This is a genomic window from Pandoraea commovens, assembly GCF_024704525.1.
GTDB lineage: Bacteria > Pseudomonadota > Gammaproteobacteria > Burkholderiales > Burkholderiaceae > Pandoraea > Pandoraea commovens.
Genome location: NZ_CP102780.1, coordinates 5,514,108 through 5,570,024, shown reverse-complemented (window position 1 = coordinate 5,570,024; position 55,917 = coordinate 5,514,108). Strand labels below are relative to the sequence as shown.

59 protein-coding genes and 1 pseudogene (2 of these 60 running past the window's edge) are annotated in these 55,917 nt (G+C 61.1%); 51 read left to right on the top strand and 9 right to left on the bottom strand.

Annotated elements, in window-relative coordinates; translation table 11 throughout:
• The 33 genes from fusA to dsbD form a co-directional block, all read left to right on the top strand.
• Positions 1-1,450, top strand: partial view of an elongation factor G gene (fusA, locus tag NTU39_RS25125; protein ID WP_150666824.1) — the 3' portion only. Its footprint begins 653 nt before the window's first position; the window shows 1,450 of its 2,103 coding nt (coding positions 654-2,103); its start codon lies beyond the left edge, outside the window; its stop codon occupies positions 1,448-1,450.
• 82 nt (positions 1,451-1,532) lie between these two features.
• Positions 1,533-2,741 (top strand): elongation factor Tu, encoded by a 1,209-nt coding sequence (gene tuf / locus NTU39_RS25120; protein WP_257958814.1) that lies wholly within the window; start codon positions 1,533-1,535, stop codon positions 2,739-2,741.
• A gap of 113 nt (positions 2,742-2,854) precedes the next feature.
• Positions 2,855-3,166 carry a 30S ribosomal protein S10 gene (rpsJ, locus tag NTU39_RS25115; protein ID WP_010804138.1) on the top strand — a complete coding sequence of 104 codons (312 nt, stop codon included), beginning with the start codon at positions 2,855-2,857 and terminating at the stop codon, positions 3,164-3,166.
• Between the two features lie 205 nt (positions 3,167-3,371).
• Entirely contained in the window at positions 3,372-4,028 is a 657-nt protein-coding gene (rplC, locus tag NTU39_RS25110) for a 50S ribosomal protein L3 (protein WP_039401616.1), read from the top strand.
• 2 nt (positions 4,029-4,030) lie between these two features.
• Positions 4,031-4,651 carry a 50S ribosomal protein L4 gene (gene rplD, locus NTU39_RS25105; RefSeq protein WP_010804136.1) on the top strand — a complete coding sequence of 207 codons (621 nt, stop codon included), beginning with the start codon at positions 4,031-4,033 and terminating at the stop codon, positions 4,649-4,651.
• On the top strand, positions 4,648-4,962 hold the full coding sequence (gene rplW / locus NTU39_RS25100; RefSeq protein WP_010804135.1) for a 50S ribosomal protein L23: 315 nt from the start codon (positions 4,648-4,650) through the stop codon (positions 4,960-4,962). Before rplD ends, rplW begins: the two co-directional genes overlap by 4 nt.
• A 2-nt stretch (positions 4,963-4,964) precedes the next feature.
• Positions 4,965-5,792, top strand: coding sequence for a 50S ribosomal protein L2 (gene rplB / locus NTU39_RS25095; protein WP_017235799.1), 828 nt, complete (start codon positions 4,965-4,967; stop codon positions 5,790-5,792).
• 13 nt (positions 5,793-5,805) lie between these two features.
• Positions 5,806-6,081 carry a 30S ribosomal protein S19 gene (rpsS, locus tag NTU39_RS25090; protein ID WP_010804133.1) on the top strand — a complete coding sequence of 92 codons (276 nt, stop codon included), beginning with the start codon at positions 5,806-5,808 and terminating at the stop codon, positions 6,079-6,081.
• Positions 6,082-6,091: 10 nt separating this feature from the next.
• Positions 6,092-6,421, top strand: a complete 330-nt coding sequence (gene rplV / locus NTU39_RS25085) for a 50S ribosomal protein L22 (protein ID WP_039393726.1) — start codon at positions 6,092-6,094, stop codon at positions 6,419-6,421.
• Positions 6,422-6,430: 9 nt separating this feature from the next.
• Positions 6,431-7,234, top strand: coding sequence for a 30S ribosomal protein S3 (gene rpsC / locus NTU39_RS25080; protein WP_039393724.1), 804 nt, complete (start codon positions 6,431-6,433; stop codon positions 7,232-7,234).
• A 2-nt stretch (positions 7,235-7,236) separates the two neighbouring features.
• On the top strand, positions 7,237-7,653 hold the full coding sequence (rplP, locus tag NTU39_RS25075) for a 50S ribosomal protein L16 (protein ID WP_010804130.1): 417 nt from the start codon (positions 7,237-7,239) through the stop codon (positions 7,651-7,653).
• A gap of 14 nt (positions 7,654-7,667) precedes the next feature.
• Positions 7,668-7,862 carry a 50S ribosomal protein L29 gene (rpmC, locus tag NTU39_RS25070; RefSeq protein ID WP_010804129.1) on the top strand — a complete coding sequence of 65 codons (195 nt, stop codon included), beginning with the start codon at positions 7,668-7,670 and terminating at the stop codon, positions 7,860-7,862.
• Entirely contained in the window at positions 7,859-8,131 is a 273-nt protein-coding gene (gene rpsQ, locus NTU39_RS25065; RefSeq protein ID WP_150666284.1) for a 30S ribosomal protein S17, read from the top strand. Before rpmC ends, rpsQ begins: the two co-directional genes overlap by 4 nt.
• A 265-nt stretch (positions 8,132-8,396) precedes the next feature.
• A complete protein-coding gene (rplN, locus tag NTU39_RS25060; RefSeq protein ID WP_010804127.1) occupies positions 8,397-8,765 on the top strand; it encodes a 50S ribosomal protein L14 in 369 nt (122 codons plus the stop codon).
• Between the two features lie 11 nt (positions 8,766-8,776).
• Positions 8,777-9,085: a 50S ribosomal protein L24 gene (gene rplX, locus NTU39_RS25055; protein ID WP_257958810.1), complete on the top strand. Its 309-nt coding sequence runs from the start codon at positions 8,777-8,779 to the stop codon at positions 9,083-9,085.
• 13 nt (positions 9,086-9,098) lie between these two features.
• Positions 9,099-9,638 (top strand): 50S ribosomal protein L5, encoded by a 540-nt coding sequence (rplE, locus tag NTU39_RS25050; protein ID WP_150666283.1) that lies wholly within the window; start codon positions 9,099-9,101, stop codon positions 9,636-9,638.
• Between the two features lie 7 nt (positions 9,639-9,645).
• A complete protein-coding gene (gene rpsN, locus NTU39_RS25045; protein WP_039393717.1) occupies positions 9,646-9,951 on the top strand; it encodes a 30S ribosomal protein S14 in 306 nt (101 codons plus the stop codon).
• A gap of 13 nt (positions 9,952-9,964) precedes the next feature.
• A complete protein-coding gene (gene rpsH, locus NTU39_RS25040) occupies positions 9,965-10,360 on the top strand; it encodes a 30S ribosomal protein S8 (protein WP_010804123.1) in 396 nt (131 codons plus the stop codon).
• 15 nt (positions 10,361-10,375) lie between these two features.
• A complete protein-coding gene (gene rplF / locus NTU39_RS25035) occupies positions 10,376-10,909 on the top strand; it encodes a 50S ribosomal protein L6 (protein ID WP_150666282.1) in 534 nt (177 codons plus the stop codon).
• Between the two features lie 11 nt (positions 10,910-10,920).
• Entirely contained in the window at positions 10,921-11,286 is a 366-nt protein-coding gene (gene rplR / locus NTU39_RS25030; RefSeq protein WP_039393713.1) for a 50S ribosomal protein L18, read from the top strand.
• A gap of 13 nt (positions 11,287-11,299) precedes the next feature.
• A complete protein-coding gene (gene rpsE, locus NTU39_RS25025; RefSeq protein ID WP_039393711.1) occupies positions 11,300-11,818 on the top strand; it encodes a 30S ribosomal protein S5 in 519 nt (172 codons plus the stop codon).
• A gap of 11 nt (positions 11,819-11,829) precedes the next feature.
• Entirely contained in the window at positions 11,830-12,012 is a 183-nt protein-coding gene (gene rpmD / locus NTU39_RS25020; RefSeq protein WP_010804119.1) for a 50S ribosomal protein L30, read from the top strand.
• A gap of 11 nt (positions 12,013-12,023) precedes the next feature.
• Positions 12,024-12,458, top strand: a complete 435-nt coding sequence (gene rplO / locus NTU39_RS25015; protein WP_039393709.1) for a 50S ribosomal protein L15 — start codon at positions 12,024-12,026, stop codon at positions 12,456-12,458.
• Positions 12,459-12,481: 23 nt separating this feature from the next.
• Positions 12,482-13,819, top strand: a complete 1,338-nt coding sequence (secY, locus tag NTU39_RS25010) for a preprotein translocase subunit SecY (RefSeq protein WP_010804117.1) — start codon at positions 12,482-12,484, stop codon at positions 13,817-13,819.
• 12 nt (positions 13,820-13,831) lie between these two features.
• The gene (infA, locus tag NTU39_RS25005; protein WP_007869286.1) at positions 13,832-14,050 is read left to right on the top strand and encodes a translation initiation factor IF-1; all 219 of its coding nucleotides are present in this window, start codon (positions 13,832-13,834) and stop codon (positions 14,048-14,050) included.
• A 19-nt stretch (positions 14,051-14,069) separates the two neighbouring features.
• Positions 14,070-14,186, top strand: a complete 117-nt coding sequence (gene rpmJ / locus NTU39_RS25000) for a 50S ribosomal protein L36 (RefSeq protein WP_010804115.1) — start codon at positions 14,070-14,072, stop codon at positions 14,184-14,186.
• 35 nt (positions 14,187-14,221) lie between these two features.
• Positions 14,222-14,587, top strand: a complete 366-nt coding sequence (gene rpsM, locus NTU39_RS24995) for a 30S ribosomal protein S13 (protein ID WP_039393701.1) — start codon at positions 14,222-14,224, stop codon at positions 14,585-14,587.
• A 17-nt stretch (positions 14,588-14,604) separates the two neighbouring features.
• Positions 14,605-15,009 (top strand): 30S ribosomal protein S11, encoded by a 405-nt coding sequence (gene rpsK, locus NTU39_RS24990; RefSeq protein ID WP_010804113.1) that lies wholly within the window; start codon positions 14,605-14,607, stop codon positions 15,007-15,009.
• Between the two features lie 152 nt (positions 15,010-15,161).
• Complete coding sequence (gene rpsD / locus NTU39_RS24985) at positions 15,162-15,785, top strand: 30S ribosomal protein S4 (RefSeq protein ID WP_039393699.1); 624 nt, start codon at positions 15,162-15,164, stop codon at positions 15,783-15,785.
• A gap of 106 nt (positions 15,786-15,891) precedes the next feature.
• On the top strand, positions 15,892-16,869 hold the full coding sequence (locus tag NTU39_RS24980; RefSeq protein ID WP_039393697.1) for a DNA-directed RNA polymerase subunit alpha: 978 nt from the start codon (positions 15,892-15,894) through the stop codon (positions 16,867-16,869).
• Between the two features lie 152 nt (positions 16,870-17,021).
• Complete coding sequence (gene rplQ, locus NTU39_RS24975) at positions 17,022-17,414, top strand: 50S ribosomal protein L17 (RefSeq protein ID WP_039393695.1); 393 nt, start codon at positions 17,022-17,024, stop codon at positions 17,412-17,414.
• A gap of 194 nt (positions 17,415-17,608) precedes the next feature.
• Positions 17,609-17,941, top strand: a complete 333-nt coding sequence (gene cutA, locus NTU39_RS24970) for a divalent-cation tolerance protein CutA (RefSeq protein ID WP_257958802.1) — start codon at positions 17,609-17,611, stop codon at positions 17,939-17,941.
• A gap of 58 nt (positions 17,942-17,999) precedes the next feature.
• Complete coding sequence (dsbD, locus tag NTU39_RS24965; protein ID WP_257958801.1) at positions 18,000-19,907, top strand: protein-disulfide reductase DsbD; 1,908 nt, start codon at positions 18,000-18,002, stop codon at positions 19,905-19,907.
• Between the two features lie 48 nt (positions 19,908-19,955).
• On the opposite strand, the gene hemB is transcribed toward dsbD, so the two are convergent.
• Positions 19,956-20,954 carry a porphobilinogen synthase gene (gene hemB / locus NTU39_RS24960; RefSeq protein WP_150666279.1) on the bottom strand — a complete coding sequence of 333 codons (999 nt, stop codon included), beginning with the start codon at positions 20,952-20,954 and terminating at the stop codon, positions 19,956-19,958.
• A gap of 528 nt (positions 20,955-21,482) precedes the next feature.
• On the bottom strand, positions 21,483-22,151 hold the full coding sequence (gene yihA / locus NTU39_RS24955) for a ribosome biogenesis GTP-binding protein YihA/YsxC (protein WP_150666278.1): 669 nt from the start codon (positions 22,149-22,151) through the stop codon (positions 21,483-21,485).
• A gap of 298 nt (positions 22,152-22,449) precedes the next feature.
• On the opposite strand from yihA, the gene NTU39_RS24950 reads away from it, so the two are divergent.
• The 5 genes from NTU39_RS24950 (at position 22,450) to msrQ (ending at position 28,573) form a co-directional block, all read left to right on the top strand.
• Entirely contained in the window at positions 22,450-23,106 is a 657-nt protein-coding gene (locus NTU39_RS24950; RefSeq protein ID WP_150666277.1) for a c-type cytochrome, read from the top strand.
• 175 nt (positions 23,107-23,281) lie between these two features.
• Positions 23,282-25,417, top strand: coding sequence for a cytochrome c biogenesis protein ResB (locus NTU39_RS24945; RefSeq protein ID WP_257958800.1), 2,136 nt, complete (start codon positions 23,282-23,284; stop codon positions 25,415-25,417).
• 11 nt (positions 25,418-25,428) lie between these two features.
• Positions 25,429-26,613 carry a c-type cytochrome biogenesis protein CcsB gene (gene ccsB, locus NTU39_RS24940; protein ID WP_257958799.1) on the top strand — a complete coding sequence of 395 codons (1,185 nt, stop codon included), beginning with the start codon at positions 25,429-25,431 and terminating at the stop codon, positions 26,611-26,613.
• Positions 26,614-26,855: 242 nt separating this feature from the next.
• Positions 26,856-27,854 carry a protein-methionine-sulfoxide reductase catalytic subunit MsrP gene (gene msrP, locus NTU39_RS24935; RefSeq protein WP_150666275.1) on the top strand — a complete coding sequence of 333 codons (999 nt, stop codon included), beginning with the start codon at positions 26,856-26,858 and terminating at the stop codon, positions 27,852-27,854.
• A gap of 11 nt (positions 27,855-27,865) precedes the next feature.
• Positions 27,866-28,573: a protein-methionine-sulfoxide reductase heme-binding subunit MsrQ gene (gene msrQ / locus NTU39_RS24930; RefSeq protein WP_373275339.1), complete on the top strand. Its 708-nt coding sequence runs from the start codon at positions 27,866-27,868 to the stop codon at positions 28,571-28,573.
• 34 nt (positions 28,574-28,607) lie between these two features.
• Here msrQ and lysA read toward each other — a convergent pair whose 3' ends face one another.
• Both lysA and lptM read right to left on the bottom strand, forming a co-directional pair.
• A complete protein-coding gene (gene lysA, locus NTU39_RS24925; protein ID WP_257958798.1) occupies positions 28,608-29,870 on the bottom strand; it encodes a diaminopimelate decarboxylase in 1,263 nt (420 codons plus the stop codon).
• Between the two features lie 118 nt (positions 29,871-29,988).
• Positions 29,989-30,216, bottom strand: coding sequence for an LPS translocon maturation chaperone LptM (lptM, locus tag NTU39_RS24920; RefSeq protein ID WP_039393675.1), 228 nt, complete (start codon positions 30,214-30,216; stop codon positions 29,989-29,991).
• A 57-nt stretch (positions 30,217-30,273) separates the two neighbouring features.
• On the opposite strand from lptM, the gene cyaY reads away from it, so the two are divergent.
• On the top strand, positions 30,274-30,606 hold the full coding sequence (gene cyaY / locus NTU39_RS24915; RefSeq protein WP_150578303.1) for an iron donor protein CyaY: 333 nt from the start codon (positions 30,274-30,276) through the stop codon (positions 30,604-30,606).
• 27 nt (positions 30,607-30,633) lie between these two features.
• On the opposite strand, the gene NTU39_RS24910 is transcribed toward cyaY, so the two are convergent.
• A complete protein-coding gene (locus NTU39_RS24910) occupies positions 30,634-33,099 on the bottom strand; it encodes a penicillin-binding protein 1A (protein WP_257958797.1) in 2,466 nt (821 codons plus the stop codon).
• Positions 33,100-33,343: 244 nt separating this feature from the next.
• Between NTU39_RS24910 and pilM the strand changes: the two genes are divergently transcribed.
• From pilM to NTU39_RS24880, 6 genes and pseudogenes are all read left to right on the top strand, one after another.
• Entirely contained in the window at positions 33,344-34,447 is a 1,104-nt protein-coding gene (gene pilM, locus NTU39_RS24905) for a pilus assembly protein PilM (RefSeq protein WP_257958796.1), read from the top strand.
• Positions 34,438-35,109, top strand: a complete 672-nt coding sequence (locus NTU39_RS24900; protein ID WP_257958795.1) for a PilN domain-containing protein — start codon at positions 34,438-34,440, stop codon at positions 35,107-35,109. Before pilM ends, NTU39_RS24900 begins: the two co-directional genes overlap by 10 nt.
• On the top strand, positions 35,099-37,786 hold the full coding sequence (gene pilQ / locus NTU39_RS24895; protein WP_257958794.1) for a type IV pilus secretin PilQ: 2,688 nt from the start codon (positions 35,099-35,101) through the stop codon (positions 37,784-37,786). The genes NTU39_RS24900 and pilQ overlap by 11 nt, the downstream gene beginning before the upstream one ends.
• Positions 37,692-38,210: pseudogene (locus tag NTU39_RS24890) on the top strand (shikimate kinase); the annotation flags it as partial. The gene pilQ and the pseudogene NTU39_RS24890, both read left to right, overlap by 95 nt.
• Before the next feature lie 273 nt (positions 38,211-38,483).
• Positions 38,484-39,560, top strand: coding sequence for a 3-dehydroquinate synthase (gene aroB / locus NTU39_RS24885; protein ID WP_257958793.1), 1,077 nt, complete (start codon positions 38,484-38,486; stop codon positions 39,558-39,560).
• 16 nt (positions 39,561-39,576) lie between these two features.
• Positions 39,577-40,713: a deoxyguanosinetriphosphate triphosphohydrolase gene (locus tag NTU39_RS24880; RefSeq protein WP_150666268.1), complete on the top strand. Its 1,137-nt coding sequence runs from the start codon at positions 39,577-39,579 to the stop codon at positions 40,711-40,713.
• 192 nt (positions 40,714-40,905) lie between these two features.
• Here NTU39_RS24880 and NTU39_RS24875 read toward each other — a convergent pair whose 3' ends face one another.
• From NTU39_RS24875 to NTU39_RS24865, 3 genes are all read right to left on the bottom strand, one after another.
• A complete protein-coding gene (locus NTU39_RS24875; RefSeq protein WP_174985062.1) occupies positions 40,906-41,283 on the bottom strand; it encodes an ElaB/YgaM/YqjD family protein in 378 nt (125 codons plus the stop codon).
• A gap of 295 nt (positions 41,284-41,578) precedes the next feature.
• Positions 41,579-42,328, bottom strand: a complete 750-nt coding sequence (locus NTU39_RS24870) for an OmpW/AlkL family protein (protein ID WP_150666266.1) — start codon at positions 42,326-42,328, stop codon at positions 41,579-41,581.
• A 281-nt stretch (positions 42,329-42,609) separates the two neighbouring features.
• Positions 42,610-43,458 carry an OmpW/AlkL family protein gene (locus NTU39_RS24865; RefSeq protein ID WP_150666265.1) on the bottom strand — a complete coding sequence of 283 codons (849 nt, stop codon included), beginning with the start codon at positions 43,456-43,458 and terminating at the stop codon, positions 42,610-42,612.
• A 198-nt stretch (positions 43,459-43,656) separates the two neighbouring features.
• Here NTU39_RS24865 and NTU39_RS24860 point away from each other — a divergent pair, with 198 nt between their 5' ends.
• From NTU39_RS24860 to NTU39_RS24835, 6 genes are all read left to right on the top strand, one after another.
• Positions 43,657-44,358, top strand: coding sequence for a transposase (locus NTU39_RS24860; protein WP_150666264.1), 702 nt, complete (start codon positions 43,657-43,659; stop codon positions 44,356-44,358).
• Positions 44,359-44,748: 390 nt separating this feature from the next.
• Positions 44,749-49,482 carry a glutamate synthase-related protein gene (locus NTU39_RS24855; RefSeq protein WP_373275338.1) on the top strand — a complete coding sequence of 1,578 codons (4,734 nt, stop codon included), beginning with the start codon at positions 44,749-44,751 and terminating at the stop codon, positions 49,480-49,482.
• A gap of 98 nt (positions 49,483-49,580) precedes the next feature.
• Positions 49,581-51,047 carry a glutamate synthase subunit beta gene (locus NTU39_RS24850; protein ID WP_150666263.1) on the top strand — a complete coding sequence of 489 codons (1,467 nt, stop codon included), beginning with the start codon at positions 49,581-49,583 and terminating at the stop codon, positions 51,045-51,047.
• 490 nt (positions 51,048-51,537) lie between these two features.
• Positions 51,538-52,863, top strand: a complete 1,326-nt coding sequence (locus NTU39_RS24845; RefSeq protein WP_150666262.1) for an MFS transporter — start codon at positions 51,538-51,540, stop codon at positions 52,861-52,863.
• 111 nt (positions 52,864-52,974) lie between these two features.
• Positions 52,975-53,799, top strand: a complete 825-nt coding sequence (locus NTU39_RS24840) for an NAD-dependent epimerase/dehydratase family protein (protein WP_150666261.1) — start codon at positions 52,975-52,977, stop codon at positions 53,797-53,799.
• Entirely contained in the window at positions 53,796-54,737 is a 942-nt protein-coding gene (locus NTU39_RS24835; protein WP_373275337.1) for an SMP-30/gluconolactonase/LRE family protein, read from the top strand. Before NTU39_RS24840 ends, NTU39_RS24835 begins: the two co-directional genes overlap by 4 nt.
• A gap of 161 nt (positions 54,738-54,898) precedes the next feature.
• On the opposite strand, the gene NTU39_RS24830 is transcribed toward NTU39_RS24835, so the two are convergent.
• On the bottom strand, positions 54,899-55,917 hold the 3' portion of the coding sequence (locus NTU39_RS24830) for an MFS transporter (RefSeq protein ID WP_150666260.1). The gene runs 241 nt beyond the window's last position; only the last 1,019 of its 1,260 coding nucleotides appear in the window; its start codon lies off the right edge, out of view — the gene reads right to left on this strand; it ends in the stop codon at positions 54,899-54,901.

Below are 55,917 nucleotides of genomic sequence, written 5' to 3'. Positions count from 1 at the left end.
GCGCGAAGGCATGGTCGAGGCCGCTGCCGAGTCGAGCGAAGAGATGATGAACAAGTACCTCGAAGAGGGTGACCTCTCCGAAGCTGACATCATCAAGGGCATTCGTCACCGTACCATCGAGTGCGAAATCCAGCCGATGCTGTGCGGTACCGCGTTCAAGAACAAGGGTGTGCAGCGTATGCTGGACGCCGTGGTCGACTTCCTGCCGTCGCCGGTGGACATTCCGCCGGTCACGGGCACGAATGACAAGGAACAGCCGGTCGAGCGCCGTGCTTCGGACGACGAGAAGTTCTCGTCGCTGGCGTTCAAGATCATGACGGACCCGTTCGTTGGTCAGTTGGCGTTCTTCCGCGTCTATTCGGGCGTGGTGAACAAGGGCGACACGGTGCTGAACTCGGTCAAGGAAAAGAAGGAACGCCTGGGCCGTATTCTGCAGATGCACGCGAACCAGCGTGAAGAAATTGACGAAGTGCGTGCGGGTGACATCGCCGCTGCTGTCGGTCTGAAGGATGTGACGACCGGTGACACGCTGTGCGATCCGTCGGCACCGATCGTGCTCGAACGCATGGTGTTCCCGGAGCCGGTGATTTCGCAGGCTGTCGAGCCGAAGACCAAGGTCGACCAGGAAAAGATGGGCATCGCCCTGAACCGCCTGGCGCAGGAAGACCCGTCGTTCCGCGTGCAGACCGATGAAGAATCGGGTCAGACCATCATTTCGGGTATGGGCGAGCTCCACCTCGAAATTCTGGTCGATCGCATGAAGCGCGAATTCGGCGTGGAAGCCAACATCGGCGCTCCGCAGGTTGCCTACCGCGAAACCATTCGCGCGACGGCTGCCGATGTGGAAGGCAAGTTCGTCAAGCAGTCGGGCGGTCGCGGCCAGTTCGGTCACGCTGTCATTACGCTTGAGCCGAGCGAGCAAGGCGCTGGTTACAAGTTCTTCGACGAAATCAAGGGTGGTGTGATTCCGCGTGAATACATTCCGGCCGTTGATAAGGGTATCCAGGACACGCTCAAGAGCGGTGTGCTCGCTGGCTTCCCGGTCGTCGACGTGACGGTCCACCTGACGTTCGGTTCGTACCACGATGTGGACTCGAACGAAAACGCGTTCCGTATGGCTGGTTCGATGGCTTTCAAGGAAGCTATGCGCCGTGCCAAGCCGGTCATCCTCGAGCCGATGATGGCCGTGGAAGTGGAAACGCCGGAAGACTACATGGGTAACGTGATGGGCGACTTGTCGAGCCGTCGCGGCATTATCCAGGGCATGGACGACATGGTCGGCGGCGGCAAGATCGTGCGCGCTGAAGTCCCGCTGTCGGAAATGTTCGGCTATTCGACGTCGCTGCGTTCGGCTACGCAAGGCCGCGCCACGTACACGATGGAGTTCAAGCACTACGCTGAAGCTCCGAAGAACGTGAGCGAAGCCATCATCAGCAACAAGAGCAAGTAATTCATTTGTAGGGTGTCCGCATCATCCGGTGCGGCACCCGACACACTGTTTAATCGTCTATTCAGTATCTGAGGATTCGGAAATGGCAAAGGAAAAATTCGAGCGGACTAAGCCGCACGTGAACGTCGGTACCATTGGCCACGTTGACCATGGCAAGACCACCCTGACGGCTGCTATTGCAACGGTTCTGTCGGCCAAGTTCGGCGGCGAAGCCAAGAAGTACGACGAAATCGACGCGGCGCCGGAAGAAAAGGCACGTGGTATCACGATCAACACGGCACACATCGAGTACGAAACGGCTACGCGCCACTACGCACACGTTGACTGCCCGGGCCACGCCGACTACGTCAAGAACATGATTACCGGTGCTGCCCAGATGGACGGCGCAATTCTGGTTTGCTCGGCAGCTGACGGCCCGATGCCGCAAACGCGTGAGCACATCCTGCTCGCCCGTCAGGTCGGTGTGCCGTACATCATCGTGTTCCTGAACAAGTGCGACATGGTCGACGACGCCGAGCTGCTCGAGCTGGTCGAAATGGAAGTGCGCGAGCTTCTCTCGAAGTACGACTTCCCGGGCGACGATACCCCGATCATCAAGGGTTCGGCCAAGCTGGCGCTGGAAGGCGACAAGGGCGAACTGGGCGAAGTCGCGATCATGAACCTGGCCGACGCGCTGGATTCGTACATCCCGACGCCGGAGCGCGCTGTTGACAAGCCGTTCCTGATGCCGGTGGAAGACGTGTTCTCGATCTCGGGTCGCGGCACGGTGGTGACGGGTCGTATCGAGTCGGGCGTGGTCAAGGTCGGCGAAGAAATCGAAATCGTCGGTATCAAGATGGACGGCGACAAGCCGCACATCGACAAGACGACCTGCACGGGCGTTGAAATGTTCCGCAAGCTGCTCGACCAAGGTCAGGCAGGCGATAACGTTGGCCTGCTGCTGCGCGGCACGAAGCGTGAAGACGTCCAGCGTGGTCAGGTTCTGGCCAAGCCGGGCTCGATCAAGCCGCACATGGAGTTCACGGCCGAAGTGTACGTGCTGTCGAAGGACGAAGGTGGCCGTCACACGCCGTTCTTCAACAACTACCGTCCGCAGTTCTACTTCCGTACGACGGACGTGACCGGCTCGATCACCCTGCCGGCCGACAAGGAAATGGTCATGCCGGGCGACAACGTGTCGATCACCGTCAAGCTGATCGCTCCGATCGCCATGACCGAAGGTCTGCGCTTCGCAATCCGCGAAGGTGGCCGTACGGTGGGTTCGGGCGTCGTTGCTAAGATCCTCGCCTAATAGCGGATTGAACGACGGTGCGGGGTTTCGGCCCCCATCGTCGTGATTCTGTTTGCTCTTTGTGATTTACCCGGCGCCCGAACGAGGGTTGCCATGCTCTTTGGAGAAATTCCATGCAGAACCAAAAGATCCGTATCCGCCTGAAGGCTTTCGACTACCGCCTGATCGACCAGTCGGCTGCCGAAATCGTTGAAACCGCCAAGCGCACTGGCGCAATCGTCAAGGGCCCGGTGCCCCTGCCGACGCGTATCGAGCGTTTCGACATCCTGCGTTCGCCGCACGTCAACAAGACGTCGCGCGACCAGCTCGAAATCCGTACGCACCAGCGCCTGATGGACATCGTCGATCCGACGGACAAGACGGTTGACGCGCTGATGAAGCTCGATCTGCCGGCTGGCGTCGACGTCGAGATCAAGCTGCAGTAAGGCTTGGGAGCGATTTCGCTCTTGAAAGCCCCGCCAATGCTGGACCGGCGGGGCTTTTGTTATGTGATTTAGCAACACTTGTCAAGCGATAAAAGTCCGCCTATAATGGCGGGCTCAAGTGTAGTTTTGAAAAGATGGCCCACGTCCGTGGACCATCCTTTTGTCATTTAGCCCCGGCCAATCGCAGTCGGGAATGGAGAAAATCATGAGCCTTGGCCTTGTCGGTCGCAAGGTTGGCATGACGCGTATTTTCACGGACGACGGCGATTCGATTCCCGTCACCGTGCTCGACGTGTCTAACAACCGCGTGACGCAAATCAAGACGGATGAAACGGACGGCTATACCGCCGTTCAAGTCACTTTCGGCAATCGTCGCGCCTCGCGCGTGACCAAAGCCGCCGCCGGTCACTACGCGAAAGCTGGTGTTGAAGCCGGTGAAATCCTCAAGGAATTCCGCATCGATGCTGCCAAAGCTGCTGAACTGCAGCCGGGCGCAGCCGTTGGTGTCGATCTGTTCCAAGTAGGCCAGAAGGTCGACGTGCAAGGCGTGTCGATCGGTAAGGGCTACGCAGGTACCATCAAGCGTTACAACTTCGCTTCGGGCCGCGCATCGCACGGTAACTCGCGTTCGCACAACGTGCCGGGTTCGATCGGTATGGCGCAGGATCCGGGCCGTGTGTTCCCGGGTAAGCGCATGACGGGTCACCTGGGTGACGTCACGACGACGGTACAGAATCTCGAAATCGCGCGCATTGACGCTGAACGTGGCCTGATCTTCGTGAAGGGTGCCGTTCCGGGCGCCAACGAAGGCAAGGTTTTCGTGACCTCGGCAGTCAAGGCCAAACTCGCGAAGGGAGCGTAACAATGGAACTTAAGCTCCTGAATGAGCAAGGTCAGGAAGGCGCTGCTGTCAACGCGTCGGACGTCGTGTTCGGCCGTGACTACAACGAAGCGCTGATCCATCAGGTTGTGGTGGCTTATCAAGCTAACGCCCGCAGCGGCAACCGTGCGCAGAAGGACCGTGAACAGGTCAAGCACACGACGAAGAAGCCGTGGCGTCAGAAGGGTACGGGCCGCGCTCGTGCCGGTATGTCGTCGAGCCCGCTGTGGCGCGGCGGTGGCCGTATCTTCCCGAATTCGCCGGAAGAGAACTTCACCCACAAGGTCAACAAGAAGATGTACCGCGCCGGTGTGTGCTCGATTCTGTCGCAGCTCGCCCGTGAAGGTCGTCTGTCGGTGGTCGAGGACATCAAGCTGGATGCGCCGAAGACCAAACTGCTCGCTGAAAAGATCAAGGCCATGGGTCTTGAGTCGGTGCTGCTGATCACGGATAGCGTGGACGAGAACCTGTTCCTGGCCTCGCGCAATCTGGCTCACGTTGCCGTCACCGAGCCGCGTTTCGCCGACCCGCTGTCGCTCATCTACTTCAAGAAGGTGCTGCTGACGAAGGGCGCGATCGCCAAGATTGAGGAGATGCTGTCATGAGCGACGTGCGTAAAAACGACCATCGTCTGTACCAGGTCTTGCTCGCGCCGGTGATCTCCGAAAAGGCGACGCTGGTGGCTGACAAGAATGAACAAGTGGTGTTCCAAGTTGCACGCGACGCGAACAAGCAAGAAGTGAAGGCTGCTGTTGAGCTTCTCTTCAAGGTTGAAGTCGAGTCGGTGCAGATCCTGAACCGTAAGGGCAAGCAAAAGCGCTTTGGCCGCTTCATGGGTCGTCGCGACCACGAGAAGAAGGCTTACGTGAGCTTGAAGCCGGGTCAGGAAATCAATTTTGAAGCGGAGGCCAAGTAATCATGGCACTCGTCAAAACGAAACCGACGTCGCCGGGCCGCCGTTCGCTGGTCAAGGTCGTCAACAAGGATCTGCATAAGGGCAAGCCGTTCGCCCCGCTGCTCGATACCAAGAGCAAGACCGCTGGCCGTAACAACAACGGTCACATCACCACCCGTCATATGGGTGGCGGTCACAAGCAACACTACCGTATCGTCGATTTCCGTCGCAATAAGGACGGCATCACGGCGAAGGTTGAGCGTCTTGAGTACGATCCGAACCGCAGCGCAAACATCGCACTGCTTTGCTACGCCGACGGCGAGCGTCGCTACATTCTTGCTCCGAAGGGTATGACCGTCGGCCAGCAAGTGGTGAGCGGCTCGGAAGCTCCGATCAAGTCTGGTAACACGCTGCCGATCCGCAACATTCCGGTCGGTACCACGATTCACGGCATCGAACTGCTGCCGGGTAAGGGTGCGCAAATCGCCCGTGCCGCTGGTACGTCGGCAATGCTGCTGGCTCGTGAAGGCACGTACGCTCAAGTGCGTCTGCGTTCGGGCGAAGTCCGTCGCGTGCACATCGAGTGCCGCGCAACCATCGGTGAAGTCGGCAACGAAGAGCACAGCCTGCGCCAATTGGGCAAGGCCGGTGCTAAGCGTTGGCGCGGTATTCGCCCGACCGTTCGCGGTGTGGCGATGAACCCGGTGGATCACCCGCACGGTGGTGGTGAAGGTCGTACGGCAGCTGGTCGTCATCCGGTCAGCCCGTGGGGTCAGCATACCAAGGGTAAGCGTACCCGTTCGACCAAGCGTACCGACAGCATGATCGTTCAGCGTCGCAAGAAGCGCTAATTGGAGCTAGCAAATGACTCGTTCTGTTAAAAAAGGTCCGTTTTGCGACGCTCATCTGCTGAAGAAAGTGGAAGCGGCAGCTGCATCGCGTGACAAGAAGCCGATCAAGACCTGGTCGCGTCGTTCGACCGTCCTGCCCGATTTCATCGGCCTGACGATCGCCGTACACAATGGCCGTCAACACGTGCCGGTGTACGTGACGGAAAACATGGTCGGCCACAAGCTGGGTGAGTTCGCACTTACCCGTACCTTCAAGGGCCATGCGGCCGACAAGAAGGCGAAGAAATAAGGGGCCGATCATGGAAGTGAAAGCAATTCACCGCGGTGCCCGTATCTCGGCGCAGAAGACGCGTCTGGTCGCTGACCAGATCCGCGGCCTGCCGCTGGAGCGTGCGCTGAATGTACTGACCTTCTCGCCGAAGAAGGCCGCGGTCATCATCAAGAAGGTGCTGGAGTCGGCTATCGCCAACGCCGAGCACAATGAAGGTGCTGACATCGACGAACTGCGCGTTAAGGGCATCTTCGTTGACAAGGCGACCTCGCTCAAGCGTTTCACCGCGCGCGCTAAGGGCCGTGGTAACCGCATCGAGAAGCAAACCTGTCACATCACTGTGACGCTGGGCAACTAAGGGGTCACGATGGGACAGAAAATTCATCCGACTGGCTTCCGTCTGGCTGTCAGTCGTAACTGGGCTTCGCGTTGGTACGCGAACAACCAGGATTTCGCGAAAATGCTGCAGGAAGATATCGGCGTTCGCGATTACCTGAAGAAGAAGCTGAAGAACGCTTCGGTTGGCCGCGTGGTCATCGAACGTCCGGCCAAGAATGCTCGCATCACGATTTTCAGCTCGCGTCCGGGCGTTGTGATCGGCAAGAAGGGCGAGGACATCGAAATCCTCAAGGCTGAGCTGCAAAAGCGCATGGGCGTGCCCGTGCACGTGAACATCGAAGAAATCCGCAAGCCGGAAACCGATGCGCAGCTGATCGCCGATTCGATCGCTCAGCAGCTTGAGCGCCGTATCATGTTCCGTCGCGCAATGAAGCGTGCGATGCAGAACGCGATGCGTCTGGGTGCCCAAGGCATCAAGATCATGAGCGCTGGCCGTCTGAACGGTATCGAAATCGCCCGTACCGAGTGGTACCGCGAAGGCCGTGTGCCCCTGCACACCCTGCGCGCTGACATCGACTACGCAACCTCGGAAGCGAAGACGACGTACGGCATCATCGGTATCAAGGTGTGGGTGTACAAGGGTGACACGCTGGGCCGCAACGACGCTCCGGTGGCTGAAGAGCCGGCCGAAGAAAAGCGTCCGCGCCGCAATGCGCGTCCGGGCGACCGTCGCCCCCGTCGTGACGATGCTGGCGACAAGGCCGGTGCGAAGCGCGGTGGTGCACGCCGTCCGGCTGGCAAGCCTGAAGGCGACGCCAAGACTGGAGAATAATCATGCTGCAACCGAAACGCAGAAAGTATCGCAAAGAGCAGAAAGGCCGTAACACTGGCGTCGCCACCCGTGGCAACGAAGTGTCGTTCGGCGAATTCGGTCTGAAGGCGGTCGGTCGTGGTCGTCTGACGGCTCGTCAAATCGAAGCTGCTCGTCGTGCTATGACCCGCCACATCAAGCGTGGTGGCCGTATCTGGATCCGTATCTTCCCGGACAAGCCGATCTCGCAAAAGCCGGCAGAAGTGCGTATGGGTAACGGTAAGGGTAACCCGGAGTACTACGTCGCCGAGATTCAGCCGGGCAAGATGCTGTACGAAATGGACGGTGTGGATGAAGCGCTGGCGCGCGAGGCGTTCCGCCTGGCTGCTGCCAAGCTGCCGATTCAGACGACGTTCTTCGTCCGTCGCCTTGGCGCCTGAAGGGAGAATTTGAAATGAAAGCATCCGAACTTCGTGCCAAGGATGTCGACGGCCTGAACAAGGAACTGTCGGATCTGTTGAAGGCCCAATTCGGTCTTCGCATGCAAGCGGGCACCCAACAGCTGAGCAACACCAGCCAGCTGAAGAAGGTGCGCAAGGACATCGCGCGTGTGCGTACCGTGTTGACTGAGAAGGCGAGCCAGAAATGAACGATACCGCTAAGACTTCGCTGAAGCGCACCCTCGTGGGTCGCGTCACCAGCGATAAGATGGAAAAGACGGTTACCGTGCTGATCGAGCGTCAAATGAAGCACCCGCTCTACGGCAAGTACATCGTGCGCTCGAAGAAGTACCACGCGCACGACGAAACCAACCAGTACAAGGAAGGCGACCTGGTCGAGATTCAAGAATCCCGCCCGCTGTCGAAGACCAAGGCCTGGACGGTTACCCGTCTCGTGGAAGCTGCCCGTATCATCTAAGGCAGTTTGAAGCGAAGGCTTGACTTGCAAGTCCGGAATTATCGATGTATAATTCCGGACTTTCCGCTTCTTTCGCCAAAACCGGTCTTTGGTTTCGCAAGGGAGTGGATGGCTTCCGAAGCCGATTCGTATCCTCTACGGGTCTGGACGAGGTAGCAAGGTTGTCCACTTTTGAACGACTCAACCCAAACGGCACCCTTTGGTGCTGACGGGGACCAAGACTGACCGACGCCTAGGTGTCGGATTAAGTTGGGAAGATAACACCATGATTCAAACTGAAACCCGGCTCGAAGTAGCCGACAACACCGGTGCGCGCGAAGTGATGTGCATCAAGGTGCTGGGCGGCTCCAAGCGTCGCTACGCCGGCATTGGCGACATCATCAAGGTCAGCGTGAAGGATGCTGCCCCGCGTGGTCGCGTCAAGAAGGGCGAAATCTACAACGCAGTGGTCGTGCGCACCGCCAAGGGCGTGCGTCGCCAGGACGGCTCGCTGGTCAAATTCGACGGCAATGCCGCCGTGCTGCTTAACACCAAGCTCGAGCCGATCGGCACCCGTATCTTCGGGCCGGTTACGCGTGAACTGCGTACCGAACGCTTCATGAAGATCGTGTCGCTGGCCCCGGAAGTGCTGTAAGGAGCCGACACATGAACAAGATTCGTAAGGGTGACCAAGTCATCGTTCTGACGGGTAAGGACAAGGCCAAGCGTGGCACGGTTCTGGCCGTTGATGGTGACAAGCTGGTCATCGAAGGCGTGAACGTCGCCAAGAAGCACGTCAAGCCGAACCCGATGAAGGGTACGCAAGGTGGCGTGGTCGACAAGACGATGCCGATCCACGTTTCGAACGTGGCGCTGGTGGATGCCAATGGCAAGCCGTCGCGCGTGGGCATCAAGGTCGAAGACGGCAAGAAGGTCCGCTTCCTCAAGACGACCGGTGCGGTCGTCGGTGCCTAAGGGAGTATAGATAATGGCCCGTTTGCAAGAAATCTATAAGGACAAGATTGTCGCCGAGCTCACCAAGCAGTTCGGTTACAAGTCCGTGATGGAAGTGCCGCGCATCACCAAGATCACCCTGAATATGGGCCTTGGTCAAGCCGTTGCTGACAAGAAGATCATTGAGCACGCCGTTGGCGACCTGACGAAGATTGCCGGTCAAAAGCCGGTGGTCACGAAGGCTCGTAAGGCTATCGCCGGTTTCAAGATCCGCGAAGGTTACCCGATCGGTACGATGGTGACGCTGCGCGGCGAGCGTATGTTCGAATTCCTGGATCGTTTCATCACCGTGGCTCTGCCGCGCGTGCGTGACTTCCGTGGTATTTCGGGTCGTGCGTTCGACGGTCGTGGCAACTACAACATCGGTGTGAAAGAGCAGATCATTTTCCCCGAAATCGAATACGACAAAATCGACGCACTGCGTGGTCTGAATATCAGCATCACGACGACTGCGAAGACTGACGAAGAAGCCAAGGCTCTTCTGTCGGCGTTCAAATTCCCGTTCCGTAACTGAGGTAATCGTGGCTAAACTGGCACTTATCGAACGCGAAAAGAAGCGCGCCCGTCTGGCGGCGAAGTACGCTGGCAAGCGTGCTGACCTCAAAGCGATCATCGAAGACACCAGCAAGTCGGAAGACGAGCGTTATGAAGCACGCCTGGCGCTGCAACAGCTGCCGCGTAACGCCAACCCGACGCGTCAACGCAATCGTTGCGAGCTGACCGGTCGTCCGCGCGGCACGTTCCGCAAATTCGGCCTGGCCCGTAACAAGATCCGTGAAATCGCCTTCCGTGGCGAAATCCCGGGCGTGACCAAAGCAAGCTGGTAATAGGAGAAGCACCATGAGCATGAGCGATCCTATCGCCGATATGCTGACTCGCATCCGCAACGCTCAGATGGTTGAGAAGGCATCGGTGAAGATGCCCTCGTCCAAGCTGAAGGTCTCGATCGCCAAAGTCCTGAAGGACGAAGGCTACATCGAAGACTTCGCGGTTGAAGCAGAAGAAACCAAGCCGGTGCTGAACATCGCACTGAAGTACTACGCTGGCCGTCCGGTGATCGAGCGCCTCGAGCGCGTTTCGCGCCCGGGTCTGCGTGTGTACAAGAGCCGCAACGATATCCCGCAGGTCATGAATGGCCTGGGCGTTGCAATCGTCTCGACCCCGAAGGGCGTGATGACGGATCGCAAGGCACGCGCCACTGGCGTGGGCGGCGAAGTCATCTGCTACGTGGCCTAACCGAGGAGAGTTGAAATGTCTCGAGTAGGTAAGAGTCCCATTGCACTGCCGAAGGGCGTTGAAACGACGCTGGCTGGCAATGTGCTGACGGTCAAGGGTGCCCTGGGTTCGTTGACCCGCGGCGTGAACGTCCTTGTGAACGTCAAGATTGAAGACGGCACCATCACCTTCGCCCCGGCTGACGAAAGCCGTGAAGCGAATGCGCTGTATGGTACGGAACGTGCACTGGTCAACAATATGGTGACCGGTGTGAGCAAGGGTTTCGAAAAGAAGCTGAACCTCGTTGGCGTGGGTTACCGTGCCAAGGCTGAAGGTAACAACCTGAAGCTCGAGCTGGGTTTCTCGCACGATGTTGTGCACGCCATGCCGGAAGGCGTGAAGGTAGAGACCCCCACGCAGACTGAGATCATCATCAAAGGCGTTGACAAGCAACGCGTCGGACAAGTGGCTGCGGAAGTTCGCGGTTACCGTCCGCCCGAGCCCTACAAGGGTAAGGGTGTCCGCTATGCGGACGAGACGGTGATCCTCAAGGAAACCAAGAAGAAGTAAGGGTGCGAAACATGGACAAGAAACAATCACGTGTGCGCCGCGCTCGCCAGACTCGTATCAAGCTGGCAGCTCAGAAGGTGCATCGCCTTTCCGTGCATCGCACCAACGTGCACATTTACGCGCAAGTTTTCTCGGAAGACGGCACGCAAGTGCTGGCCAGCGCTTCGACGCTGGAAGCCGAAGTGCGCAAGGAACTGGGCGACAAGGAAGGCAAGGGTGGCAACGCTGCCGCTGCTGCGTTGATCGGTCGTCGTATCGCCGAAAAGGCGAAGGCCGCCGGCATCGAAAGCGTGTCTTTCGACCGCTCGGGCTTCCGCTATCACGGTCGCGTTAAGGCTCTTGCCGACGCAGCCCGTGAAGCCGGCCTCAAGTTCTAAGTAAGGATCCGTCATGGCAAAGATGCAAGCGAAAGTTCAGGCTGACGAACGCGACGACGGCCTTCGCGAGAAGATGATCGCGGTCAACCGTGTCACGAAGGTTGTGAAGGGTGGCCGTATTCTCGGTTTTGCCGCGTTGACCGTGGTTGGTGACGGCGATGGCCGCATCGGCATGGGCAAGGGCAAGGCGAAGGAAGTCCCGGTTGCTGTTCAAAAGGCAATGGAACAAGCCCGCCGCAATATGTTCAAGGTTGCTCTGAAGAACGGCACCCTTCAACACAACGTTCTCGGCCAGCATGGCGCCTCGCGCGTCCTGATGTCGCCGGCGAAGGACGGTACTGGCGTGATCGCCGGTGGCCCGATGCGCGCGGTGTTCGAGGTGATGGGCGTGACCAACGTGGTGACGAAGAGCCTTGGCTCGACGAACCCGTATAACCTGGTCCGCGCCACGCTCGACGGCCTGAAGAAACAATCGACTCCTGCTGACATCGCCGCTAAGCGTGGCAAGTCGGTGGAAGAGATCCTCGGCTAAGGGTGATCAATATGTCGCAGCAAACTGTGAAAGTTAAGCTGGTCAAGAGCCTGATCGGTACGCGCGAAGAACATCGCGCCACCGTGAAGGGCCTCGGCCTGCGTCGCCTCAATTCGGTCAGCGAGTTGCAGGATACGCCCGCTGTGCGGGGCATGATCAACAAGGTCTCGTACCTTGTGAAGATCGTCGACTGAGCGAGGGCAAAATGGAATTGAATTCGATTAAGCCGGCAGAAGGCGCCAAGCACGCCAAGCGCCGCGTCGGCCGTGGCATCGGTTCGGGTCTGGGTAAAACCGCCGGCCGTGGTCACAAGGGTCAGAAGTCGCGTTCGGGTGGCTTCCACAAGGTGGGCTTCGAAGGCGGTCAAATGCCGCTGCAACGTCGTCTGCCGAAGCGTGGTTTCAAGTCGCTGACGCGTCGTTTCGTGGGCGAAGTTCGTCTGTCGGACCTGAACAACCTGCCGGTCGACGAGATCGATCTGTTGGTTCTGAAGCAGGCCGGTCTGGTGAGCGAGCTGTCGCTTTCGGCCAAGATCATCGCCGCTGGCGAGATCACCCGCAAGGTCGTTGTGAAGGGTCTGGGCGTCACCAAGGGTGCGCTCACCGCCATTCAAGCGGCTGGCGGTTCGGTCGCAGAGTAAGTTAGGACACCCCGGAGCCATCATTGGCCAAGTCTCCTAATCTCGCTAAGCCTGGTACGCAGGGCCCGAAGTATGCGGATCTGCGCCGGCGGCTGGTTTTCTTGCTGCTGGCGTTGATCGTCTACCGTATTGGTGCGCATATCCCGGTGCCGGGCATCGACCCCGATCAGCTGGCGCAGTTGTTCCAGCGCCAGTCGGGCGGGATCCTGGGCATGTTCAACATGTTCTCTGGCGGTGCGTTGTCGCGTTTCACGATCTTCGCGCTGGGGATCATGCCGTACATCTCGGCGTCGATCATCATGCAGTTGCTGGCGATGGTTTCGCCTCAACTGGAAGCATTGCGTAAGGAAGGCCAGGCCGGACAACGCAAGATCACGCAGTACACCCGGTATTTCACGGTGGTGCTTGCGCTCTTCCAGGCAGCTGCAATCGCTGTGACGTTGGAAAGCGAGCCGGGGCTCGTCGTCGATCCGGGCATGCTGTTCCGCCTGACGACGGTGATCACGCTCGTGACCGGCACGATGTTCCTGATGTGGCTTGGTGAGCAGATCACCGAACGCGGTCTCGGTAACGGCATTTCGATCATCATCTTCGGCGGTATTGCGGCAGGTTTGCCGAACGCTGTGGGTGGCTTGTTCGAGTTGGTCGGTACCGGTTCGATCGGTCCGTTCTCGGCGATCGTGATCTGTGCCCTGGTGGTGCTCGTGACGTTCTTCGTCGTTTTCGTCGAACGTGGTCAACGCAAGATCCTGGTGAACTACGCGAAGCGTCAGGTCGGCAATAAGGTGTACGGTGGTCAGGCTTCGCACCTGCCGCTCAAGCTGAATATGGCAGGCGTGATTCCGCCGATCTTTGCATCGTCGATCATCCTGTTCCCGGCAACGATCGCGAATTGGTTCGGCGCAGGTGATAACGCGCGCTGGCTCAAGGATATCGCGGCGAAGTTGTCGCCGGGTCAGCCGATCTACGTGATGCTCTACGCACTGGCGATCGTGTTCTTCTGCTTCTTTTACACCGCTCTGGTGTTTAACAGCAAGGAGACCGCTGAGAACCTGAAGAAGAGCGGCGCGTTTGTTCCGGGCATCCGTCCGGGCGACCAGACCGCGCGTTATATCGATAAGATCCTGACGCGATTGACACTGGCCGGTGCAGCTTACGTCACCTTGGTGTGTTTGCTGCCTGAGTTCCTCGTGTTGCGCTGGAATGTCCCGTTCTACTTCGGTGGAACCTCACTGCTGATTATCGTGGTGGTGACGATGGACTTCATGGCGCAAGTGCAGTCGTATGTGATGTCGCAACAATATGAGTCGCTGCTCCGCAAGGCGAATTTCAAGGGCGGCAATAACATGACGCTTCGCTGATCATCCAGGATCATGTCGAAAGACGACGTTATTCAAATGCAGGGTGAGGTCGTTGAAAACCTCCCCAATGCCACCTTCCGGGTAAAGCTGGAAAATGGTCATGTAGTACTCGGACATATTTCCGGCAAGATGCGGATGCATTACATCCGCATCCTTCCCGGAGATAAGGTGACGGTAGAGTTGACGCCCTACGATCTGTCGCGTGCGCGGATCGTCTTCCGGGCGAAGTGATTAGAGAGAGGGAATTGTCATGAAAGTTTTGGCATCTGTTAAGTGCATCTGCCGCAATTGCAAGTTTGTGAAGCGCAAAGGCGTGCTGCGCGTGATCTGCAGCTCGGATCCGCGCCACAAGCAACGTCAGGGCTAATCGGCCTTTAACGCTATTTAGTTGGGGAATTACGAATGGCTCGTATCGCAGGGGTTAACATCCCGAACCACCAGCACACTGTCATTGGCCTGACGGCTATTTACGGTGTCGGTCGCACGCGCGCTCGCCAGATTTGCGACGCAGCCGGTGTGGCTCACTCGAAGAAGGTCAAGGACCTCGACGACGCTGATCTCGAAAAGCTGCGTGATCAAGTTGGTCAACTGACGGTTGAGGGTGACCTTCGCCGTGAGACGACCATGAGCATCAAGCGCCTGATGGACCTGGGCTGCTATCGTGGTATGCGTCACCGCAAGGGCTTGCCGCTTCGCGGTCAGCGCACCCGTACCAATGCGCGTACCCGTAAGGGCCCGCGTAAGGCCGGCGTCTCGCTGAAGAAGTAACCAGAGGATAGGAACTCATGGCTAAGCAACAGAACAACGCCGCTTCGCAGCGCGTTCGCAAGAAGGTCAAGAAGAGCGTTGCCGAAGGCGTCGTGCACGTCCACGCTTCGTTCAACAACACCATCATCACGATCACCGATCGTCAGGGCAATGCGCTGGCATGGGCGACGTCGGGTGGCCAGGGCTTCAAGGGTTCGCGTAAGTCGACCCCGTTCGCTGCCCAGGTTGCTGCTGAGTCGGCTGGCCGCGTGGCACTGGAATACGGCGTGAAGAACCTCGAAGTTCGCATCAAGGGCCCGGGCCCGGGTCGCGAATCCGCGGTTCGTGCGCTGAATGCGCTGGGTATCAAGATCACGGCCATCTCGGACGTGACGCCGGTCCCGCACAACGGCTGCCGCCCGCCGAAGCGTCGTCGTATCTAAGACGCTTCAGGAAATCCTGCTATAATCGCGGGTTCGCGCACGGTCTCGGCCGTGCGCGTAGTAATTTCTAAGACCACCGTCCGGTACATTGGTACCGGACTTGCGTAGTGGACAAAGTTCGCTGCGTCAAATTTTGAGATAAAGGAACAACCGTGGCACGTTATATCGGCCCGAAGGCCAAACTCTCCCGTCGTGAAGGTACTGACCTCTTCCTGAAGAGCGCACGTCGCTCGCTCGCCGACAAGTGCAAGCTGGATAGCAAGCCGGGTCAGCATGGCCGCACGTCGGGTGCTCGTACGTCGGACTACGGCAACCAGCTGCGCGAAAAGCAGAAGGTTAAGCGTATTTACGGCGTGCTTGAGCGTCAGTTCCGTCGTTATTTCGCGGAAGCCGACCGCGTCAAGGGCAACACGGGTGAAAACCTGCTGCAACTGCTCGAGTCGCGCCTGGACAACGTCGTGTACCGCATGGGCTTTGGTTCGACGCGCGCTGAAGCGCGCCAACTCGTTGGCCACAAGGCCATCGTGGTGAACGGTGTCGTTTCGAACATCCCGTCGATCAAGGTCAAGGCCGGCGACGTGATCAGCATTCGCGAAAAGGCCAAGAAGCAAGTGCGTATTCAAGAAGCGCTGACGCTGGCTGAGCAAGTCGGTTTCCCGATCTGGGTTTCGGTTGACGCCAAGAAGATGGAAGGCACTTTCAAGGCACTGCCGGAACGTAGCGATATCGCGGGCGACATCAACGAAAGCCTGATCGTCGAATTGTATTCGCGTTAATCCGTATGATGCTTGACGCGCCTCACGGCGCGTTTTGCGTTCCGTGCAGGTTGTCACCCATCAGCCTTATCGGTGTAACGAGCCGAGGGTATTGAAAAGGAAACCTATGCAAACCAGTTTGTTGAAGCCCAAGATTATTGCGGTTGAGCCGGTCGGTGAGCATCACGCCAAAGTCGTGATGGAGCCGTTCGAACGTGGCTACGGCCACACCTTGGGCAACGCGCTTCGCCGCGTGCTGTTGTCATCGATGGTGGGCTACGCGCCGACCGAAGTGACGATCGCTGGCGTTGTGCATGAATATTCCACCATCGATGGTGTCCAGGAAGATGTCGTCAACTTCCTGTTGAACCTCAAGGGTGTCGTGTTCAAGCTGCATAACCGTGACGAAGTCACCGTTACGCTGCGCAAGGATGGTGAAGGTGTGGTGCGCGCTTCGGATATCGAAGTGCCGCATGATGTGGAACTGATCAACCCCGATCACGTGATCGCGCATCTGGCGAAGGGCGGCAAGCTCGACGTTCAGATCAAGATCGAGAAGGGTCGTGGTTATGTCCCGGGTAACGTGCGCCGTTATGGCGACGAATCGGCCAAGGTTATCGGCCGTATCGTCCTCGACGCGTCGTTCTCGCCGGTCAAGCGTGTGAGCTACGCGGTCGAATCGGCCCGTGTGGAGCAGCGTACGGACCTGGACAAGCTCGTGATGAACATCGAAACCAACGGTGTGGTATCGCCGGAGGAAGCGATCCGTCAATCGGCTCGCATCCTCGTCGACCAACTGTCGGTGTTCGCTGCGCTGGAAGGCACGGAAGCCGCCAGCGAAGCGCCGTCGCGTGCGCCGCAGATCGATCCGATCCTGCTGCGTCCGGTGGACGATCTCGAGTTGACGGTGCGTTCGGCCAACTGCCTGAAGGCCGAAAACATCTACTACATCGGCGACCTGATCCAGCGTACCGAGAACGAATTGCTCAAGACCCCGAACCTGGGTCGCAAGTCGCTCAACGAGATCAAGGAAGTGCTTGCCTCGCGTGGTCTCACGCTCGGCATGAAGCTCGAAAACTGGCCGCCGGCTGGTCTCGAGAAGTAATGTAACGACATGGCCGCCTTCGGGCGGCCGTGTTGCTACGTAAGTGCGGCACGTCGGCATGTCCGATACGGCCGATTGCGAAGGTACCGGCCCGCGGTGATTGTCACCGATAGAAGAGCTTGGTCGAAAACTCTGTTTAAAGGAAAGTAAAAATGCGTCACCGTCATGGTTTGCGTAAACTGAACCGTACCAGCAGCCACCGTCTGGCCATGCTGCGTAACATGTCGAATTCGCTGCTCCAGCACGAAGCCATCAAGACCACGCTGCCGAAGGCCAAGGAACTCCGTAAGGTCGTCGAGCCCCTCATCACGCTGGGCAAGAAGGACTCCGTCGCTAACCGTCGTCTGGCGTTCAACCGCCTGCGCGATCGCGAAATGGTCACGAAGCTGTTCAACGAACTCGGCCCGCGTTTTGCCAACCGTCCGGGCGGCTACCTGCGTATCCTGAAGATGGGTTTCCGCGTGGGTGACAACGCTCCGATGGCTTTCGTCGAACTGCTGGACCGTCCGGAAGTCGACACGGAAGCGCCGGAAGTCGCTGAGTAAGCGATTCGCGCAACGGTCTTTTGAAGACCGTCAGTCGTAAAAAGAAGCCAGGTCATTGACCTGGCTTTTTTGTTTTTTGGGCATCGTCCGAGCAGGCATCAGCACCAGTCTGGAAATCGTTGTCGCCGCACACATCTTTGCCGGTGTCGGTGTACAGTGAACACCTCTCACGCCTGAACGGTCTACAGCACACCATGGACGCCCTTCTCATTGTCATGACGACATTTCCCGACGAGGCCAGCGCAGAAGCGGCCATCGACGGCATGCTTGCCGCACGCCTGGCGGCCTGCGTGCAGCAAATGGCGCCCGTGCGGTCGAGTTACCGCTGGCAGGGCAAGCGTGAAACGAGCGTTGAAGTGCCACTCATGATCAAGACGACTGCCGCGCGTTACGGTGCGCTGGAGCAGTACATCAAAGAACACCATCCATACGACGTCCCGGAGATTGTGGCGTGGCCCGCCACGGCGGCACTGCCCGCTTACGCGCGATGGGTCGAGAATGAAACGCGGGGGGAACTGCATGTTTGATGTGAAGACGTTGGCCGGGCCGGAATTAGCGGTTTCCTGCAGCACCCGGGGAGCGACGATGCCGCATCGTGTCCAGCGACTCTGGATGCTTGCACTGACCATGCTGGCGATCATGCTGACGTTGGGTGTGGGCCGTGCCCACGCAGCGGACGACTTCCTCGATCCTGACGTCGCCTTCAAGGTGTCGAAATCGGAGCAGCCCGGAGTCGTGGTGTTGCGTTTCGACGTAGCGAAGGGGTATTACCTCTATCGTGAGCGGTTCGCCTTCGCCGCAGACAACTCCGCCGTCAAACTCGGCGCGCCGGTGTTCCCGAAAGGCGAGGTGAAGCACGACGACACTTTCGGCAAGGACATGGAGGTGTATCACGAGCCGATCGATGTCCGGATTCCAGTCGATAAGGCGAGCGGGCCGTTTACGCTGAACGTCACGATGCAGGGGTGCGCAGACAAAGGGCTGTGCTATCCGCCGATGGACAAACCGTTGAAGATTTCCGCCGCGGCGATTGGCAATGGGGCCGGTGGCGCTTCCAGCGCCGGTTCCTCTGTCGGTCCGGCGACTCAGGCATTGCTCGGTGGCGGTGCGCAGGGGGCTGGAAGTGCTTCGGTCGCATCCCCCGCCGGTGGCTCAGCAGGCGGATGGCTGTCCGCTCGCGACGATTACAACGAAGCGGAACGGATTCTCTCGGGCGGCAGCTTTGCGTTGGCGTTGGGAATTTTCTTCGTGCTGGGCCTTGGACTCGCCTTCACCCCGTGCGTTTTGCCGATGGTGCCAATTCTCCTGTCGATCGTCGCGGGACAAGAAGCCAGTCGTGGGAAGGCTGTGCGTCTGGCCATCGCGTATGTCCTCGGCATGGCCATCGTGAACACTGTCATTGGGGTAGCTGCCGGACTGCTCGGGCAGGGTTTGATTGCGTTCTTGCAGGCCCCCTGGGTGCTTGCTCTGTTCGCGTTGCTGATGGTGGTCCTGTCCCTTTCGATGTTTGGGATGTACGAGATCCAGCTGCCTGCCGCGCTGCGTGACCGGATCGACAATGCCGCGCGCAAACAGCAGTCGGGACAGTGGGTCGGTGCAGCAATGATGGGTGTACTGTCCGGGCTGATCGTGAGTCCCTGCGTGACGGCACCTCTGGCAGCAGCGTTGGCGTTCATCGCCAAAACCGGGGATGCCGTTTTCGGTGGTGCGACGCTCTTTGCGCTGTCGCTGGGGATGGGACTGCCGCTTGTGATCCTTGCCGGTGGCGGGGGTACGTTGTTGCCGCGCGCGGGCGCATGGATGGACGGCGTGAAGCGTTTCTTTGGGTTCCTGCTGCTCGGGGTTGCGCTGTGGATCGTTCGTCCCCTGCTGTCGACGCCGGCGCTGCTTCTCGGCGCAGGCGTTCTCCTGCTGGTCTCGGCCACTTTTATGCGTGTGTTCGACAATTTGCCCGATGGGGTCAGCGGTGCGCGACGTCTTCTGAAAGGCCTTGGCGTTGCCGTGGCCCTGTTGGGAGCCGTAGCGCTCGTCGGTGCAGCCGCCGGGGCGCGTGATCCGTTAGCGCCGCTGGCTGGCTTGTCGACCGTGGCGTCGGGGAGTGCCAACGCTGGCACGCCCGCTGTCGAGGGTGTGAAATTCCAGCGTGTGCGTAGCGTGGCGGAACTGGATCAGGTGGTGGCGAGCGCCGGGCGTCCGGTGATGTTCGACTTCTATGCGGACTGGTGCATCAGTTGCAAGGAGATGGAACGTTTCGTTTTTACGGACCCGCGCGTGAAGGCCCGCCTCGATCAGGTGGTGCTCGTGCAGGCTGACGTCACGGCCAACAATGCAGACGATCAGGCGCTACTCAAGCGCTTCGGTTTGTTTGGGCCGCCGGGCATCATCTTCTTTGATGGCAGTGGCAACGAAGTCACCGGAACGCGCGTGATCGGCGCTCAGTCAGCAGATCTGTTCCTGCGAAGCCTCGAAAAAGCATTCGGGCCGGCTGCCTGAAGCACCGACCCGAATCGCTTCGACGCGACTAGCGCCTGGCGACGCGCCTTACGCCTGAGCGCGAAGCAAGCGTGCGGCGTCGAGTGCGAAGTAGGTCAGAATGCCGTCCGCACCAGCTCGCTTGAAGGCCAGCAGCGATTCCATCATCACTTTGTCGTGATCGAGCCAGCCATTCTGTGCGGCGGCCTTGAGCATCGCGTATTCGCCACTGACCTGATAGGCGTACGTGGGAAAACGGAACTCGTCCTTCACGCGACGCACAATGTCGAGGTACGGCATGCCGGGCTTGACCATCACCATGTCGGCACCTTCCTCGATGTCGAGCGCCACTTCACGGATCGCTTCGTCCGAGTTGGCCGGGTCCATCTGGTAGGTCATCTTGTTGCTCTTGCCAAGGTTCGCCGCCGAGCCTACAGCGTCCCGGAACGGACCGTAGAACGCCGATGCGTACTTGGCCGCGTACGCCATGATCCGCGTATGGATGTAGCCGCCGGCTTCCAGGGCTTCGCGCACGGCGCCAATGCGGCCGTCCATCATGTCCGAGGGGGCAACGATGTCCACACCCGCTTCCGCTTGCGTGAGCGCTTGCTTCACGAGCAGGTCCGTCGTCACGTCGTTGATGACGTAGCCGTTCTCATCGAGTACGCCGTCCTGTCCGTGGCTGGTGTACGGATCGAGCGCGACATCGGTCAGAACGCCGAGATCGGGGAAGTTGCGCTTGAGCTCGCGCACTGCGCGGGGGATCAGGCCATTGGGGTTGGTCGCCTCGATGCCGTCCGGCGTCTTAAGCGAGGCTTCGATGTTCGGGAACAGTGCAATGACTGGGACGCCGAGCGTGACGCACGTGTCGGCCACACGCATCAATTCGTCGACGGAAACACGTTCGACGCCGGGCATCGAATCGACGGCCTCGCGGCGTTTCTCACCTTCGAGTACGAACACCGGGTAGATGAGGTCGTCGCAAGTCAGGCGGTTTTCGCGCATCAGACGGCGCGAGAAGTCATCGCGTCGCATGCGGCGCGGACGAAGCAGGGGGTAGGAACTCATGCGATCGGTCCTTTGGACGAAGAATGGCGCGTCGGAAATTCCCGTGAATCGGACGTTTTGACGTGTCCCGAAAACGGTGCTGTCGTTGCGACTGGCTCAACGATTCCGTAAGAGGGAAGGCGCGCAAAAAAGGGCGCTTGCCGGGAAACTTTCGAACGCATGGTATATCATACCAACCGGATGTTCGCACTGCGTGTGACGTCCCCCGCTTCTCCTCCCTGAGCGGGCGCCTGTCGTTCTACGATAAGGCTTATTTAAACCCGCCGTGCCTACACGGCGGTTTTTTTATGTGCGCTCGAATCGTGTCATAACGGCACGGCAACCTCCCGGATCGTCTCGCTTTCCGGTGAGTTCGCGCAGACATCATCCGTTCGGCCGATACGACGGCTCGCTGCATCGGCCCTATCGATTTCCCCTAGAGGACCTCGTGACCCACGCGTCTTCGCCGCGACGATTTGTCGCGCACGGTCGGGGTATCGAACGTCTACCTTTGGAAGTTGGATCCGCGTGCGGTCTGCGGACCCGCGTTTACTTTTTGGCCTTCTCGCGTGCCGGAATGGCGAGCCAGTCTTCGAGCACGCGCTGCGCGGCGTCGACGCCGGTACGCTTGAGCGACGAGAACAATTGCGCCGTGAATTGCGGGGCAATCGTCGGATCGTCGGACGGCAGCCCATCGGTGCGCGGCAGCGCGGACAGGCGTTTCTGCGTCTCGCGCAGCACGTTCGTGGCTTCCTGACGCGTGAGCTTGTCGGCTTTCGTCAGCAGGGCGTGGATCGGACGTCCGGTAGGCATGAACCAGTCGATCAGTTCGCAATCCAGGTCCGTGAACGGGCGGCGCGAGTCCATCACCAGCACGAGGCCGCGCAATTGCGGACGCTGGACGAGGTAGTCGCCGAGAAGCTGTTGCCAGTGCACCTTCACACCGCCACCGACCTCGGCATAGCCGTATCCCGGCAAATCGACGAGGTAGCCGTAAAGGTGTTCGAGGTGGGCGATCTCGAAATAGTTGATGTGCTGCGTGCGACCCGGCGTCTTGCTCGAGAAGGCCAGTCGCTTCTGGTTGCAGAGGATGTTGAGCGCGCTGGATTTGCCCGCGTTCGAGCGACCCGCGAAGGCGACCTCGGGCACGGCCGTAGGCGGCAGGTCGCGCAGATGATTGACGGTCGTAAAGAAGCGGGCTTGATGAAGTAGGGACATGACGGAAACCGGGGAGCGCCGCAGCCACGGGAATCGGGCCGCAACGCGGGCGCAGGGACGCAAAACGGTGGGGTTGAGCACTCACCGGCGACAGGCCGGGAAGCCCCGTTCTGCGGCCTTCTACATGGAAATCCCCTAAAGCCGGGGAAAGTCTTTATTGTACAATATGAAAGTTAACCTTGGCCTTGCCAAGGCTTGCCCGAACGTCTCGCGCGCCGTGAGGTTGGAGGAGAAACGCGGCGTCGGACGGTGAGTTCGAACGACCGATTTCCCGACAAAACAGATATAAGGTGTGCGAATGAACCGAGGAGTGTGGAAGTCTCTCGCTGCAACACCGTTGGCGCTGGCATGCATTCTTCTGAGCGGTGCGGCACAAGCCGCCGAGCCTCAAACGCCCGCAAAACCCGATCTGGCCCGGGGACAGGCCATCGCCACACAGGTGTGTGCGGCCTGCCACGCGGCAGACGGCAATAGCCCCGGCGGCGCTTATCCGAAGCTGGCCGGTCAGCATGCCGAATATCTCTACAAGCAGCTCGTCGACTTCAAGGCGCAGCCCGGCAAGACCCCGGCACGCAACAACCCCATCATGGCCGGTATGGTCGCGGCATTGAACGAGCAGGACATGCGCAACGTGTCCGCTTACTTCGCCTCACAGACCGAGAAGCCGGGCGTCGCCCGCAACAAGGACACCGTGCCGCTCGGTGAGAAGATCTACCGTGGCGGCATCGCGGAGAAGGGCGTGCCGGCGTGCGCATCATGCCACGGCCCGACCGGTGCTGGCATGCCGTCGCAATACCCGCGCCTGTCCGGGCAATGGGCGGAATACACCGAGGCACAACTCATCGCCTTCCGTAACGAAACGCGCGGCAACAACGCGCCGATGCATACGATCGGCGGACGCCTGTCGGATAAGGAAATCAAGGCCGTCTCCGATTACGTGGCTGGTCTGCGCTAAGCGTGATGATCGGGAGCCCTGCCCTGACATCATGTGAACGTCAGGGTATATTCGCTGACTTATAACGAAACCTGCTACGGTGCCGCAGAGCGACCGGGGGTAACTGGTTTAGCATACACAGGGTGGCGGGCGCGTGAGATTCGCGTCCCCGCCCTTTTTTGTTGTCGGAAACAGAATGAGCATCAGTACCTCCGGAATGCAGATCAAGGGAGCGCAGCGTTGGGTGCGCGATGGCGTCGAGCTTGTCAGTTCGATGCGTTTCGCCATCAGTCTGCTGACCGTGCTCGCGATTGCCAGCATCGTCGGCACCGTGCTCAAGCAGGGCGATCCTTACCCCAATTACGTCAACCAGTTCGGTCCATTCTGGGCCGACGTTTTCCGCTCGCTCGGCCTGTACACGGTGTACAGCTCGTGGTGGTTCCTGCTGATCCTCTTTTTCCTGATGGCGTCCACGACGCTGTGCATCGTGCGCAATGCGCCGAAGATGATCGCGGATATCCGCAGCTGGCGCGATCACGTACGCGAGGGGAGTTTGCGCGCGTTCGGTCACAAGGCCGAGTACACCGGTCCCCTCTCGCGCACGGATCTGCTCAAGCGTGTCACGGGCTATCTCGGACATCGTGGTTACCGTTTCGTCGTGCGCGAGCGCGAAGGGGCCACGTTGGTGGCCGCCAAGGCTGGCGCCATCAACAAGATCGGCTACATCTTTGCGCACAGCGCTATCGTGATCATCTGTCTGGGCGGTCTGGTCGACAGCGACCTGCTGATTCGCGTCCAGATGGCGCTGTTCGGCAAGTCGCCGCTGCAAGGTAATGCCGTCATCGCACAAATTCCCGAGAACCATCGTCTGTCAGCGAACAACCCCGCGTTTCGCGGCTACGCATTCGTACCGGAAGGCGGTAAGTCCACCACGGCAATTCTGAATTTTCAGGACGGCTCGGTGGTGCAGGATCTGCCGTTCTCCATCGAACTGAAGAAATTCCACGTCGACTATTACTCGACGGGCATGCCGAAGCTGTTCGCCAGCGACATCGTGGTGACGGACCCCGAAACCGGCAAGTCGATGGATGCGACGGTCAAGGTCAACGAACCGTTCATCTTCAAGGGCGTGGCGATCTATCAGTCGAGTTTCGAGGACGGTGGCAGCAAGCTGAAGCTGACCGGTTACCCGATGCGCGGCGCGACCGATCGTCCGTTCGCGTTCTCCGGCGACATCGGCGGGTCGACCCAACTGCGCGGTGGCGCGGCAGGGAAGGACGCCTACACCGTCGAATTCAGCGACTTCCGTGCCATCAACGTCGAGAACATCAGCAACGGCGGCGGCGAGCGCGACGTGCGCGGCGTCGCCCGTAAATCGTTGCGCGATGAACTGGGGGCGCAACTCGGTTCCGGTGCGCGAACCGACGTGGGCAAGGATCTGCGAAACGTCGGTCCGTCGGTGCAGTACAAGGTGCGTGACCGCAGCGGTCAGGCCAAGGAGTACCGCAACTACATGCTGCCGATTCTGGTGGAAGACGGCGAGCGTGTGTTCATGACGGGCGTGCGCGACACGCCGGACGGTCCGTTCCAGTACCTGCGCATTCCGGCGGACGTCGATGGCTCCGTCAAGCAGTGGATGTTGCTGCGTGCGGCGCTTCAGGACGACGGCGCGCGGACTGAAGCGGCTCGTCGGTTTGCGATGCAATCGCTGCCGTCGCAGACGTCCGCCGAGTTGCGCGGGCAATTGCAGGAAAGCGCCAAGCGCGAACTGGACCTTTTCGCCGGTGCGATGCCCGCGAGCAAGAACGGTCATGCGACAGGCGGATTGCAGGCAATTGCCGAGTTCGTGAACGAGAAGGTGCCGCAGGAACAGCAATCGAGTGCGGCCGACATGTTCCGTCGCATTCTGGACGGCACGATCTGGCAACTGTGGCAGGTCGCTCGCGAACAGGCGGGGCAGCCGGCGGCGGTGCCGTCGCCGGAGACCGAGCGCTTCGTGCACACGGCCACTAACGCGCTGTCCGACAATTTCCTGTACGACGCCCCGGTGTTCCTGCAACTCGACTCGTTCGAGCAGATCCAGGCGAGCGTCTTCCAGCTCACGCGCTCGCCGGGCAAGAAGATCGTGTATCTTGGCAGCTTGCTGCTGGTACTGGGCATCTTCTCGATGTTCTACGTGCGTGAGCGGCGTCTGTGGCTGTGGGTCAAGGACACGCCGGAAGGTGGCAGTTCGGTATTGATGGCAGTGTCGACGACGCGTCGCACCCTGGATTTCGAAAAGGAATTCGCCCGCACGAAGGCGGAGATGAACGAGATCGTCACAAAACGATGAAGGTGAGACAGATGGAGTTATCCCAAGGCTATTCAGAGGTCTCGTGGCTGCGCCGTCGCAGCATCGGCGACTGGTTGTTCGCGCTGGCGCTGGCGCTGGGCGCGGGCTTCGCGCTCAACCGGTACGGCCACTTCATGGACTATTACGAGCACACGATTCTGGTGCTCTCCGTCCCGACGTTTGCCCTGCTCGGCTGGCACTGGCGTTCGGTGCGCTGGCTGATGGCGGGGATCGCGATTCTCGCGCTCTCGGGCATCGGGATGTATCACCACGATCTGGCGCGCGCCGATCAGGCGTTCTTTCTCAAGTACTTCCTGTCGAGTCAGTCCGCCATTTTGTGGATGAGCGCGCTGTTCTTCCTGTCGACGCTTTTCTACTGGGGCGGCCTCCTTGCCCGTTCGCCGTTCGGTGCGAGCGTCGGTTCGTCGCTGTGCTGGGCGGCCGTGCTGCTCGGCTTCACCGGCATGATGGTGCGCTGGTATGAGTCCTATCTGGTGGGCGCAGACGTCGGCCATATTCCGATCTCGAATCTGTACGAAGTCTTCGTGCTGTTCTGCCTGATTACGTCGCTGTTCTATCTGTACTACGAGCAACGCTACGAGACGCGCTCGCTTGGCCCGTTCGTGTTGCTCGTGATCAGTGCCGCTGTCGGTTTCAACCTCTGGTACAGCGTGGCGCGCAGCGCCTACGAAATTCAACCGCTGGTGCCTGCGCTGCAAAGCTGGTGGATGAAGATTCACGTGCCTGCGAACTTCATCGGCTACGGCACGTTTGCCCTCGCAGCGATGGTGGCGGTGGCCTACTTGCTCAAGTCGGGCGAGAACAAGCGTCTGGCTGCCAATGGCAAGCCGCTTGACAGCGGATTCTTCTCGTCGCGCCTGCCGTCGCTCGAATTGCTCGACGACGTGATGTACAAGGCGATTGCCGTCGGTTTTGCGTTCTTCACGATCGCCACGATTCTCGGGGCGCTGTGGGCGGCGGATGCCTGGGGCGGCTACTGGAGCTGGGATCCGAAGGAAACCTGGGCGCTGATCGTCTGGTTGAACTACGCGGCCTGGTTGCACATGCGCCTGATGAAGGGCCTGCGCGGTGTGGTAGCGGCATGGTGGTCGCTCACAGGCCTGCTGATCACGACGTTCGCATTCCTCGGCGTGAACATGTTCCTCTCCGGGTTGCATAGTTACGGACAGCTCTGACGCCGTAATACCCCTTCGCCGAGGGGCAGCTGCAAGGCCATCGCGTTTGAAAAGCCGCCTCACTTACGTGCAGGCGGCTTTTTTCATCCTGATATGTGATTTTTCACAACGCAACGTGGGGAACGGCGTTCTTTGGATGTCGGTCCCATCGCTTATGAGTGACAATTGGGCGGCGCGTAGCCCGCAACTTGGCGGCACGTCGCTCGGTGAGATAACTCGGATACGTTCGGGAGGCAGGCATCATGAGTACGACCAAAGCGCATCTGCGTGGGGCAGATATTCCATCGAGCAGCATCACGCCGCGGGAAGTGGCAACAGGTCGGCGGCGCTTCTTGCAAGCGTCCGGTATTGGCTTGACGGGGATGGGCGGTGCGGCACTCGGTCTGCTTCCGTCCGGTGCAGCCTTCGCGGCGGACAGTCCGGGCACCGGGCTGGCCAAGCTGGCGGCGACGCGCAACACGCAGTACGTCGTGACCGACAAGGCGACCGATATCAAGGACATCACCACCTACAACAACTTCTACGAGTTCGGCACCGACAAGGCCGATCCGGCACGTCGCGCCGGCACGCTGAAGCCACGTCCCTGGCAGGTGGCCATCGAGGGCGAGGTCAAGCAGCCCAAGATCTACGATCTCGATGCGTTGCTGAAACTCGCACCGCTCGAAGAGCGCGTCTATCGGATGCGCTGCGTCGAGGGTTGGTCGATGGTGATTCCGTGGATCGGCTACTCGCTCTCAGCGCTCATCAAGCAGGTACAGCCGACGGGCAACGCCAGGTATGTGGAGTTCGTGACGCTGGCCGATCCGAAGCAGATGCCGGGACTGTCCTATCCGGTGCTGAGCTGGCCGTACGTGGAGGGGCTGCGTATGGACGAAGCCATGCACCCGCTCTCACTGCTGACGTTCGGCCTGTACGGCGAAGTGCTGCCGAATCAGAACGGCGCGCCGGTGCGCATGGTGGTGCCGTGGAAGTACGGATTCAAGAGCGCCAAGTCCATCGTGAAGATCCGTTTCGTCGAGAAGATGCCGCAGACGAGTTGGAATCGCGCGGCGTCGAACGAATACGGCTTTTATTCGAACGTGAATCCCGAGGTCGATCACCCGCGCTGGAGTCAGGCGACGGAGCGCCGCATCGGGGAGGGCGGCATCTTCACGCCCAAGCGCAAGACGCTGATGTTCAACGGGTACGCCGATCAGGTCGCGAGCCTGTATCAGGGCATGGATCTACGTAAATTCTTCTGAGTCGACGCACCGTGCTGCCATCCCCTTCTCGATTGCCTCCTGCGTCGACACCCGGCAACGCTGCTTCGGCGTCCAATGCCCGCGACGGCAGTCGTTCAGCGCAGCGTCCGAATCGGTGGGTGCCGTGGGCCAAGGTCGTCGTCTTCCTGCTTGCACTTGCGCCGCTGTCACGGCTCGTGGTCTACGGACTGACAGACCAGCTAGGCGCGAATCCGGTCGAATTCATCACGCGTTCGACGGGGACGTGGACGCTCGTGATGCTCTGCATCACACTCGCCGTCACGCCCGTGCGACGCGTGACCGGTATGTCGTGGCTGCTGCGATTTCGTCGCATGCTCGGGCTATTCACGTGCTTCTACGCCGCACTGCATTTCGCGACGTATTTCTGGCTCGATCAATGGTTCGACTGGGCCAGCATTTTGCGCGACGTGACGGGCAAGCGGCCCTTCATCACGGTGGGATTCGTGGCGTTTGTCCTGATGACGTTGCTCGCGATAACGTCACCGCATGCGGTGATGCGCCGTCTCGGTGGGCGGCGCTGGCAGCGGCTGCATCGCGCGATTTATGCGATAGCCGTGCTCTCGATCCTGCACTACTGGTGGATGAAGGCGGGCAAGAACGATCTTGCCGAGCCGCTGATCTACGCGATCGTGGTGACCGGCCTGCTGGGCGCCCGTGTGATCTGGGCGCTGCGCAGGCCGTTACCGCGGCAGTCTTAGGCGGGGATGCAGTGCATCCGGCAGATCGCGAGGATCAGGCCGGGAGGAGTCGCTCGCCCGCAAACAGCGATTCGACCGTCTCGCGTTCGCGCACGAGATAGGCTTCATTGCCGTCGACCATGACTTCGGCGGCGCGCGGACGCGTGTTGTAGTTCGAGCTCATCGTGAACCCATAGGCACCGGCGGACCGAATGGCAAGCAGGTCGCCAGCCTCGATCGCCAACTCGCGGTCACGGCCGAGCCAATCGCCGCTCTCGCAGACCGGGCCGACGACGTCGAACGTCGCGGTATCCCCGGCGCGACGCACCACCGGATCGATTCCGTGATACGCCTCGTACATGGCCGGGCGGGCCAGATCGTTCATCGCAGCATCGACGATGGCGAAGTTCTTCGTCTCGCCATGCTTGAGGAATTCCACGCGCGTGAGCAGCACACCGGCGTTGCCGACCAGCGAACGGCCCGGTTCGAACAGCACCTGACGGTGGCCGTGGCCACGCTTGGCGATGTGGTCGAGCAGCGTCGTGGCGAATGCCGTGATGTCCGGCGGCGTTTCGTCGGTGTAGGTGATGCCCAGACCGCCACCCACGTCGATGTGATGCAGCGAAATGCCAGCCGCTTCGAGCTTCTCGACGAGATCGAGTACCTTGTCGGTCGCATCGAGGTACGGCGAGATTTCGGTGATTTGTGAGCCGATGTGGCAGTCGATGCCGACGACTTCGAGGTTGGGCATGGCGGCCGCTGCGCAATAGGCGTCGAAGGCTTCTTCGTACGCTACGCCGAACTTGTTGCCGCGCAAGCCCGTGGAAATGTACGGATGCGTCTTTGCGTCGACGTTCGGGTTCACGCGCAACGACACACGCGCCCGCTTGCCGATTTGCCCTGCCACCGCGTTCAGGCGATCCAGCTCCGGACGCGATTCCACGTTGAAGCAGAACACGTCCTTTTCCAGTGCGAAACGCATTTCGTCTGCATGCTTGCCGACGCCGGAAAACACAGCGCGCTTCGGATCTCCGCCCGCAGCGATGACGCGTGCCAGCTCACCTGCCGAAACAATGTCGAAGCCCGCGCCCAATTTGGCGAACACGCCGAGGACCGCAAGGTTCGAATTGGCCTTGGCGGCGTAATGGACTGCGGCGTTACGACCTTCGCAGGCCTTGGCGTAAGCCTGATAGGCGTTCGTCAGAGCCGCCTTCGAGTAGACATACAGCGGCGTGCCGAAGCGTTCGGCGAGGGCGGGCAGCGCTACGCCTTCGGCGTGAAGTACGTCGTCGCGGTAGGAGAAGATGGCGTCGGACATCGGAGGTGCTCGGTAATCAACGGGAAAAACAAGGGGCCGCCAGACGGGCCGAAGGCGATGTGCCCCGAATGTCGCGGACAAATCCGCCGGAATTCGGCCAATATCGGCTAATTTACGCTTATTCCGGTTTTGCTGCGGGGCGCGAGGCGGCCGGCGGCACGTCGACGGACGGCCCGCGCTCAGGCGTGGGGACGAGCGGCGGCGGAGGCAGCGGGGCACCCGGCGGCGGCGTCGGTTTCACCGGTTTGGCAGGGTAGTAGAGCGGGCCGGCCTGGCCGCAGGCGGCCAATGCGCTCAACAGAGCAATCGACGCTACAATCGCGCAGGTTCGAATAGGTGCAGTCATGGGGGTATCGCCGCGTGGTGCGGCATGCTAACGATGACGCAAACCGTGGAGTTTAGCATGACGGAAAGTGAATTCCTGGCGCTCGCCGAGGCAGTGCTGACGCAGGTGGAGGCGGCGGTCGAGGCGGTGGTCGACGACAGCGATGTGGATATCGATTGCGAACGTACGGGGAATGTCCTGACGCTCGAATTCGACGATGGCAGCAAGATCATCGTCAATGTCCAGACGCCAATGAGCGAGATCTGGATTGCCGCACGCTCGGGCGGTTTCCACTTCCGCCTGAAGGGCGACAAGTGGCGCGACACGCGCGACGATTCCGAGTTGTTCGAGGCTTTGTCGCGCTTTGCGTCGCAACAGGCCGGAGAAACGGTCACGCTTCAGCCGGCCTGATCGAAGGTCACGTCATCCCTGAGTTCGTCAGGGCTTGCTGTTGAACATGTCCAGGATGCGCTGACGCTCCTGGCGGTCCACAGGGGTCGGTGCGGGTGCGGGTGCGGGCATTGCCCCCGGCTGCGCCGGCATCTGACCGGGCAGGGCCCCCGTCGACGGACCCGGGGCTGCCGAACCGTCCGGTGCCGTCTCGGCGCTCAGACCGACGGTGCTGACGGCGCGTCCCGGCGGATAGTCGTCGTAGTAGTAATCGCCATTCGCCTGAATGACGCCCGGCGGCATCGCGCGAGGAGAATCCGGCACCCCACGCAGCGCCTTCGACATGTAGTCGATCCAGATCGGCAATGCCAGACCGCCACCGGTTTCACGATCGCCCAGATTGCGCGGCTGATCGAAACCGATCCAGGCAACCCCCACCAACTGAGACTGATACCCGGCGAACCATGCGTCGTGCGAATCGTTCGTCGTGCCCGTCTTGCCCGCGAGATCGCTGCGCTTGAGCACGTTGGTCTTTGCGGCTGTGCCGCGCGTCGCCACATCGTGCAGCATCGAATTCATGATGAAGGCGTTACGTGCCGGAATGGCACGAATCGACTCGTCGCCTGCCGCGACCGGCTTCTCTTCCATGATCACGTTGCCCTTCGAGTCGGTGATGCGGGCCACGATGAACGGATTGACGCGGAAGCCGCCGTTGGCGAACACGGCAAAACCGCTCGCCATTTGCAGCGGCGTCACCATGCCCGCGCCCAGCGCCATCGGCAGATAGGCCGGATGCTTGTCCGCTTCGAAGCCGAATCGCCCGATGAACTTCTGGGCATAGGCCGGCGTGATGCTCTGCAGAATGCGGATCGACACGAGGTTGCGGGACCGCATCAGCGCCACGCGCATCGGCTCCGGCCCGTCGAAGCCGCCACCGTAGTTCTTGGGCTCCCACGGCTGTCCACCGGTCTGTGCCGCCGAGAAGTACAGCGGAGCGTCGTTGATGATGGTCGCTGGCGCAAAACCTTTTTCCAGCGCGGCCGAGTAGATGAACGGCTTGAAGCTCGACCCCGGCTGACGCCATGCCTGCGTCACATGGTTGAACTTGTTGCGGTTGAAGTCGAACCCGCCGACCAGCGAGCGGATGGCACCGTTCTGCGGGTCTAGCGACACGAATGCCGCTTCGATGTCCGGCATCTGCACGATGCGCCAATTGTCCTTCGCATCCTTCGTCACGCGAATGACCGAGCCCGGACGAATCCGCTGTTTCGGCTGCGCTTTGGCGCTCAGCCCGGCGGCGGCGAATCGCAGCCCGTCGCCCGTCACGGTGACATCGTCGCCGTTCAGAAGCACGGCTTTCACCTGCTGGGGCGATGCGGCGAGCACCACGGCTGCGACCATGTCGCCACTGTCCGGGTGCTCGACCAGCGTGTCGTCGATCAACTGTTCGCGCTCGTCCTTGCCGTCCGGCAGGTCAATATTCGCTTCGGGGCCGCGATAGCCGTGGCGCAGTTCATACGCCATGACGCCCGCGCGCAGCGCTTCGTACGCCGCTTCCTGATCCGCCGAGTTGATGGTCGTGTAGACGTTAAAACCGCGCGTGTAGATCTCGTCCTTGAACTGCGCATAGAGCAGTTGACGCACCATTTCCGCCACATACCCGGCGTGCACGCTGAATTCGCTGCCCAGCCCGCGCACCACCAGTTCCTGCGCGATTGCCTGATCGTATTCGGCCTTGGATGCATAGCCGAGGTCGTACATGCGCTTCAGGATGTATTCCTGACGCACGCGCGCACGCTTGTAATTGACGATCGGGTTATAGGCCGACGGCGCTTTCGGCAGCCCGGCTAGCATGGCGGCCTCGGCAAGAGTGATGTCCTTCAGATCCTTGCCGAAATAGACGCGTGCTGCGCTGGCGAAGCCGTAGGCACGCTCCCCGAGGTAGATCTGATTCATGTACAGCTCAAGAATCTGATCCTTGGTCAGGCGCGATTCGATCTTATAGGCGAGCAGCGCTTCGTAAATCTTGCGCGTGTACGTCTTCTCGCTGGAAAGGAAGAAGTTACGCGCCACCTGCATGGTGATCGTACTCGCACCCTGCGACGAGCCGCCGCGCGTGAAGTTTGCGACGCCCGCGCGGAAAATGCCGATAAAGTCGACGCCGCCGTGCTGATAGAAGCGGTCATCCTCAATGGCGAGGACGGCTTTCTTCATGACGTCGGGAATATCGGCGAAACGCACGAGATTGCGACGCTCTTCGCCGAATTCACCGATCTGGATTTCGTCGGCCGTGTAGATGCGCAGCGGAATCTTCGGCCGGTAGTCGACGATCGTGTCGAGCGACGGCAGCTGTGGCGTCATCACCACCAGGATGTACCCAGCGAGCAACGCGCCGCAAACGGCCATCGCAGCGATCAGGCCTACGAACCATAGTGCGATGCGCAGCCAGATGGAGCGGCGCGGTTTGGGCGGACGCTTGTCGCGGGGTGTCTCGGTTTGGGGTGTGCTTGCCATGGGAGAACCGGAAAAAACGATGGGCCGATTATAACGAACGCCCCGCAACCTCCCTCGACAGCCTCCCGAAATCGGCGTTTGCGCCTATGGGGGCTAGGAATCGTCCGAGCGCAAAACGGCATGAATTCCGAAAGCGCCTTTCGCTCGCCTTTCCTTCGCCAGTATTCGGAATCGTCCGATTGGACCGCTGTGCCATGCCCGATAGCATCGATCGCATCGATACGACGAAAGGCAGGAGGAAGTCATGATCGCAGCGGTTTTGCGCGGGGTGCGTCACATGGGAAAGCAGTGGGCGGCGATGACAGCGATGAGGCCGGGCAACGGCGGTGGTGGCGGTTGCGGAATCCACTTCGACGCTAATGGCATGCAATTCGTTCGCATCACGCGAACACCGGGGAGCGACCGATTGCGTCTGGACGCCTATGGCGCCGCCGCGCTGGAAGACGGCATGCTGCGTGGCGCGCTGATCGTCAAGCCGGAGGCCGTGGCGCGTCGCCTGGAGGAGTTGTTGGAACGTCTGGGCACGCGGGCGGAGGCGTTGCAGGGTGACGCCATCGTGCTGGCGCTTCCGTCGCACGGACTGAAAACGCAGGTGATCGACTGTCCTGCGGACCTGCCTCCGCGCGCGCTACGAGCGTGGTGTCAGCGTCGTGCGGCGCTTTTGCTGCCCGGCGACGGCGACCCCAATTTGCGCAGCCGTGTTGGCGTGGCGTGGGCTGAACCGGGCAGCCATCGTCTGCGGTTGTATGCCTGCGAAGCGACCCCGGTGGACGACAGGATGGCTGTGCTTGAAATGTCAGGGCTACGCGCACAAGCCATTGACGCCGCCCATCAGGCCGGGCGACGCGCGTTTCTGTGGGCGCAACGTGCAGCCCAGCGAACGTCCGCATCCAACGACCACGAGGCGTTCGCGCCCGCAACCTCTGTCAGCAGAGATAGAACAGGCGGGCCGGGCGCGCTATTGCAGATCGATGGCCAGACACTCGATCTGGCGGTGTTCGATGGTGCGGTTTGCGTGGGGGATGTTCGTGAGCGCTTTGACAGCGTTCGCGGGCACCCGGAGGCGTTGGCAAGCGCGGTTCGAGATCTGACGCGAGCATTGCCGATCGCGCCGCGCGTAATCGATGTCGCGACGCAAGGGGCTGGCCCGGCGGAACTGGTGGCGATCTGTGACGCAGTCGCAAGCGCATGCGGTGTTGCTGTACATCCCTTCGACCCGCTCGCGACATTCGAGGGTGCGGATCCTGCCGGACAGCGTCAGGAGACGTTCGTGCCGCGTGCGGCGCTCGCTGTGTCTTGTGGGCTGGCACTGCGAGCCATGTCGATGCAGGGGGTGGCATGCGGGTGACGCAGGCATTCCCGCCGCTCGATTTCCTTCCCACGCTGGCACAGTGGCGACGCCGCGAGATGCGTCGGCAATGGCGAGTCTGGGTGTGCCTGGCGGCGTGCGGCGCCATGGCTTCGCTGGTGCCCATTGCGTGGGACCGTCACCAGCGCCGCGACATGCAGGCGCAGCAAACGGCATTACGCGCGACGAAGGATAGGCTTGCCGGAGAGGTGGCGGCGTTCGACATGACGCGGCGACAGCTCGCCCAACTGCGGGCTCACCGCAGGACCGTCGTTGCGCTGGTTGAGCGTCGGCCTGCTGCGGCCGATCGTCTGCTCGACATCATGCGGGCCTGCGCCGATGGCGTGCGGTTGTCGGTGGTGAAGATGGCCGACGCGCATCTGCGAATCGAGGGCTATGCGACGACGCAATCGCGGGTGCGCGAAACGCAGAAGCGACTGCGTGCGTTGCCCTGGGTGCGCAAGGTGACCGAGGTCGAATCGAGCGTGGTGCCGGAGAGCGTCCGGCGCCAATGGGCGGACGCGCAGACACAGGCCGGGGCACTGAACATTCGTCGCTTTACGCTGCGCATCGCGCTGAAACCCGTGCCAGCACCCGTCGTCTTCGCCGGTGTTTCGGATCTCGACGGCCAAACGACGGAGGAGGTGCCCGATGTACGGTGAAAATCACCCTCCAGATGATGTGCGCGACATGTTTCATGAAGTGAAGGCGCGTTGGCGGGCGCGCTGGGAGACATGGCTTTCCATTTCACCGACCGAATGGTCGCCGGGCGTACGGTGGGGCCTCGCGATTTCTGCGGTGCTGACGGGCTTCTTCCTGGCGTGGTCGATTGGGTGGTTGACGAATCTCCCGGCGCGTGCGGCCCTGAAACAGGGGCTCGAAGCCGAGCGGCAGATGTTGGCGCGTGCCAAGGACGCTGCCGACCGTTTACCGTCGATCGTGCGCCGACTTCAGAACGAAGGAGCGGAAACCAGAACATGGCAACGCATGCTGCCCGTCGTCGAGCCGGGGGCTGAGGCGTTTGCAGGGGCGTCCGAAGGTGAGTCGTCGGCTTCGTCGACCCTGTCAAAGCGTGCAAGTGACGCGCCCGAGGCTGACGACGACGCTCTGGCAGCATGGCGCGCCGATCTTGAACGACTCGTTTCTCGGAGCGGGCTGACGTTGGAGTCTTCGCGTCCAGGACCGGCGGCAGTATCCGGCGAACTGGAAACCGAGCGCGCTGAGTTGCGTGTTCGAGGCACGGTCGCGAATTTGCTCGGCTGGCTTGCTGAGGTCAACCGGCTGCCACGACATCTGGCGGTCGAGCAGTTCTCGCTGGACGGCCCTCGCATGCAAACCGGCACAACTGGCGGTGCAACGCATCCCGACAGCGCAGAAGCATCGTTGAGCGTCACCGTGTCTGCATATCGTTGGCGCCGCACGGCCGAGCCCGCCGAGTCGCTCGACAGGTCGACAGCAAATGCGCTCCCTGCGCTGCCTGAACCGCCACCGCGATGGGAGATGCCGACGGACATCGTCGACGTGTTTCGCACGCCCATGACACGTCGGTCTGCACAAGATGCTGTGACCATGACCCAATCGATGCCTCAGGTGCCCGTCGAGAATGCTGAGCCCGTGGCGGCAATGCGTGCAGGTACTCGTCGCGTCGTGTTGCGCCGGACCGCAACCGCCGGGCTGTCGGCCACCTGGAGCGATGACGGGGCATTGCCGGGTAAGGCGCTGTCGAATCGTGACTCTTCCGACCCTTCGACGGTGGACGTGGTGTTGCACGGTGCTGAAGTTGCAGACGCGCTGCGAGTGTTTGCGCGGTTGACCGGCCGGAGTGTGGCGATCGGCGAGCGCGTCACGGGGCGACTCGATATGGAGGTGACAGGGGTGTCTGCCGCGACGGCGTTCGACGTCATGATCCGAAGCGCGGGCCTGGGTGTGCAATCCGTGAACGGCGTCGACTGGATTGCGCCGCGTGCCGATCTGCTAGCCGACGAGCGAACGCAACTGGAAGCTGCGGCGAAACGTGAGGCATTGCAGCCACTGGCTGCGCGCCGGTTCCGGCTGAACTATCCACGGGCCGAGGCGTTGCGGGAGATCATTCTCGGACAGAAGGACAGCAAAGGGCAGCGTCTCTTGTCCGCGCGCGGCGGTCTCATTGCGGATCCCAGGACAAATCAGCTATTCGTCACCGACCTGCCCGAGAGGCTCGATGCGCTGGCGTCGTTCATCGAGCGCATCGATGTGCCCGTTCGACAGGTGCTGATCGAAGCTCGCATCGTCGAAGCCGACGACCGGTTCAGCGAGTCGCTCGGCGTCCGGCTGGCGGGACAACACGGCGGTGCGAATGCGCAACGTGGCGGTGAAAAGCGTCCGACGTCGGATACAGGATCGTTTGATGTGCCGGATGGCGGGCGCGTCGCGAACGGCGGCACCCGCGCAACGGGCGGCGACACGAGCGTTCCCGGGAGTGCGGTGGATGTCGGACTTTCGGCGGCGGCGCTGGCGGGCGTGGCGCCGCCGAGTCTTGCGATCACATTATTCGGCCGGTCCGCAAGCCGCTTCCTGCAATTGGAGCTCTCCGCACTGGAGACCAGCGGGCGAGGGCGAATGGTTTCCCGCCCGCGCGTGGTCACGGCAGACAAGGTGCAGGCGCTCATCGAGCAAGGCACAGAATTGCCTTATCAAACGCGCAATGGTCGACGCAACGTGGCATCCGTGCAGTTCCGCAAGGCGACCCTAAGACTCGAGGTCACGCCCTTGATTACGCCGGACGGGCAAGTGATATTGGATGTGGATGTGCGCAAGGACAGCGTGGGGCAGGCCGTCGCAGAAGGCTTCGCCGTCGATACCCGGCATGTTCGGACCCAGGTGCAAGTCGAAAGCGGCGGGACGGTCGCGATCGGTGGGATCTACCAGGAGGTAAAGCGGGACAGCCGCGCAAGCGTTCCCTGGCTGGGAGACGTGCCGGTGCTGGGCGCACTTTTCCGTAACCGCGCCAATGAGGACCGGCGAACGGAGTTGCTGGTGTTCCTGACGCCCAGCGTCGTGCCGGACGGCGCGGCGGCGGTCGGGGCTCCCGATGTGCCCGGCACGAGCGCCAGCGCGGCGTCGCTGCCCCTGTCGGACGACTTGCGTGATGACCTTCCACCCGGTCATCCCCGGCTTCTCGGGGTGTTCCCCGAGGCGACGCGTTCCGCACGCCCGACGCAGATACCGGTATCATCAGGGATTGGAACCCAAATATCAGCGATTTATGCTGGAAAACGTAATACTTGTCGGACTGATGGGGGCGGGCAAGACCACGGTTGGACGCGCAGTGGCACGACGTCTTGGACGGCAGTTCTATGACTCCGACCATGAGATCGAGGCGCGCACGGGCGTGCGCATTCCGGTCATCTTCGAGCACGAAGGCGAGGACGGCTTTCGTCAGCGCGAAACCCAGACCATCGACGAACTCACCCAACGCAGCGGAATCGTGCTCGCCACTGGCGGGGGCGCGGTGTTGCGCGCAGAAAACCGCGAGTACATCAAATCGCGCGGCACGGTGGTGTACCTGCGCGCTAATCCGCACGATCTCTGGTTACGCACGCGTCGCGACAAGAATCGTCCGTTGCTGCAAACGGCAGATCCGCGTGCGCGACTCGAACAGTTGTATCAGGAGCGCGACGGGCTCTACCGGGAATGCGCGACGTTCATCATCGAAACCGGGCGGCCAAGCGTCAACGCGCTCGTCAACATGGTGCTGATGCAACTGGAAATGGCGGGCATCGTACCGAGCAACGCAGCGCTATTGCCTGACGCTACGGACGCGCTGGATGCGGCGGATGCAGCGGATGCGACAGACACCTCGGAGAGCGCTCATGGCGATGCCGAAGTGGAACAGCTGCCTCCGGATGATGTCGGCGCGACGCATGAAGTGGACACCGGCGAGGCGATCACGACCGCGCCTGTGACGCCTGGCCGTGATACCTTTCCTCGCTGATAGTGGCCCGAACGGACCGCATTGCCCGATTTTGCAGAACATGACAACAAGCCAACAAACGGCATGATTACCCTGAAACTCGACCTTGGCGAGCGCGCCTACCCCATTCACATCGGCACCGATCTGCTGACGCAGGACGCGCTGTTTGCGCCGCACGTGCGCGGCACGCATGCAGTGATCGTGACCAACACGACCGTCGATCCGCTTTATGCGGAACGGGTGGCTGCGACGTTGCAACGTCTCGGCAAGCGCGTGGTGAAGGCGGTGCTGCCCGATGGCGAGGCTTACAAGAACTGGCAGACGCTCAACCTGATCTTCGATGAACTGCTCGGCGCGCAGGCGGACCGCAAGGCCACACTGATCGCATTGGGCGGCGGTGTAGTCGGTGACATGACCGGGTTCGCCGCCGCGTGTTATATGCGCGGCGTGCCCTTCGTTCAAGTGCCGACGACGCTGCTTTCGCAGGTTGACTCTTCGGTTGGCGGCAAGACGGGCATCAATCACCCGCTCGGCAAGAACATGATCGGCGCCTTCTGGCAGCCGAGCGCCGTGCTGGCCGATATCGGCACGCTGTCGACGTTGCCGGATCGTGAGCTGGCGGCCGGTATGGCCGAAGTGATCAAGCACGGCGCGATTGCAGATGAGAAGTACTTCGACTGGATCGAAGCCAATATCGATGCTCTGAACGGTCGCGACACGGCGGCGCTGACGTATGCCGTGCAACGCTCTTGCGAAATCAAGGCGCAGGTCGTGGCCAGCGACGAACGCGAGCAGGGGCTGCGCGCCACGCTCAACTTCGGTCACACGTTCGGTCACGCGATCGAATCCGGTCTGGGCTATGGCGAATGGCTGCACGGCGAAGCCGTGGGCTGCGGCATGGTGATGGCGGCGGACTTGTCGGCGCGTCTGGGCTTTATCGACGAGGCGATGGTGCAGCGAATCAAAGCGCTTGTCGCGGCGGCCAGGCTGCCAGTGACGGGACCGGACCTCGGCGAGGACCGGTATATCGATCTGATGCGTGTCGACAAGAAGGCGGAAGGCGGCGATATCCGCTTTGTGCTGCTCAACCGGTTGGGGCAGGCGTTCATGACGAGCGTGCCCGACGCAGAACTTCGCGCCACGCTGCGCGCTAACGTCTGAGACAGGAGGGCTGGCGATGATCGATTACGAAGCGTCGCTTGCCCCCTACGCGGCGCGCTCCACCGCGTCACGTGGCCGGCGCTTTGCGGAAAGCGCCCCCACGACACGCACCGAGTTCCAGCGCGACCGCGACCGCATTATCCACTCGACGGCATTTCGGCGTCTCGAATACAAAACGCAGGTCTTCGTGAATCACGAAGGCGATCTGTTCCGCACGCGTCTCACGCACAGTCTCGAAGTGGCGCAGATCGGGCGGTCGATCGCGCGAAATTTGCGCGTCAACGAGGATCTGGTCGAAGCGGTCGCGTTAGCGCACGATCTCGGCCATACACCGTTCGGCCACGCGGGGCAGGACGCGCTGAATGCCTGCATGCAGGACTACGGCGGGTTCGAGCACAACTTGCAGAGTCTCATCGTTGTCGATGAACTCGAAGAGCACTACGGCGGCTTTAACGGGTTGAACCTCTGCTTCGAGACGCGCGAAGGCATTCTGAAGCACTGCTCGCGAGCGAATGCGCGCGGGCTTGGCGAACTGGGCGAGCGCTTTCTCAAGGGACTTCAGCCTGGCATCGAAGCGCAGATCGCGAATCTGGCCGACGAGATCGCCTATAACAACCATGACATCGACGACGGTGTGCGATCTGGTCTGCTGACGCTTGAGCAGCTCGACGAGGTGCCGCTCTGGCACCGCTACTGCACGGAAGCCAAGCTCGCATGGCCGGACATCTCCGGTCGCCGTCTGGTGCATGAGACGACGCGACGCATCATCAATGCGCTGATCGTCGATCTGATTGCGACGACACGTCAACGCGTGGCCGACGCCTCGCCGTTCTCCATGGATGACGTGCGCGCTTCGGGACCGCTCGTCGCATTCAGCGCGGAGATGCGCGAACAGGCGGGAAGTCTCAAGCGGTTCCTGTTCGATAACCTCTACCGGCACTATCTCGTGATGCGAATGGCCGCCAAGGCGCAGCGCATCGTGCAGGAGTTGTTCGAAGCCTTCATTTCCGAACCACGCCTGTTGCCGCCGAACTACCGTCCGGAGAATCCGGAAGATCAGCCGCGCTGGATTGCTCACTATGTGGCCGGTATGACCGACCGCTACGCGATTAAGGAATACCGCAGACTGTTCAGCGTCGAACCGACGCTTTGAGTCACGGAAGTCGGATGTTCGCAGGCTTTCGGTAACGAGGCCGGAAACTGGCGACGAGGGACGAGCAGAAAGCACAAAAAAACAGCCGGCACTTGCCGGCTGTTTTGATTTCAAAGCTGATTCCGTCGAGTCGGACACCGCCGGAGGGCGGCGCGCTTTCGCGACCGCGCCGCCGTCATGCAGCCATCTGATTCAACTGCGACCGAGGATGAAGCCGAGTACCAGTGCGGCTGCGGCCACCGTGCCGACGGTCTGCCACGGGCGCTCGTGCACGTAGCCATCGGCCTCTTCCCAGACTTCATTGGCGCGACGGCGCAGATTCGCACGCGCATCGCCGAAGTCGTCGCGCGCCTGACGCAGCTTATCGCCGATCTCCGCACGAAGCGCTTCAACATCCGACGCCGACTTGGCATTGGACAGTGCGTGGTCCAGATCATCGAGCAGATCGCGGACTCGCGACGACACATCACCACTCGCCAACCGCGCGGCGCGTGCCGTACGACGACCGGCAAAGCGTGCGTCTTCCATGCTGCTGTTGAGTGCCGTTTCCGCTTTCGAGGCAATTCCCATTTTCAGACTCCCAAGAGGTGGTATTGAAATGCGACGTCCGGTAAACCCGGGAGGACGAACGTCGGTGGAACCCTGAGGCGAGCGGCCATTATGGCCCGCCCACTTGCGTGCGTACACCTGGAAAGACAGTTTCGGGAAAAGGAAAGTTGCGGCGCTTTGGCTGAAGATGCTGTCGGAATACGCTGACATGCGTTGAGATGGTGATTGTCGCGCCCTGAAATGCGAAAACGCCGCACAAGGCGGCGTTTCCAGTACAGCTTGATGCGACTCGGTGTAACTTGCGTCGTGCGGCGACTTAGAAGCGGTAGCCGAGCGACAGGAACGTCACGACCGGGTTCAGCTTGACCTTCGCTTCGCTGGTCGTCGTGATCGGACCGCGCGTCGTCGTCAGCTTGGCCGTCGTGCTCACCGGGATGTACGACACCGAGAAAGCCAGCGTCCAGTGCTTGTCGACGTTCCAGTTAATACCTGCGTTGAACACCGGTGCCCACGAGTTGGTCAGTTTAGCCGTCGTGTTGCCGCCGGCACCGCCGGTCAGGCTTGCGCTCGCCAGCTGCTGGAAGCCCGGCGTCAGTTCGATGTTCGAGTACCAGAAGTAGCTCGCACCGATACCGAGGAACGGACGCCACGTGTCGCCCGCCTTACCGAAGTAGTACTTCAGCAAGATGGCCGGGCTCCACTGCTTGGCCGAAGCCAGCGATCCTCCGCCCGGCAGCGCCAGGTTGCCCGTGCCATACAGGCGGAACTTCGGCGGTACGCCGAACACGCCTTCCACGGCGATGTTGTCGGTGAAGAAGTGGGTCAGCGTGAGGCCGAGCGTGTCGGCGTCATCGACATTGGCACCCGTGTTACCCAGGCGGCTGTTCACCAGATTTGCCAGTCCCGGGACATTCGATCCAGTCACATGCAGCGGATCACTCGAAACCTGGGGCGAGAGATGGAACCAGCCTGCGCTGACCATCGTATCCCCAGCTTGCTGTGCGAAGGCGGCCCCCGATGCCGTCAGCATAGCCGCGGCAGCAATCGTCAAATGCTTCAACTTCATCGATTTCGTCTCCTGCTCAAGATTCTTTATTGTCGAGAATTTCGTTAAATGAAATTCAGGGCCATTATGCCGACCGTGCAAATTCGCGGATAGCGCGACTCTGGAGGTGTCGCTCTAAAGGTGTTGTATCCGCGCATCGACCTATGGAATGCCCTTAGAAAAAAGCGCTGGACGAAAGAAAAGCGTGCCCTTATACGTCAAGCACGCTTTCGGAAATAACTGCGGAGTCCGATATTCTGGCCGCAACTAGCGGAACGCAATTAGCGTCCCGCCAGCTGGGTTTAGAACTTGTAGCCGACCGATACGAAGGTCACAATCGGGTTGAGCTTGATTTCGGCATCGGACGACGAGAGTACCGTTCCGTCCTGCGCCTTGATTTTGATGTTCGCAGTGGTTTTGAGCGGCAGGTAGGAGACCGACGCGCTGGCAACCCAGTGCTTGTCGAATGCATAAGAAACACCGGCGTTGAAAACCGGTTGCCACGACGCCGACGATTTGGCTTCGACCGTCGTCGGCCCGTTATGTCCGGAAGTAAAAGACAGCACACTGCCGAAATTCTGATTCAGCGCCGCTTCAAAATTCGGATTGAGGCTGACGTTCGTGAAGAACGTATAACTCACACCGACACCCAGAAAAGGGCGCCACGTCGAATTGGCTTGTCCAAAGTAGTACTGCAGCACGAGCGCCGGGCTCCACTGGCGCACACTTTGCACAATCGGGTTGTTTTGCGCCGCGCCGAGGTCGATACTCGTGAGCGCGCCGGCCAGTCCCGGTGGCGCAATCACGCCTTGTCCGGTGAGCTTGAACTTGGCTGGCACGCCGGCCACGGTCTGCAAGGCGATGTTGTCGGTAAAGAAGTGCGTGATGACGAGCCCGAGAGTGTCGGCGTTGCTGACCTTCGCGCCGCTGCCGGGTGAAGTAAAGTTCGATGGCACGAGCGTGGGGGTGAGGCCCTCCTGAGTGACGCTGGTGGTCATCGGTTTGCTGGAGTCCTGCGGGGCGATGTGGAACCAGCCGAGGTTGACGACGTTATCGCCTGCTTGTTGTGCACTGGCGCTGGTGGACGCCAGGGAAATGCCGAGTCCGAGCGCGCATAAGCACGCCGCGGACCGATAGGTCCGAGTTGTCATTTGTCTTTCCTCCCAAGATTATTTATTTATTTTTCGATGCATTATGCGCTTGGGATTTCGGTGCGCAATCGTCGGATCTAGAACTTTTGTACGAATCAACGGGGTTTAGCTAGATATCAGTATTTAAAGAGATTTTTCATGTTGAAACTCTCTCGCAAATCGTGATGTCCAGCTTTAAAGCATTACATTTGAATCAGCATGGCCCGATTACCGAGACTCTTCATTCCGCGTCAGCCGCAGCACGTGATTCTGCGGGGCAATAACCGACAGGCTATCTTCGTCGACGACGAGGACCGGCGCGTGTTCCACGACCGTCTGCGCGACGCCGCACGTGCCAACGGCCTGGCCATCCACGCCTGGTGCATGATGCCGAATCATCTGCATCTGGTCGCGACGCCCTCCGACGAGCGAAGTCTGCCCGCCACGTTGCAGGCGGTTGGCCGCTATTACGTGCTTTATTTCAACCGACGCCATCAGCGCACGGGCACGTTGTGGGAGGGCCGATATCGCGCCACGGTGATCGAGGCGGAGCACTATCTGTTACTCGCTAGCCGCTATGTCGAGCTCAATCCCGTTCGTGCCGGTCTGGTCGACGCCCCGGGTAATTACCTGTGGTCGAGTTACAACCATCACGTCGGTTTGACGGTCGATAGCCTCGTGACGGACCACGCGCTCTATTGGGAATTGGGCAACACGCCGTTCGAGCGTCAGCGCGCTTACGCGGAGGGGTTCTCGATCCCCCTGCCAGCGCATGAGGTCGACGCACTGCGTACAGCGACGCAGAAGGGATGGCTGCTCGGCGGTCCCGAATATCAGGCGAGAATGTCGCTCGCCGCGAATCGCCGGGTGAGTCCACTCACGCGCGGGCGTCCCCGCAAACCGGCACCCAATGCCCCCTGACGCAAGAATCCGACAGGCCGGTTCCGGCCTGTCGTTCCCCCAGTAAGCTCTCCAAGCGGTTGAAATTAAAGATTTTTCTGTCAAATCTTCGTCGCATGAAATCCATCTGACCCCAATAAAATCAAGCCTTCTTTTGGTGCGGTTTTTAATTGGAATCTGACCCCATTAAATTCTTTTGTCATTGTGAATTTCATGGCGTATATTCCAACTTCGGCCGATTGGTGCGATGCGGAAAACCGTGCGCGCTGAGTCGGCGCCCTGTGGCGACGCCCGAGAACGACCTTCGACGCGTGCGAATCCGCAGTTCTGGCCCGCCCGGCCAACCCCACTTAACCCGGTCGACCGCGACGATCATGCGCGCGGCGGCCTCGCCAAGAGACGGTGTAACTCGTGGAAAAGAAACAGCAACCGATTGCGACGGCAGCAGCGCTGCCGGGTGAGGCGTACTTGGCGCCGGACGCACAGGGCATGTACGACCCGGCCAACGAACACGATGCCTGCGGCGTCGGCTTCGTGGCACACATCAAGGGCGTGAAGAGCCACGCCATCGTCGAACAGGGTCTGAAGATTCTCGAGAACCTGGATCACCGGGGCGCTGTGGGCGCCGACCCGCTGATGGGCGACGGCGCAGGCATCCTGCTCCAGATCCCCGACCAGTTCTATCGCGAAGAGATGGCCAAGCAGGGCGTGACGTTGCCGCCGGCTGGCGAATACGGCGTCGGCATGATCTTCCTGCCGAAGGAACACGCGTCGCGTCTGGCCTGCGAACAGGAACTCGAGCGCACCGTGAAGGCAGAAGGTCAGGTCGTGCTGGGCTGGCGCGATGTCGCGATCGATCGCGACATGCCGATGTCGCCCAACGTGAAGGCCACCGAGCCGATCATCCGTCAGATCTTCATCGGTCGCGGTCAGGACATCATGGTGACGGACGCCCTCGAGCGTAAGCTGTACGTCATCCGCAAGACCGCCAGCCACCGCATTCAGGCGCTCAAGCTCAAGCACGGCAAGGAATACTTCGTGCCGTCGATGTCGGCGCGCACGATCGTCTACAAGGGGCTGCTGCTGTGCGATCAGGTGGGCCGCTACTACCGCGACCTGGCCGATCCGCGCACCGTCTCGGCACTCGCGCTCGTTCACCAGCGTTTCTCGACGAACACGTTCCCCGCATGGGAACTGGCGCACCCGTACCGCATGGTCGCGCACAACGGTGAAATCAACACCGTGAAGGGCAACGTCAACTGGATCAACGCCCGCACGGGTGCGATCTCGTCGGCCGTGCTCGGCAACGATCTGCAAAAGCTGTGGCCGCTGATCTACCCGGGCCAGTCGGATACGGCATCGTTCGACAACTGCCTCGAAATGCTCACGATGGCCGGCTACCCGCTCGCCCACGCCGTGATGATGATGATCCCGGAAGCCTGGGAACAGCACACGCTGATGGACGAGAACCGCCGCGCGTTCTACGAGTATCACGCTGCGATGATGGAGCCGTGGGACGGCCCCGCCGCCATCGCGTTCACCGACGGCCGTCAGATCGGCGCGACGCTCGACCGTAACGGTCTGCGTCCGGCGCGCTTCGTGATCACGGACGACGACGTCGTCATCCTGGCCTCGGAGTCGGGCGTGTTGCCGATCCCCGAGTCGAAGATCGTCAAGAAGTGGCGTCTGCAGCCGGGCAAGATGTTCCTGATCGACATGGATCAGGGGCGCATCATCGACGACAAGGAACTCAAGGACAACCTCGCCAACGCGAAGCCGTACAAGAGCTGGATCGACGCCGTGCGCATCAAGCTCGACGAGATCGATTCCAAGGTCGAGGAAGCCGGTGTGCATCACGACACGGCCACGCCGCTGCTCGATCTGCAACAGGCGTTCGGCTACACGCAGGAAGACGTGAAGTTGCTGATGACGCCGATGGCGATCAACGGCGAAGAAGCCACGGGCTCGATGGGCAACGACAGCCCGCTCGCGGTCATGAGCAACAAGAACAAGACGCTCTATCACTACTTCCGTCAGTTGTTCGCGCAGGTGACGAACCCGCCGATCGACCCGATCCGCGAAAACATGGTGATGTCGCTGGTGTCGTTCATCGGCCCGAAGCCGAACCTGCTCGACACGAACAACATCAACCCGCCGATGCGTCTCGAAGTGTCGCAGCCGGTGCTGGACTTCAAGGAAATCTCGAAGATCCGTCACATCGACAAGTACACCGGCGGCAAATTCCGTTCGTACGAGTTGAACATCTGCTACCCGGTCGCATGGGGCAAGGAAGGTATCGAAGCGCGCCTCGCATCGCTGTGCGCGGAAGCCGTCGACGCCGTGAAGTCGGGCTACAACATCCTCATCGTCTCGGACCGTCTGACAAACCGCGAACAAGTCGCCATGCCTGCGTTGCTCGCCACGTCGGCTGTGCACCAGCATCTGGTTGCTCAGGGTCTGCGTACGAGCACGGGTCTCGTGGTCGAAACGGGTTCGGCACGTGAAGTGCACCACTTCGCATTGCTCGCGGGCTACGGCGCGGAAGCCGTTCACCCGTACCTCGCGATGGAAACGCTCGCGCAGATCGCTCGCAAGCAAGGCGGCGACCTGACGCCCGAGAAGGCCATCAAGCACTTCGTGAAGGCCATCGGCAAGGGCCTGCACAAGGTCATGTCGAAGATGGGTATCTCGACGTACATGTCGTACACGGGTGCACAGATTTTCGAAGCGATCGGTCTGTCGCAGGACCTGATTCAGAAGTACTTCCAGGGCACGGCGTCGAACGTCGGCGGTATCGGCATCTTCGAAGTGGCCGAAGAGGCGGTGCGTCTGCATCGCGACGCATTTGGCGACAACCCGGTGCTTGCGAACATGCTCGACGCCGGTGGCGAGTACGCGTTCCGCATCCGCGGTGAAGACCACATGTGGTCGCCGGACGCCATCGCCAAGCTCCAGCATTCGACCCGCTCGAACTCGTACCAGACGTACAAGGAATACGCGAACCTCATCAACGACCAGAGCAAGCGTCACATGACGCTGCGCGGTCTGTTCGAGTTCCGCGTCGATCCGCAACGCGCGATCCCGCTCGATCAGGTGGAATCGGCGAAGGACATCGTCACGCGTTTCGCCACGGGTGCCATGTCGCTCGGTTCGATCTCGACCGAAGCGCACGCCACGCTGGCCGTTGCCATGAACCGTATCGGCGGCAAGTCGAACACGGGTGAAGGCGGCGAAGACCCGCGTCGTTATCGCAACGAACTCAAGGGCATTCCGATCAAGAAGGGCGAATCGCTCGCCTCGATCGTGGGCCGCGACGTCATCGAGACCGATATCGAACTGCAAGACGGCGACTCGCTGCGCTCGAAGATCAAGCAGGTCGCGTCGGGCCGCTTCGGCGTGACGGCGGACTATCTGGTCTCTGCCGATCAGATTCAGATCAAGATGGCGCAGGGCGCGAAGCCGGGCGAAGGCGGTCAGTTGCCGGGTCACAAGGTGACCGAGTACATCGGCAAGCTGCGTTACTCGGTGCCGGGCGTGGGTCTGATCTCGCCGCCGCCGCACCATGACATCTACTCGATCGAAGATCTGGCACAGCTCATTCACGATCTGAAGAACGTGAACGCGTCGTCGTCGATTTCGGTGAAGCTCGTGTCGGAAGTCGGCGTGGGCACGGTGGCCGCCGGTGTCGCGAAGGCCAAGGCCGATCACGTGGTGATCGCCGGTCACGACGGCGGCACGGGTGCATCGCCGCTGTCGTCGGTGAAGTACGCCGGAACGCCTTGGGAACTGGGCCTGGCCGAGACGCAACAGACGCTGGTGCTCAACCGCCTGCGTGGTCGTATCCGCGTGCAGGCCGACGGTCAGATGAAGACGGGCCGCGACGTGGTGATCGGCGCGCTGCTCGGCGCAGACGAATTCGGCTTCGCGACGGCACCGCTCGTCGTCGAGGGCTGCATCATGATGCGCAAGTGCCATCTGAACACCTGCCCGGTCGGCGTCGCGACGCAAGATCCGGTGCTGCGCAAGAAATTCCAGGGCAAGCCGGAACACGTCGTCAATTACTTCTTCTTCGTGGCCGAGGAAGTGCGCGAAATCATGGCGCAACTGGGCATCGCGAAGTTCGACGACCTGATCGGTCGCGCCGATCTGCTCAACACCAAGTCGGGTGTGGAGCACTGGAAGGCGAAGGGACTCGATTTCAGCCGCATCTTCCACCTGCCGGAAATGGAAGCCGACGTGCCGCGTCTGCATGTCGAGACGCAAGACCACGGTCTGGCCGGTGCACTCGATCACGCGCTGATCGAGAAAGCGATGCCGGCGCTGGAGAAGGGCGAGCACGTCTCGTTCATCCAGCCGGTGCGTAACCGTAACCGTACGGTCGGCGCGATGCTCTCGGGCGAAGTGGCCAAGCGTTACGGTCACGAAGGTCTGCCGCAAGACACGATCCACGTGCAACTCAAGGGCACGGCGGGTCAGAGCTTCGGTGCGTTCCTCGCACGCGGCATCACGCTGGACCTCGTGGGCGACGGTAACGACTACGTCGGCAAGGGTCTGTCGGGCGGCCGCATCATCGTGCGTCCGACCAACGACTTCCGCGGCAATGCCGAAGACAACATCATCGTGGGTAACACCGTGATGATCGGCGCCATCGAAGGCGAAGCGTTCTTCAACGGCGTGGCCGGCGAGCGCTTCTGCGTGCGTAACTCGGGCGCGACGGCGGTCGTCGAAGGCACGGGCGACCACGGTTGCGAATACATGACGGGTGGCACGGTGGTCGTGCTGGGCGAGACCGGCCGTAACTTCTCGGCAGGTATGTCGGGCGGTGTGGCCTACGTGTACGACGCTGACGGCACGTTTGCCGCCAAGTGCAACACGGCGATGGTCGCGCTCGATCCGGTGCTGCCGCACGGCGAGCAGGAGCGTACGGTGAGCCAGGGTCTGTGGCATCGCGGCCAGACGGACGAGGCACAGCTGCGCGAGCTCATCGAGCGTCACTTCCAGTACACGGGCTCCACGCGTGCAAAGGCGCTGCTCGAAGACTGGGACGGCGCACGCCGCAAGTTCGTGAAGGTGTTCCCGAGCGAATACAAACGCGCGTTGGGCGAAATGGCCAAGGCGGGCGACAAACAAGCACTGGCGGCCTGAATCTGCTGGCGCGGTCACGCCGCGCGGGGTGAGGGCCCCGCAGGCGTGCCGCGCGCGGGTGAGGCACGGTAACCACAAAACTTTCCGACTGAAGAAACATGGGCAAGGTCACAGGTTTTCTCGAATTCGAGCGCCAGAGCGAGTCTTACGAAGCACCGCTGGCACGCGTGAAGCACTACAAGGAGTTCGTGCTCGCGCTCTCCGACGATCAGGCAAAGGTGCAGGGCGCACGCTGCATGGACTGCGGCATTCCGTTCTGCAACAACGGTTGCCCGGTCAACAACATCATTCCCGACTTCAACGATCTGGTGTATCGCCAGGACTGGAAGTCGGCCATCTCGGTCTTGCACTCGACCAATAACTTCCCGGAATTCACGGGACGTATCTGCCCCGCGCCGTGTGAAGCGGCCTGTACGCTGAACATCAACAGCGACGCAGTGGGCATCAAGTCGATCGAGCACGCGATCATCGACAAGGCCTGGAGCGAAGGCTGGGTCGAGCCGCAACCGGCGAAGCACAAGACCGGCAAGACGGTCGCCGTCGTCGGCTCCGGTCCCGCGGGCATGGCGGTCGCGCAGCAACTCGCGCGCGTCGGCCACGACGTCACCGTGTTCGAGAAGAACGATCGCGTGGGCGGCCTACTGCGTTACGGCATCCCCGACTTCAAGCTGGAGAAGTGGCTGATCGATCGCCGCATGCGCCAGATGGAAGCCGAAGGCGTGACGTTCCGCACTGGCGTCTACGTGGGCAAAGAGGCCCCCGAAGCGCACATCAACAACTTCTCGAAAGAGACGATCACGCCGGACCAGTTGCAGGCGCAGTTTGATGCCGTGGTCATCGCAGGCGGTGCGGAACAGCCGCGCGATCTGCCGGTGCCGGGCCGCGAGCTCGAAGGCATCCATTACGCGATGGAATTCCTGCCGCAGCAAAACAAGGTCAACGCGGGCGACAAGCTGGCGAACCAGATGCTGGCGACGGGCAAGAACGTGATCGTGATCGGCGGTGGCGACACCGGCTCGGATTGCGTGGGCACGTCGAACCGTCACGGCGCGAAGGCGGTCACGCAGTTCGAACTGCTGCCGCAACCGCCGGAGCAGGAAAACAAGCCGATGGTGTGGCCGTACTGGCCGACCAAGCTGCGCACGTCGTCGAGCCACGAAGAGGGCTGCGAGCGCGACTGGTCGGTGGCCACGAAGCGCTTCGAAGGCAAGAACGGCAAGGTCGAAAAGCTGATCGCCGTGCGTCTCGAATGGAAGGACGGCAAGATGCAGGAAGTGCCGGGCTCGGAGTTCGAACTGAAGGCCGACCTCGTGCTGCTCGCGATGGGCTTCGTCTCGCCGCTGCAAACGGTGCTCGACGCGTTCGGCGTGGACAAGGATGCGCGCGGCAACGTGCGTGCCTCGACCGAAGGCGAGCGCGCCTACACGACGAACCTGCCGAAGGTGTTCGCGGCCGGCGATGTGCGTCGCGGTCAGTCGCTGGTGGTGTGGGCGATTCGCGAAGGCCGTCAGTGCGCCCGTGCCGTGGACGAGTTCCTGATGGGCCATTCGGAACTGCCGCGCTAAGTCTGACTAAGTTGCGTAGGTTGGATCGGCGCACCTTCGGGTGCGCGCAGGTGTATGCCTGCCAAAACCACAAATACGGGGTGGTTGTGATTTGAGAGGAGGGGGCGCGGAGGTAGGCATCTGCGTCACTGTGAAGAAGCCGTCCGGATGGAAACGTCCGGGCGGTTTTTTCTTGCCTGTTCCTCCTGCGCGGCCTGCGGTCCGTTGCGATCCCGCCAGTCGCCGAAATTCTGTAGGTGGCTAAATATAAGACGTCGTATAACAAGACGTCATTTGCGCACATTCACATGTGGGATAACTCTCCCAACATGTGCAAACTTCAATACTGATAAGGCTTGTAGCGCTGCGATGGTGAATCCGTCGAAAGACTAGGGATTATCCGTAAACCGCGTAATCTTTCATTGTCATCGTACATCGTCTCACGTAGGATGCCTCTCCAAGCAAGCGTGATGCTTGCCATAAAAATATCCACGGAAGAGAGACAACCATCATGGCACTGAAGATCAAAGGCCTGCGCTGGTGGATGATCGGACTGCTGACGCTCGGCACCGTCATGAACTACCTCGCACGCAGCTCGCTTGCCGTAGCCGCCCCCACGGTGATGAAGGATCTCCACATCACGACTCAGCAGTACGGCTGGATCACGGGCGCATTCCTTGTGTTGTATCCGATCGGTGCCCCCATCACCGGCTATCTGATGGACCGTATCGGCCTGCGTCTGGGCTTCCTGCTGTGCGGTGTGATGTGGTCGGTGGTGTGCATGCTGCACGGTCTGGCCGACGGCTGGGTCGGGCTGTTTGTGCTGCGCGGTCTGCTGGGTCTTGCCGAAGCGTCGTTCATCCCGGCGGGCATGCGTGCCGCTGCGTTCTGGTTCCCGTCGAAGGAGCGCGCGCTCGCGGCGGGCATCTTCAACATCGGCACGTCCATCGGTGCGATCCTCGCGCCGCCGCTGATCGCGTGGTCGATCCTGCGCTACAACTGGGAGACGGCATTCGTCATCGCCGGTGCGCTCGGTCTCGTGTGGGGCGTGCTGTGGTTCGTGTTCTATCGTCACCCGACCGATCACCCGGCGCTCTCGCAGGCCGAGTCCGATTACATCAACGAAGGCCGTGTGGTCGACGCTGCCGCCGATGCCCGCAAGCCGAACCTCGGCTCGATCCTGCGTCAGCGCAACTTCTGGGGTATCGCGCTGCCGCGCTTCTTTGCCGATCCGGTGTGGGGCACGATCGTGTTCTGGATGCCGTTGTACCTCAATCAGGCACGCGGTTTCGATCTGAAGACGATCGCCGCGACCGCGTGGCTGCCGTTCGTCGCGGCCGATATCGGGTGCCTGATGGGCGGCACGGTATCGGTGTGGCTGAACAAGCACTTCAAGATCACGATCTTCAACGGCAAGCGTGTCGTGTTCACCATCGGCGCGATCATCATGACGGCGATGTGCGGTGTGGGCTTCGTGAAAGATCCGATGATGGCGATCTTCCTGTTGTGCCTCGGCGGCTTCGCGCACCAGACGCTCTCCGTCACCGTGATCTCGATGTCGGCCGACCTGTTCCAGCGCAACGAAGTGGCGACGGTCACCGGTCTGGCGGGGCTGTCCGCCGGGATCGGCAACCTGCTCTTCACGCTGGTGATCGGCACGTTCGTGACGGCGGTCGGCTACGCGCCGTTCTTCGTGGCGCTGGGGCTGGGCGATCTGATCGGCGCGGTGATTCTGTGGACGGTGGTCAAGCCGCACATCACGGGCACGGCCACGCCGTCGCCGGTACAGACACGCAAGGGCGCTGGCATCGAGGTCAACCGGACTGCCAATGCGTAGCCAGCGAGACGTTTGAAGATTTAGCGTACGCCGCGCTGCACACTCCCCCTTGGGTGTGCGGCGCGGCGTCGGTTTTGTTGTACCGATGAATCAGGAACAATAAGGATCACTATGAGCCAGCCTTCCGGCAAACCCTTCCGTCGTCTTCTGCTGACTGGAGCAGCGGGCAACCTTGGCAAACAACTGCGCGGCAAGCTCGCGGAGTGGGCGGACATCGTGCGCGTAAGCGACATCGTGCCGATCACCGACACTGCGGCGCACGAAGAGTCGATGCAGGTCGACCTCGCCGACCGTGCGGCCGTGCATGCGCTGCTCGAAGGCGTCGATGCGCTGGTGCACCTCGGCGGCGTGTCCGTCGAAGCGCCGTTCGACGACATCCTGCAAGCGAACATCCTCGGTCTGTACAACGTCTACAGCGCCGCGCAGAAGCAAGGCGTGAAGCGCATCGTCTACGCCAGCTCGAACCACGCCGTCGGCTTCCATCCCGTGACGGAAGTGCTCGACGTCGACGCCCCGCATCGCCCGGACGGCATGTACGGCATTTCGAAGTGCTTCGGCGAAGACCTTTCGCGCTACTACTTCGACCGCTTCGGCCTCGAGACCGTGTGTCTTCGCATCGGCTCGTCGTTCGAGCAGCCGAAGAATCCGCGCATGATGGTGACGTATCTGAGCTACCGCGACTTTGTCGAACTCGTGCGTTGCTCGCTATTCACGAATCGCGTCGGCCACGCGATCGTTTACGGCGTGTCGGATAACCCGACGCTGTGGGTCGACAACACCAAGGCGGCATTCCTCGGCTTCCGTCCGCAAGACAGTTCGGCCGAGTTCGCCGGTCTGTTCCCGGCCAAAGCGCCCGATCCGCAAATGGACGACTGGACGCAACGCTTCCAGGGCGGCCCGTTCGTGTTGATGGGGCCGATGGAGCCGAAGGCGTGAGTGTGGCCGGAGTCTCCATCGAACGGCTGGAGCCGTCGCGCGAGACACCTCACGCGGTCGGCGAAAGCCCGCTCTGGCGTGCCGACGAACAGGCGCTCTACTGGGTCGACATCCCGGCAAAGCAACTGCATCGCGTGACACCCGCCGACGGCGAACACCGTCAGTGGACGTTCCCCGAGCAGGTCGCGTGCTTCTCGTTCGACACGGCGGGCACGTTGCTCGCCGCGTGTGAGACGGGGGTGTTCGCGGTACGGCTGGGTGCGCCAGGCGACGTGGCCGCGTCAGCGTGGACGCGTCTGGCTGCCCCCGAATTTCCGGCCTCGGGCATGCGTTTCAACGATGGACGTTGCGACCGTCAGGGCCGCTTCTGGGCGGGCACGATGGTGGCGGATATGTCGCTCGCGAGCGACGCCGGATCGCTCTATCGCTTCGATGCAAAGGACGGACTGTCCGCGCCGCTCGTTGATGGACTCGTCACACAGAACGGTCTAGGCTTCTCGCCAGACAGCCGCACGATGTATCTGAGCGATTCGCATCCGACGGTGCGTCGCGTGTGGGCGTTCGATTTCGATGCCGACAGCGGCGCGATTCGCAACCGGCGTCTGTTCGTCGACATGAACCAGTACCCGGGGCGCCCCGATGGCGCAGCCGTCGACGCCGACGGGTGTTACTGGACGTGCGCCAACGACGGCAGCCGGTTGCTGCGCTTCACACCGGTGGGTGTGCTGGACCGTGAGATCGTGTTGCCAGTGTCGAAGCCGTCGATGTGTGCGTTCGGCGGACGCGATTTCGACACGTTGTTCGTCACGTCGATTCGTCCCGGCACGAACGCGAACGAACACGACGGTCACGTCTTCGCCGTGCGATGCGGCGTGCAAGGATTACCGGAAGTGCCGTATTCGGGCGAGGTGGACGCGCGGCCGGTAGCAAGGGTGTAGGCGGGGGTACGAAGGTGGCGACGCCGCGCGGTAGTGCATAAGCGGCGCGCACTGAAGCGGTTCCGGGTTGGCTGGCTTACACAATGGCCATCCGGTGAGGCGGCGGGACGTCGGAGCGATCGTGGTGTTCGATCCGGCGTCCCGTTTTGCCATGCTGATGCTTAATGCACGAAATCGGTCGAGACGAGCGACTTGCCGCGCGTCTCGGGCAGCAGCAACGCGCACACGACGACGAGCAGATAGCCGCCGCCCGCGACCATCCCGATGGCCTTCACGAGCGAACCGGTCTGCGCGAGCGTGCCCACTGCGATGGGGAAGAACGATCCGATGCCGCGCCCGAGGTTGTAGCAGAAGCCCTGACCCGAGCCGCGAATGTGGTTCGGATACAGCTCCGTGAGATACGCACCGATGCCCGCGAAAATGCCCTGCACGACGATGCCCAGCGGGAAGCCGAGCATCAGCATGGCACTGTCGGTGATCGGCAGCATCGTGTAGACCATCCCGAGCACGAACGATGCGATGGCGAAGAAGATGAATGCGCCACGGCGTCCGAGCTTGTCCGAGAGAATCGCGCCGACGATATAGCCCACGAACGAGCCGACGATCAGCACGATCAGGTAAGCGCTCGTGTTGAACACCGACAAGCCGCGTACCGTCTTCAGATACGTCGGCAGCCACGTCGTGATCGCGTAATAACCGCCGAGCATGCCGGTGCACAGCAGACTGCCGAGGATCGTCGTCTTCAGATGCGCGGGGGCGAAGATCTGCGTGAAGTTGCTCTGTAACTGACCTTCGGCGATCTTGCGTCGCGTTTGCGTGAAGATCTCCGGGTCCGACACGTTGCGACGCACATACGTGATCCACACCGCAGGCAGAATCCCGATCCAGAAGCACGCACGCCATGCGTAGCCTTCATCGAGCACTGCAAAGAAGAACCAGTACAGCAGCGCGGCGGCGGCCCAGCCGACCGACCAGCTACTCTGCACAGTGCCGACTGCTTTCGCGCGATGCTGCGGCGAGCGAATCATCTCGCCCATCATCATCGTGACGACGGTCCACTCGCCGCCGAAGCCGATGCCCTGCAACGTGCGCGTCACGAGCAACTGCCAGAACGAATTCGTGAAGCCCGAGAGAAACGTGAACAGGCAGAAGGTGGCAATCGTCCATTGCAGCACGCGCA

What these genes read in the sequence shown, in the direction of transcription:
- rpsM (WP_039393701.1), top strand. Translation starts at nt 14,222, where the DNA reads ATGGCTCGTATCGCAGGGGTTAACATCCCGAACCACCAGCACACTGTC.
- aroB (WP_257958793.1), top strand. Translation starts at nt 38,484, where the DNA reads ATGATTACCCTGAAACTCGACCTTGGCGAGCGCGCCTACCCCATTCAC.
- rpmD (WP_010804119.1), top strand. Translation starts at nt 11,830, where the DNA reads ATGTCGCAGCAAACTGTGAAAGTTAAGCTGGTCAAGAGCCTGATCGGT.
- NTU39_RS24950 (WP_150666277.1), top strand. Translation starts at nt 22,450, where the DNA reads ATGAACCGAGGAGTGTGGAAGTCTCTCGCTGCAACACCGTTGGCGCTG.
- tuf (WP_257958814.1), top strand. Translation starts at nt 1,533, where the DNA reads ATGGCAAAGGAAAAATTCGAGCGGACTAAGCCGCACGTGAACGTCGGT.
- NTU39_RS24900 (WP_257958795.1), top strand. Translation starts at nt 34,438, where the DNA reads ATGCGGGTGACGCAGGCATTCCCGCCGCTCGATTTCCTTCCCACGCTG.
- NTU39_RS24845 (WP_150666262.1), top strand. Translation starts at nt 51,538, where the DNA reads ATGGCACTGAAGATCAAAGGCCTGCGCTGGTGGATGATCGGACTGCTG.
- rplE (WP_150666283.1), top strand. Translation starts at nt 9,099, where the DNA reads ATGGCCCGTTTGCAAGAAATCTATAAGGACAAGATTGTCGCCGAGCTC.
- rplC (WP_039401616.1), top strand. Translation starts at nt 3,372, where the DNA reads ATGAGCCTTGGCCTTGTCGGTCGCAAGGTTGGCATGACGCGTATTTTC.
- rplP (WP_010804130.1), top strand. Translation starts at nt 7,237, where the DNA reads ATGCTGCAACCGAAACGCAGAAAGTATCGCAAAGAGCAGAAAGGCCGT.
- rpsS (WP_010804133.1), top strand. Translation starts at nt 5,806, where the DNA reads ATGACTCGTTCTGTTAAAAAAGGTCCGTTTTGCGACGCTCATCTGCTG.
- rplF (WP_150666282.1), top strand. Translation starts at nt 10,376, where the DNA reads ATGTCTCGAGTAGGTAAGAGTCCCATTGCACTGCCGAAGGGCGTTGAA.
- NTU39_RS24875 (WP_174985062.1), bottom strand. Translation starts at nt 41,283, where the DNA reads ATGGGAATTGCCTCGAAAGCGGAAACGGCACTCAACAGCAGCATGGAA.
- ccsB (WP_257958799.1), top strand. Translation starts at nt 25,429, where the DNA reads ATGGAGTTATCCCAAGGCTATTCAGAGGTCTCGTGGCTGCGCCGTCGC.
- dsbD (WP_257958801.1), top strand. Translation starts at nt 18,000, where the DNA reads ATGCCGCATCGTGTCCAGCGACTCTGGATGCTTGCACTGACCATGCTG.
- hemB (WP_150666279.1), bottom strand. Translation starts at nt 20,954, where the DNA reads ATGAGTTCCTACCCCCTGCTTCGTCCGCGCCGCATGCGACGCGATGAC.
- infA (WP_007869286.1), top strand. Translation starts at nt 13,832, where the DNA reads ATGTCGAAAGACGACGTTATTCAAATGCAGGGTGAGGTCGTTGAAAAC.
- rplR (WP_039393713.1), top strand. Translation starts at nt 10,921, where the DNA reads ATGGACAAGAAACAATCACGTGTGCGCCGCGCTCGCCAGACTCGTATC.
- NTU39_RS24980 (WP_039393697.1), top strand. Translation starts at nt 15,892, where the DNA reads ATGCAAACCAGTTTGTTGAAGCCCAAGATTATTGCGGTTGAGCCGGTC.
- rplB (WP_017235799.1), top strand. Translation starts at nt 4,965, where the DNA reads ATGGCACTCGTCAAAACGAAACCGACGTCGCCGGGCCGCCGTTCGCTG.
- NTU39_RS24865 (WP_150666265.1), bottom strand. Translation starts at nt 43,458, where the DNA reads ATGACAACTCGGACCTATCGGTCCGCGGCGTGCTTATGCGCGCTCGGA.
- rpmJ (WP_010804115.1), top strand. Translation starts at nt 14,070, where the DNA reads ATGAAAGTTTTGGCATCTGTTAAGTGCATCTGCCGCAATTGCAAGTTT.
- rplD (WP_010804136.1), top strand. Translation starts at nt 4,031, where the DNA reads ATGGAACTTAAGCTCCTGAATGAGCAAGGTCAGGAAGGCGCTGCTGTC.
- pilM (WP_257958796.1), top strand. Translation starts at nt 33,344, where the DNA reads ATGATCGCAGCGGTTTTGCGCGGGGTGCGTCACATGGGAAAGCAGTGG.
- cyaY (WP_150578303.1), top strand. Translation starts at nt 30,274, where the DNA reads ATGACGGAAAGTGAATTCCTGGCGCTCGCCGAGGCAGTGCTGACGCAG.
- rplX (WP_257958810.1), top strand. Translation starts at nt 8,777, where the DNA reads ATGAACAAGATTCGTAAGGGTGACCAAGTCATCGTTCTGACGGGTAAG.
- NTU39_RS24910 (WP_257958797.1), bottom strand. Translation starts at nt 33,099, where the DNA reads ATGGCAAGCACACCCCAAACCGAGACACCCCGCGACAAGCGTCCGCCC.
- rpsC (WP_039393724.1), top strand. Translation starts at nt 6,431, where the DNA reads ATGGGACAGAAAATTCATCCGACTGGCTTCCGTCTGGCTGTCAGTCGT.
- NTU39_RS24880 (WP_150666268.1), top strand. Translation starts at nt 39,577, where the DNA reads ATGATCGATTACGAAGCGTCGCTTGCCCCCTACGCGGCGCGCTCCACC.
- rplN (WP_010804127.1), top strand. Translation starts at nt 8,397, where the DNA reads ATGATTCAAACTGAAACCCGGCTCGAAGTAGCCGACAACACCGGTGCG.
- lptM (WP_039393675.1), bottom strand. Translation starts at nt 30,216, where the DNA reads ATGACTGCACCTATTCGAACCTGCGCGATTGTAGCGTCGATTGCTCTG.
- rpsH (WP_010804123.1), top strand. Translation starts at nt 9,965, where the DNA reads ATGAGCATGAGCGATCCTATCGCCGATATGCTGACTCGCATCCGCAAC.
- rpmC (WP_010804129.1), top strand. Translation starts at nt 7,668, where the DNA reads ATGAAAGCATCCGAACTTCGTGCCAAGGATGTCGACGGCCTGAACAAG.
- rplQ (WP_039393695.1), top strand. Translation starts at nt 17,022, where the DNA reads ATGCGTCACCGTCATGGTTTGCGTAAACTGAACCGTACCAGCAGCCAC.
- NTU39_RS24870 (WP_150666266.1), bottom strand. Translation starts at nt 42,328, where the DNA reads ATGAAGTTGAAGCATTTGACGATTGCTGCCGCGGCTATGCTGACGGCA.
- rpsE (WP_039393711.1), top strand. Translation starts at nt 11,300, where the DNA reads ATGGCAAAGATGCAAGCGAAAGTTCAGGCTGACGAACGCGACGACGGC.
- rplO (WP_039393709.1), top strand. Translation starts at nt 12,024, where the DNA reads ATGGAATTGAATTCGATTAAGCCGGCAGAAGGCGCCAAGCACGCCAAG.
- NTU39_RS24945 (WP_257958800.1), top strand. Translation starts at nt 23,282, where the DNA reads ATGAGCATCAGTACCTCCGGAATGCAGATCAAGGGAGCGCAGCGTTGG.
- NTU39_RS24850 (WP_150666263.1), top strand. Translation starts at nt 49,581, where the DNA reads ATGGGCAAGGTCACAGGTTTTCTCGAATTCGAGCGCCAGAGCGAGTCT.
- msrP (WP_150666275.1), top strand. Translation starts at nt 26,856, where the DNA reads ATGAGTACGACCAAAGCGCATCTGCGTGGGGCAGATATTCCATCGAGC.
- pilQ (WP_257958794.1), top strand. Translation starts at nt 35,099, where the DNA reads ATGTACGGTGAAAATCACCCTCCAGATGATGTGCGCGACATGTTTCAT.
- rpsK (WP_010804113.1), top strand. Translation starts at nt 14,605, where the DNA reads ATGGCTAAGCAACAGAACAACGCCGCTTCGCAGCGCGTTCGCAAGAAG.
- yihA (WP_150666278.1), bottom strand. Translation starts at nt 22,151, where the DNA reads ATGTCCCTACTTCATCAAGCCCGCTTCTTTACGACCGTCAATCATCTG.
- NTU39_RS24840 (WP_150666261.1), top strand. Translation starts at nt 52,975, where the DNA reads ATGAGCCAGCCTTCCGGCAAACCCTTCCGTCGTCTTCTGCTGACTGGA.
- rpsQ (WP_150666284.1), top strand. Translation starts at nt 7,859, where the DNA reads ATGAACGATACCGCTAAGACTTCGCTGAAGCGCACCCTCGTGGGTCGC.
- lysA (WP_257958798.1), bottom strand. Translation starts at nt 29,870, where the DNA reads ATGTCCGACGCCATCTTCTCCTACCGCGACGACGTACTTCACGCCGAA.
- rplW (WP_010804135.1), top strand. Translation starts at nt 4,648, where the DNA reads ATGAGCGACGTGCGTAAAAACGACCATCGTCTGTACCAGGTCTTGCTC.
- cutA (WP_257958802.1), top strand. Translation starts at nt 17,609, where the DNA reads ATGGACGCCCTTCTCATTGTCATGACGACATTTCCCGACGAGGCCAGC.
- rpsJ (WP_010804138.1), top strand. Translation starts at nt 2,855, where the DNA reads ATGCAGAACCAAAAGATCCGTATCCGCCTGAAGGCTTTCGACTACCGC.
- NTU39_RS24860 (WP_150666264.1), top strand. Translation starts at nt 43,657, where the DNA reads ATGGCCCGATTACCGAGACTCTTCATTCCGCGTCAGCCGCAGCACGTG.
- rplV (WP_039393726.1), top strand. Translation starts at nt 6,092, where the DNA reads ATGGAAGTGAAAGCAATTCACCGCGGTGCCCGTATCTCGGCGCAGAAG.